The organism is Sulfurimonas sp., from assembly GCF_028714975.1.
Taxonomy (GTDB): Bacteria; Campylobacterota; Campylobacteria; order Campylobacterales; family Sulfurimonadaceae; genus Sulfurimonas.
In genome coordinates, this window is sequence record NZ_JAQTLH010000002.1 from 230687 (window position 1) to 283218 (window position 52532).

Below are 52532 nucleotides of genomic sequence, written 5' to 3' on the forward strand. Positions count from 1 at the left end.
ATTTAAAAACGGTGTGAGACTAGGTGGGATTATTGTTGTAGATCCAAATTTAGTTACTCCGACCGAAGAAGATAGAAAGAAGTGGGTTATTCACGAGATCCCGATTATTACTATTGCAAAAGAAGAGGTCGGTAATGTTATTACTCAATCTGTTGTGGCACTAGCAATTACAAACACTATGACAAATGTTCTTGATAAACAATCTTTGATTGACACAATGCTTTCAAAAGTACCTGAAAAAGTTCATGCTGCAAATAAAAAAGCGTATGAACTAGGTGAAAAATATGCTAGAGAGGCTATGGCTAAATAGTCTTGGTTTTTTAAGAGTAACCTTTTTACAGGTTACTCTTTTTTTAAATATACGTTTAATATTAAATAATATCTATAATATTATGAAATATTAAACTCTAATGCTTTCCCAAAAAAATTCCACATGCTTCTCAAATTGTGTTGATAAATTTGTAGTAGAGCCACTATCGAATCTCAAAAGCGTAATCTGAAGCCTAATGTAAAATAGGGTGGATAAAAATTCATAAGCAACCATCATGGGATCAGCTGAACGAATCAAAGAGTTTTGCATCATTATAAAAAATGCTTCTGAGAGAACTTTTATATTTTCATTGTGAAATTCATTCATAAACTGCTCTCTAAGCTCTTTATTTTGAAAAAGCTCTATCATTAGCAGTCTAAACATATTTTCGTTGTTTTTATCAAATGTAAGAAGTTTATACTGCATCGCAAACTTCTGCAAAAATGCTTTTCCTTTTAATGCCGACTCTTTAATGTCGCTATCGTTTTGAGAGAAGGGTGTTGTAAAAATCTCTTTTGCAACGCACAAAAATATCTCCTCTTTATTTTTAAAATGATTATATAAAGCACTCTCTCTAATTCCTACTTCCGAAGCTATTTTTCGCACGCTGGTTGCTTTATATCCATATTCTGAGAAGAGGGTTGATGAGACTTTTAGTATCTTTTGCTTAGTACCGATTGTTTTTTTGTTTGCCATGTTTTCGGACATTTCTAGCCTTTGCTACCGTATGAACGGATGTTAATGTTTGTAGAATTATAAATGAACAACTGTTAATTTAACCTTATAGAAAAAGAACAATCGTTCATATGTTATTTTATCAAATTTTAAATAATATGAACGATTGTTCTCATCTTAAGAAAAGAGATATAAAGGAATGATTTTGTACAATTTTATAGGTACAACAGATAGCGACTTGATTTGCCTCAAGAGGAAAGTCCGAGCTGCTCTAAGACAGTGTTCCATTTAACTAATGGCCGCGGTAACGCGAGGGAAAGTGCAACAGAGAGTAGACTGCCACTTTTAAGTGGTAAAGGTGAAAGGGCGGTGTAAGAGACCACCAGTCTTTATAGCAATATAGAGAGCTTGTAAACCCAACATGGCAGCAAGAAACAGATGGTCAGCGTCTTAAGGGCGGAACTGCAGTAGAAGTACCGTAGTTTTGCCTATGCTACTGTTTCGCTAGAGTTACTATGTAAATAGTAAAGTAGATTAATGCTATCAAAACAAAACTCGGCTTATAGTTGTACCTATCTCCAACAAACCCCTATTTATAGGGATTAAACAAACATTTTATTTTTAACCGTGTCCGTAGCGTGACCAAATAAACAAAAATTAGCACCCAAATCAATGTTTTTAGACTGTATTACACTCGCATAATGCTCTAATGTAACTTTAGGGCTAGAATGTCCTAAAAGTCCTGCAAGTTCATTGATACTCACTATATTTTCTTTTAACATCAAAGTAGCAAATGTATGTCTAGTAGAATATAATTTATATCTCTCTACACCTGCTGCAATACAAACATCTCGCCATTGACTTCTTAAAAGTGAAGCATCGTCAATTTCCCCAAAAAGAAAAATATTATCTTTTGGTTGTATCTTTCTTGCCTCTTCTAACATATATGAAGTATAAGGCACTTTACGGATAGCGTTATTTGTTTTTCCACTGCCAAGCATTCCTTTAGTTCTAGTTCGATTAATATGGATAAATCCATCATCTTTGAAATCCACCAATTGAAGCCCAAGAATTTCGCCAACTCTCATACCCGTATTAAATGCTATAAAAAGATATGCTCTAATAACACCAACTGAAACAGTTAAAATTTTATTTACTTGCTCTTTAGTAAAATATTGAATATCTTCTCTAATATCTTGTTTCAATTTAATACTCAAAGCAGGGTTAAAACTTATAACACCATCATCAACGGCAAGCTCAAATATCTCTTTGATACAGCTCTTATAAGTAGTTTTAGATTTACTTTTCATATTTAATGATATTAAATACTCTTTGATATCAAGTCTAGTGATAGTGTCAATATTTCTACCCTTAAAATACTCAATAACTCTAAGAAAATAACCTTGCTTTAAAAAAAAGCTTTTATTAGAGTCTTTTTGTTTTAAAAATATGCCACCGTAATACTCAAAAGTTTTAGGCTTCTTTTTATAGATATCTCCGGAAGCAATTTTCATATCAAGAGCAGGGATAATTTGAGAAGTAACAATTTTGATATTTTGCGGAGTATTCTTTAATTTTGTAGATTTACGAACACGAACACCGTCGACATAATAATTTAACCAAATCATAGAATCTTTTATATAGTGTGTTGTCATTCCTTTTTTACCTTTTTTAATAGCAACACTTTTACTATGCGACATAATCATAACGCTTTATATTAAAAATTTATCTAAATCAATATCATTGTCAATATTGTTTATAGGTTTAAAACAAGAATTAAACTCATCTATATTTATATAAACTCTTTTATAACCATCTTTTTTATAAGCTATCAAATCTTTATTTTTTATCATCTTTCTAATGTAAGAAATATCAATACCGACAATTTGAGCTAATTTTTGGATAGTTATAAATTTAATCATTTATTAATTCTTTGATTAAAGAAGTGAATAGAAAATATTTTTCTAATTTATTTAATAAAAAAGAATGTTCAATTATCAAATTCATAAAATAAATAGTTTGTAATGGTATTTCATTAGGTTTACTAGACCAGCGGTTTACAGTTCCCTCACTAACTCCCATTAATTTTGATAATTCAATTTGAGTTAAATTCATAGTAGAACAAATATTTTTAACTGGATTATTATTTATTTGCATTAAACCACCTCACTTTCAAATTGAAAAAAATCATCTTGATAGAGAGCTAAATCAACTTTTTCCTCAAGCAGTAAACCTCTATCTATCAAAATATTTTTAGTATTTGCATAGTGCTTTAAATCGCAAGTTTCAATATCTAAATTTTGAAAGTAGTCATAAAGTTTTAAATCGCTCATTTGATAAGGATATTCTCTATGTTTATGCAAAATAGAAGATAAAGAAATAGGATTTTGACCCTCAGCAACTAACTTTTTATTTACATGCATTAATTTTTTTTCTGTATGTTGATAAAATATAAACTCTTCTCCGTCTATAATTACATCTACCGGCTTTTGAATTTTCTCTCTAAATAAAGGCTCATATTCAGCTTCAAGATATGTATAATCCTCTAATTTTTCAGCCCAATTCACGGGTTTAGAAACATAAATAGTCCCGAACTCATTATTAATAAAAGATATTTTTTTGGTATCTGAATAAACATAAACATTAACATCATGATTTTTATAAGCAGCTGTTAAATCTAAAAGAGTATACATGCCATTAAGTTTACGATACACTTCAAGAGCTACAAAAGTGCGAGAAGTATAAAACCTACAAATGCCGTGATATAGATACCAGAGTGTAAGATTTGTTATCTTGTCGCTATCTTCTCTTAAATCATCTAAAGTTTTTAAAATATATTTCATCAAGTAAGAGATAGGCGACTTAACATTCGTTTCAACCTGACTAAGCGGAGCAGGGAAAAGCCTATTTACAGCTTTGACAATAGAGTCAACACTATCAGCAGGAACAAATAAAGAGATATGCAAATGTGGAGTACCGTCTTTGTGCGGTTCGGTAACTCTTAAATAACATCTATCGTCTTTTTGAATGTTTTTATAGCTCCTATCATCAAATATTTTTTTCAACATCTTTGAAAGCTCAATAGAAGCGTTGCGAGGAGTATATTTATCAATCGTATTGCTAAAATCTAAAATAGGATCAATAAAAGGCACTCTTTGAATTACATGACAGTTTAAAAACTTAATTTTATTGATTGTAGTTATGTATTTGCGACCTGCAAACGCTTTATTTGTAATTAAACGACCTTTATAAGTCTTTTTAGGGTGCCAATGAGATGGTAAAGTAAGAGTAATAAAAATATTTTTTAAATCTCTCTCTTTTGAGTAATCGAAAATACTCCATGCTCTATGTTGCAGTTCTGCAATGTATCTATCTGCATTCATGTAGCTATTTGCTACAAAATCAGCAAAAGGAACTATTTTATTATCAAGATGTATACCGTTATTAGTCATAAACTCTTTGTTTTTTACAAGTTTATTTTTAGCATTTTTGATTTGTTGTTTGTTTAAGCCGTAATTTGTCACTTTGTCACTTCCTGTATGAATTTTATAATCGTGTCTAAAGAGATATGCAAATATGGAGTACCGTCTTTATGCGGTTCGGTAACTCTTAAATAACATCTATCGTCTTTTTGAATGTTTTTATAGCTACTATAATAAATATTTTTTTCAACACATTTGAAAGCTCAATAGAAGCGTTGCGATGTATACCGTTATTAATCATAAACTCTTTGTTTTTTACAAGTTTATTTTTAGCATTTTTGATTTGTTGTTTGTTTAAGCCGTAATTTGTCACTTTGTAACTTCCTGTATGAATTTTATAATCGTGTCCGATAACTTTTTATAGATAGCCAAGAGGCTCATTCGCATTTGTTCGCTGACGCTCACAAAGTGCGTATGAGTCCAAAGGCTAAACCTTATTTAATAACCTCTATTGCGATTGAAATGTTAGAGTTAGTACTAGTATCCTTTTTATACTTGAAAGCCTCTCCTAGATAAGGAATGGAAGAAAAAAACGGTATTTCAAAGTTATCTTTTGATTTTTTATTTTGCTTGATACCGCTTAAGAGTAAAACCTCTCCGTATTTAAGATTTGTATTTGATTTAAGTTGTCTTTTAAAGGTAGTAGGAACATTATCAACAACACTCAATATGTCTTCAATAATCAAATCTAAATCAAGATTTATATAATCCTCAAATACAAAAGATTTACCATTAATTTTGAGTCCTACATCTTTATAATCAATTGATGTCTGCTCACTCACATTTGCAGCTTGAGTAATTGTGTTTGATTTGCGGTAAGGAATATTATTTACAGCAGAGAAATTAAACTCTTTAGAATCTTGTACGAGAATAAAAGGATTTTGAGAAACATTGAAAAATTTAGACTCACTAAAGAGTTTTAAAGCACCGTAAAAATTAGGACTTGTAAAAATAGGGTTTTTAGACTGAAAAGGCAACACAAAAGTATTTAAAACATTTTGAACCTCTCCGGTAGCCGATGTATAAAGCGTAGAATGTGTAAAACCTTGCTCTTTTAACTCATCTTCATTTATCTCTATAATAGTAAATTTAAGAGTAACTTGCTTTTTTTCAAAATCTATTTTTTTTATATCATGTACTAAAGAGAAATATTGAGATTGCAAACAATGAATGATAATTGTATTTGTAGTATCGACATATTGGAATTTAACATCTTTAAATGTCAAAAACTTAGATACAGCCTCAAAGCTATTATATTTTAAATCTATAAAGTAAGAATACAAAGAGCTATTTTGAATTTTTAGAAGATAATAAGTATTATTAAAATTAATAAGCTCATAACCTAACTTTTTAACACTCTCACGATACAAAAACAAAAGATCATCATTTTTTATATTTTCAGGAACAAAAAGAGAAACCTCTTTAGACTTTAAATCCTCATCAATATAAACATTTATATTGTTTTGAGCAGAGAGCAGCTCAGTAAAATCTAAAAGAGTAATCTCTCTGTCATTTGCTTGCAGCTGGAGAAATAAAACTACTATTACTAATAACTTTTTCATCGTTTTTAACCTTTTTATTTGAGATATATTTATAAAACTCTTCCGTAGTATCAAGATAGAATTTATAAAGATTTGAAGTTTTTTTATCGGTATAAAGAAGTTTAATATTATGTGATTTTAAAAAATGCTCAAAAAGAGGAATAGGAAGCAAAATATCATCATTAAAACAGTTTTTAGAGTTACAAAACAAAGAAAAAAGTTTTCTATCAGTAGTTTCAAAAGTAGGTTTTATCTCTTGTATAACAACAGAAGATTGATTTTGATTTTTAACATTTAAGTTATTTTGAATAGGTGAGACAGAGGTTAAATTAGAATCTTTAATTTGAGTAGAAACAGCCAGAGAATTATCTTTTTGATTTTGAGATTTTAAAGTATAAACATAATAAGAAAAACCTAAAGATAAAACAATAAAAAGAATAAAAGTGCTTAAAAGAATTTTAAAAATAACATTATTAGTATTTATACTATCACCAGACTTATATAAATCAAAAACCTCTACATTGCGTTTTATTTTTATAACTCCACTTTTAGAAGCTTTAGTTAAACGAGAAGAACAATAAACAGAATAAAAAAAATATCTCTTATCAAGAGTAAGAGAAGCGGGACGAGCTTCATAAAAAAACTCTGAAAAAGTTTTATATTTAGATTCAACCAAAGCAAGATTTTGAGTAATAAGAATAATCTCATGAAACAAATGACGATGATAAGAAAGCCACCAAACCAAAACAGTATCACGAGAGCTAAAAAAATTATGAGCTTCATCAATGACAAAAAAAGCATTTAATATATTAAACTCTATACATTTTTCAATCAATTCTTCATCAGTAGATTTTTTTTTGTAAAGAGTATGCAAGACAGTAAGCTTTATTTTTAAATCATCAAAATCAAGAGGAAAAACATTATCAACAATATCAAAATTAAACTCATTTATATTTGTATAACAAACTTCATATTTAAACTTTTTATCTTTTTTTGCATTAGGAGAGCTAGAAAAATTATTAAATATTTTATCTACTGCATAATAAGTCTTGCCAGAAGCAGGGCGACCTAAAAAAAAAGTAATCATAATATTTACTTAACAAAAGATAAAGCTTGTTTAGCTAAAAAACCGGCTATCAAAATAGTAAAAAAAATAGATAACCCCTCAAAAATTCCAAATTGACATAAAGCACCGGAAAAAGGTACCGATGAAAAAGAATTAACAAGTATAGATTTAAAATAATCTACTACAAAATACACAACTCCCATAAAAGGAATAAATAAAACAGCCTTAATAATATAATCCATTAATTACCCCTAAAAACTAAAGATATAGCGAGAATAGTAAAAAGAAAAACAATAAATGTTTTTATAGAAGACATAGGGAGCATGTCTAACATAGACTGCGAAAATACAGTAACTGTACGACCATGAAAAACAAAAGATACAGAAGATATAGGAGCACAATTAGAAGAACCTAAATTAATAGTATATTTATTTAAAATATTTGAAATTTCATTGCTTAAAAAATCTAAATTACCACGAGAAGAATTATTATCGGTACCGTTATCATCAAGAAGCTTTTTAATATCTTCAAGAAGACCATCAGCTTTATCTACACCATCTTTAATACCAAGAAGAAGACCGTTACCGATATTTTGACCATCTTTTATACCATTCAAAGTAGTATTTATAACACCCTGATTCATAGTTGCAGCATTTGAAAAATTCTCTAAATTTGAATTTATATTTCCTAAATTAGTATTTGCATTAACAAGCTGTAAAGACTGTATTTCAGCTTCTCGCAATTGTTTTAAAGAAGTTGATTCTTTAGAACCACCATAAGAATCAAGAGCAGCTTTAACAGATGTAGCAAAATCATAATTTAATGTGCCATTACTATCAGCAAGAGGATTAGGAGAAGAGATATTATTGTCATTTTCTGAACGAGAATTACCCAATTTATCTTTATCAGAAAGATTGTCAGTACAAGAAACTTCCTGAAAAAAATACTTATTAGAAGCACTTGGAGTAGGATTAGAATTAGTTAAACAATAACAAGTTTTATAACAACCATGACGAGAAGAAGAACCGTCCAACGCAGAAATATCATTGCCACCAGAATGACAAACAGAAGTACCAACACAATCGCCGATATCAGGCTCAACATTTCGACACTGACCGTCTTTGATAGATTGACCACGAGGACAGCCTTGAGACCTAGAGCTACACATTTGACGGCAAGAATCCCATAAAACAGAAGAAGTATAATACAAAGAACCATTAGGAGCTTGAAATTTAGAATTTGACATTACACAATCCGATTCTATAACACCAGGAATATTATCATAAGAATTTACGGGGCAAGTAGTAGCATTATTAGAATCAGTAGGGTTAGCATCATTTTCATTTGGAACACCATCACCGTCAATATCATTATCAGTAGAATTTGGAATACCGTCACCGTCACAATCCAAAGAAGCAAAATTTGAAGCTTTTTTATCGCATTTATCAGGGATACCATCACCATCGGAATCAACGGCAGGAGGAACTTTACAAGAATAAGAAGTTGCATCATAAACTTGTCCGGAAGCGGTACAAGGATTATTAGGAGTAGTAATATAATTATATTGAGTAGCATAACTGCGAGGAGGATAAGCCATCCCACCCCAAGTAAAAATAATTTTAAAAGCAGTATTACCCGAACATGATTCTTTAGAAGGAGTTCCAACTGTTACGCCAAAATTATAAGCAAGAGAATCATCATAGGAATTTGCGTTACGACTAGGATTAGGCGAAACACTAGGATTAAGAATATAATAACCATTAGGATTACAAGTAAATGCAAAAAGAGAGTTAAAATAAATCAATAAAAAAAATAAAATCCTTTTCATTTTAATGTCTTAAAAGAGATAAAGCAGCAAAGAGAGGAGCGACTACAACTGTAAGATTTATAAAAATACTAGCAAAATAATTTATCATAACGATATCGGTAATTTCTATTAAAATCATCTTTTGCCGCCTACATTCATAAATATATGAATTGTAAAAAACATGAAGACAGCACCAAAGATAAGACCTACAAGACCTAAGAGAAAGTTATATTCAGTTACTTGCATACCTAAAATATAAGACATATTAGGGTTACAGCGTTGAGTAGAAGAATCATAAACATAATTAGGGAGAACGGTTTGAGTCCAAGTATCGGTAGTAGTGCTATACCATGTGTTATTATCAGAACGAAGATAGTAAAAGGAACCTGCTTTTATATAGAAATCTTCTATGCAGTAACTATTAGCAGCCAAAAGCATTGAAGCATTTAATAATTTTGTTAAAAATAATAAAGTTATTAAATATTTCATTTTATCACTCCTTTTTTTTATTCCCACAGCTCCTAAGAGCTAATGAGATTTAAGCAAAATAATTGCTTTGTCTACTCCCCACATTACACCAAGAGCAGTCAATAAAACGCCATAAAGCAAAGTAATATTGTCTATGTGTAATATAGGTAAAGACATTAGCGTAAAAGACCAATAGCTTTTTTAACACCAAAAAAGACACCTAAAGCAACAACAACAACGCCTGCAACCGTCATAAAATTTCCCGTCTCTATTGGAGGAACAGTTAAATCAGCAGCTTGAGCTTGAACTGTACCTAAAGCAGCTGCGCCAGCTACAACAATTTTATTTTTATGTTCACTAGCTTTAGAAGCTAATCTATCAGCTTTTTCTGATAGTCTTTTTAGAATTCTTTTCATAGGAAACCCCTAATATAAGCTGATATCAACCCCGTGATAGATTAATACCGCAGTAAGAAAATCACGCTTCTTAATGCGGTATTAATTTATTTAGTATTTGTATTTCTAACTTTTAAGAGTAAATTATCTCTTTTTGTTCTCAACTCACATAACTTTTTATCATCTTGCTTGGTTCTAACTAAGATATTTATATCTTGCTGTAAATAGCGAAGATAAGTTATGTGTTTTGACATTTTATTTTTCCCACTTTTTCTTATTCTTTTTATCTTAGAACAAACTTTTTACTAATCCCTAACGCGGTAATCCCTTGTTACCCCTAACGCTACGCTACGACGGGGCTTTGTGTTGACATTTTTTAGCTTTTCTCTAAAGAAACATTTAATACATCATTTAAAATAGATAATATTAAGTTATTCATAGAAACATTGTTTTCGTCAGCAATCAATTGCAACTTTTGTTTTATAAAAGAAGGAACTTTTAAACTTATCGCCTCTTTGTCTTGTTCTTGAACTTTTGCTTGTTCAATAGCTTCATTTATTCCCATAATTAAGCCTTTTTAAGTTCTTTTGATTCAACTTTAATCATGCTCAAGAATGAATCTTTCAACTCGAACATAGGCGTATTTTTATCGGGATACCATTTCTGACCTTTAGCACTTGAATCCATAACATACGGGACAGCAACATATTTGTGCTCTAAATCTTTGTACTTCTTATAATCTGAACTATCTAAAATCTGTTTATCCATAGAGAAGTTAATATCTCCGTTATCATCAGGAATTTCACTCTCAACGGTAACTTCTATTTTTGGAATATTCTCAGTCCACTTGCTATCTACAAAGCCATCTAGTTCGATTCTGCGAACTGCTTTAATCTTGCCTATCATTAGTACATTTATCATGTTGTCACTCCTGAATTATTTTATTAACTTAGCCCTAACATGTAGAATTAAGTTTTAAGAACATTAAAAGATATTTTTTTTGAATAGGAAAAAATTAACCTATCTGCGTTTCTTGTTGCTTTTAATGCTCATAAAACCTAACTTTTGTCACTTTACTTTTTTAAACAAGCCCCCAGAAGTGACGCTAAAGGGCTAGTAAGCGAGCTTTTTTTAGGGGTTCACACTCATTGCCCCTGATATATCAACGACTTACATCAAACTCTGTATACAGTTCCGTGATTGCGTATCTATTTTTTAACGACTTATTGAACATCAGATGTTGAAAGCGTTTATCATACAAGAACTCCGAGATTGAATTTATATTCATGTAAATTATGGTTTAAATCAGGTTTATAAATTTTTAATAATTTATATATAACTACATCATCTCTTTGATAAGAAAACCAAATACGACCAAGAGACGAAGTGAATTTTTTATTATTAAGTGATTTTTTGATATCATAGAGAGCAGAAGTGACGCATTTTTTAATAAAAGTATGAATATATATTAAATATTCATTATTCCAAATTAACTCTAAACCGAAGAAGTCAGAGAAGAGAGCAGGTCTTTGAATGTTTTGTGTTTGTACTTGCATTTTGTCACTTCCTAAATATGTAATATTTGCATATAATTAAAACTATATCTGCAAATTAATAAAATAAAGCTTAAATATATGCAATATTTGCATATTAAATGGAGAAAATACGAAATGACTAGAAAAGAACTAGCGGATTTACTTGGAATATCATTAAGAACATTAGACAATTGGGAAAAAGAGAAACCAGACTTAGTAAGATTAATTAATCAAGGATTTGCACTAGATGAAAGTATCGAAGCAACAAAAAAGCATTTAGAAGAACTAGAAAATATAAAAGCAAAAGCTAGCAATGGCAAATTTAAATTAAAGTAGGACAAGAATGGAAATATTTTTTATAATAACTCTAGTATTGGCATTAATTATAACAAGTGCAATCATATCCGGTAAAAATAAAGCTAAAATAATTAAATATGAAAAAGCTGAAACAAAAGAAGATTACTATAATTTCAAAAACAATTTAAATAAAAAACATGCAAACTTTACAACAAGACTAATGGCAAATATTATAGATTTTATTGTTATAGGAATACCAATATATTTAATACTGAATAAACATGAATACATGGCAGATATATTGATGGCAATAATAATCATATTATTATGGACGGTATGGAAAGGGCAGAGCATAGGAAAAAAAATTGTAAATATTAAAATTGTAAATAATAAATATGAAGATATAAATTTAATAACAGCAATCATTAGATACCTAGGATATTTTGTAAGTTTAATTTCCTTTTTTATTGGTTTTGCAATAATACCTTTTAGAAAAGACAAAAAAGCTTTACATGATTTAATTGCAAATACTTATGTAATTCATACAGACAAAAATGAATCAGAAATAGAAAATGATTCAACAGACAAAATCTTAGCAGTTATGTCAATATTTGTAGGAACAATTATATTAATATCAGCAGTAGCAATAGATGAACAAAATAAAGAATTAGAAAAATTATTTTATGGAACTACAAACAATAATAAAATAGAAGAAACAAATAACGCAATCATGAAACAAACTCAAAAAATTATGGAAGAAACAAATAAAATGAATCAACAATTTAAAAAACAAATGGAAAAAATAAATCAAACAAGTAGGGAAAAATGACTATATTTTGGATTATATTTTTTATTTTATTTATAGTAGGAATATTTGCAACAATAAAAACAGAACTACCAAAAAGACTAAAAAAAGAGCGTGAAATATGGGAAGAAGAGAAAAATAAAAAACTTATAAATAATGATGAAAAAAAGAGAATTTTTGAAGACAATCGAAAAAAAAGAACTAGAGAGATGCATCAAAACAATGCAAGAAAAGGCAAAGAATACGAATCTTTTGTTGCAGAACACTTTAAAAATTTAGGCTACAAAGTAAAAGAACACGGTTTAATACATGGAAGAAAAGACAGCAGTATAGATGTAATAACTATGAAAGATAAAGAGATCACATTTATACAGTGCAAAAATTGGAGAGAAGACAGCAAACATAAAATTACACATGAGAAGATAAAAGCATTTATAGGAGACACAGAAGAGTTTTTAAGAAAAGAAGAAAACATAGATAAAGCAGTTGGATACACAATCAAAAGGCTATATGTAACTTCAAACGATGTACTAGACAATTCTGCAAGATATTTTTTAAAAGATAGTAGTTTGGTAGAACATATGATTATACCGATGGGAGCATAGCAGCCAGAGGAGTGATTAAGTCCTCTGTTTTGATTAATATAGAGCAGGTGCGAACACCATCAATATTAAAAAGGCTACTAAGATTTTGGTAAACAAAAAAACTCCTTTTTATAAGAGTTCCACTCCCACCCCTACCTTGCTAAAAAATTAGCAAAAAAAAAGGCTAAAGCCGAAGCCCTAGCCTAAATCTCTTATATGTCTGTTAATCATGCAGACGAGGAGTTAATTGTTTACACAAAAAGAAGTATATCATAGAAAAATAAATATTTATAAAAATATATAAATAATACTTAGATATAATTACATGTATAAGTAGAAGAGGGTGACTATAAATCGTGACCGTAGCGTGACCGTGAAAAGTGCATATACATAGTAAAAGTGTCACGAAATTACGCTAAAGTCCTTGTTTAAGCTATTTAATAAACTCGGCTTATAGTTGTACCTAAAAAGCATAGCATACTAAATAATATTAACGATTTTATATTAAGATTTTATTCAAGAGAATTTACATTATGTTAACCAATATAAAAATACTTTATAATGAAGAAAGAAAATGAGCCGAAAAGAACAATTAATTACAGATATACAAAATTTGTTAAATACATACGAAGATATTCATAAAACATCTATAAATCCAAGTTTATTAGAGTTTATGGATGAAAATACTTTGATTAGTATTATAGATTCGCTTTTAACTCAAAAAGAGAATGATAAAGAGTCTGATTTGGAGTGGTTAGAAAAGTTTAAAAAATATAGATAAAAATTACCCTGCTCTAAAAACTCAAATTTTGTTAAACACACAAATTGTGTCATTGTGTTTGAATGTGATTTAATTTAATTAAATTCGTTTGGTTTGTTACCCAATTATCTGATATAATAGTACCATATAAAAAAAAAGGATTTTGTCATGTCTAATGTAGATTTGGTTCAATTAACACAAGAAACAAAAAAATTATCAGCAATGGTTGTTGAGGATGAAAAAGTTGCTAATGAGCTTTTAAGTTCTACTTTTAAAAATTTCTTTTCAGATGTGAGATCATGTTTTAACGGAAAAGAAGCTTTGGAAGCTTATAAAAAATCGGCTCCTGATGTTGTTTTTGTTGATATTATAATGTCTGAAATGGACGGTATAGAACTTTCTCGTAAAATTCGCGAGATTGACCCTAGTCAGATTATTATCGTAATTTCAGCTAGCAATGATATAAAGAAAATATCTGAGTCGATTGAAGTCGGTGTAAATAGTTTTATTCAAAAGCCGATTGATACAAAAAAAATAATCGAACTTTTGATTAGTGTTGTCGCTATGATTGCTAAAAAGAAAAAGATTGAGACAAGAACTTTCTCTATCTCTCTTCCGTTAGATTTATATGAAGTAGTAAATGATAATGCCAAAGCTGAGAGTATCTCTAAAAATGCTGTAATTATTAGAGCACTTCGTAGTTTTTACGAATAATTTAATTTTTTTTACTGAGTTTTGTATAATTTTATAATTTATTAAGAAATAAATCTATATAATTTCGGCTCAGTAATTAATACTGTTAAGTGGCCCCGTCGTCTAGCGGTAAGGATCCATGGTTTTCATCCATGTTACAGGAGTTCGATTCTCCTCGGGGTCACCACTTCTTCTAAAAAAATCATAAATTTAAAACATACCCTCAGCAAAAATACGATAAAATTCCAAAAATTATTTTTAGGATTTTTAATGTTAAGATTTGCACCTAGTCCAACCGGTGATATGCATATTGGTAACCTACGAGTTGCCATATTTAACTACATTGTATCAAAACAAAGAAATGAAGACCTTATAATCAGAATTGAAGATACCGATAAAGAGAGAAATATCGAAGGTAAAGATAAAGAGATACTTGATATTTTAAATCTTTTTGGTATTGAATACTCTCAGGTTATGTATCAAAGCGAAAATGTACGCTTTCACACTGCTATGGCGCTGCAACTTTTGCTTGAAATGAAAGCATTTAACTGTTTTTGTTCTACTGAGTGGTTGGATAAAAAAAGAGAAGAGGCAAAAGAGAGTAAAACTGCTTATAGATACGATGATGCATGTGCTTCTCTGCCCAATGAACTTGTTATAGATAATGAAAATCCTTTTACGGTAAGAATAAGAAAACCGCTAGAAGCGATAGTTGTAAAAGACCATATTAAGGGTGAAATCAAATTTGACCCGAACGATATCGACAGTTTTATTATTATGAGACAAGATAAAACACCTATGTATAATTTTGCATGTGCGGTAGATGATATGCTAAGTGATATTTCTATTGTAATTCGCGGTGAAGACCATGTAAGCAATACTCCAAAACAGATTCTTATAAGAGAAGCACTTGGATATAAGAAAAATATCGAGTATGCGCACTTGCCAATTATCTTGAACGATGACGGTAAGAAAATGAGCAAAAGAGACGATGCCTCTAGCGTAAAATGGCTTCTTGAAGAGGGATATCTACCCTCGGCAATAGCAAATTATTTAATATTAATCGGTAATAAGCCTCCAAAAGAGATATTTACTATGCAAGAAGCTATAGAGTGGTTTAGTTTAGAAAATATATCCAAGTCCCCTGCCCGTTTTGATCTCAATATGTTAAAGCACATCAACAGAGAACATCTTAAAATGCTTGACTCAAAAGAACTCTCAAGATATGTAGGTTTTGCAGATCAAGAGATAGGAGAACTTGCAAAAATATATCTTGAAGAGGCAAGTACGACTAAAGAGTTAAGAGCTAAAATAGCACTTATTTTTGAGGCAAAAAATATTCCCGAGGAGTTTAAGGAATCGGCAGAGATAATAGTTGAAATTATTAAAAATGCGCCCTACTTCGATGAATATGAAGATTTTAAAAACTATATAATGAAAGAGTCCGGAATTAAAGGTAAAAACCTTTTTAAATCATTACGACTTCTCTTGATGGGTGCCGAACATGGTCCAGACCTTGCTGCCGTCTATAAATGTATCAAAAATTATATAGGCGAGATTGTTAAATGAGTATTTTAGTAGAGATAATTCAAGGTGTCGGAGCAATTGCTCTTGGACTTATCGATGTCTATATATGGGTGGTTATTATAACTGCCCTTCTTAGTTTTGTAAATCCGGATCCTTTTAATCCTATCGTTCAGTTCTTATATAGAATAACAAATCCTGCATATGCATTTGTAAGAAAGTTTATAAAAACAAACTTTAACGGTTTGGATTTGGCACCTCTAATAATTGTTGTAGGGTTGCAAATTATTACGGTACTACTTCGTGCAATCTTACGCGCTCTTTAGCGTTTAGTGCGTTTTTTAGAACTCTTTAATAAAATTTCATTTTTATATTTTAGTACGCCCGAAGATGCATTAGCGTCTTCAAAAACAAGGTTTATTGTATCTGCTTTTTCAAATGTAACGATATAGTATCTATTCCAGTCATTTTTAATGTCAACAAGATGAGAAAACTTATTCTCTTGTGAAAGTTCTTCTATTTTGATTGGCAGCTTTGAATTTAGCATAACTTTTAAGTCGGTATCTGTAGATTTGCTTTGGTCATAGAGCTCTTTTTTTTCTTTACTAAAGAAAAATATGAAAAAAGATTCCTCTTGATTAAAGGTTTCAGGATAGACTTCATTTAGATATATTGTAGAAAAAACACCTTTTACTTCACCATCTTTTGATACTATCTTAGTGCTTTGCAGGCTTGATGCACTCAGCTCTTGATCTTTATCCATTTTGAATTTATAAAAGGCATTTTTTTTTGAACAACCCGTAAAAAGTGTTAAAAAAGTTAAAAATATAAAAAAAGTTTTCATTTAAATTCCTCTAAATAGCAAGAGAATTATATCTTATTAAACAACCTTTTAACGACTATTTTGTATAATCACCTAAATTTTAATAAAGTATATAAATTGAAAAAAAGATTAGCAGTTGCATTTACTGGTCCGTCAAACAGCGGTAAAACCACTCTTATATTAAAAGTTGCAAGAAAACTTATTCATGATTACAAAAAAGATGTTGCTATAATTAAGCATGATCCCAAAGATAAAGCAAGGTTTGATGTTGAGGGAAAAGATAGTTATAAATTTTCAGATACCGGTGCGGAAGTTATCGTTACATCTCCAAATCGAACAACCTACTTTTCTCAAAAACAAAAAGATTTAGATGAGATGATTAGACTTTTTGATAAATTTGACATATTATTGGTAGAAGGGCTGAAAAATTTACCGTTGCCTAGAATCAGTGTATTTAGAAACTCGTTAGATAGCGCTTATTTTCCGTATATGAATGCTCTTGCAACCGATAGCAGTATCAATTTGAATGATTATGATTTGCCTATAAATGTTGATGTTTTAGATATAAATAACTGTGATGCCGTAATATCATGGATATTAAAAAATGCAAAGGAAGTGTAAATAAATGACTGATATATTTAGAGCAATACAAAAAAGTGCTATAAGAATAAAAGATGCGATAGACACAAAAGATATAGGTTACTCGCAACAAGAAAATAGTTCCGGTGAGACACAGCTTCAACTTGATATCAAGTGTGACATGATTATAGAAGAGGAGTTTTCCAATGTTTCTTCTATTCATACGATTGCCAGTGAAGAGAAAGAGCGTGAAGTGGTGCTAAATGAAGACGGTAAATATTTTATCGCTTATGATCCGCTTGACGGTTCATCTCTAATCGATGTAAATTTGAGCGTCGGTTCTATTTTTGGAATTTATGAAAACGCATTCGGTGCTAAAAATATGGTTGCTTCTTGCTATGTAGTTTTCGGTCCTCGTGTAGAGATGGTTTTTGCTCATAACAAAACAAAACTTCACTTGCTGCAAAATGGAGACTTTGAATTTGTAAAAGAGATTCGTTTAAACGAAAAAGGCAAACTTAATGCACCGGGGGGAACGCAGCAAAACTGGGAACCTTACCATAAAGAGCTTGTTGATAGCTTCTTTGCAGACGGGTATCGCTTAAGATATTCGGGCGGAATGGTTCCTGATTTACACCAAATACTTTTAAAAGGCGGCGGGCTTTTTAGTTATCCCGGTACTTCTGATAAACCTAACGGAAAACTCCGCAAACTTTTTGAAGTATTTCCGTTTGCTTTTATCTATAAAGTTGCGGGCGGAGAGGCAATTGACGGAGTGAATGATTTGATGCAGCTTGAATATGCACATATACATGATACTTCACCCTGTTTTTTTGGGTCAAAATATGAGATACAAAGAGTAAAAGAAGTTTATGCAGCAAAAAGATAGATTTGAACTTCATCTCGATGAGATGATTGTTAAAATACAAAGTTGTCAAGAAGATAAAGAGTTAAAGAGTTGCAGTGATTGTGAATTTTATCTAAAATGCGAGCTAAGAGCCGATTATGTTAAATCGGTTTACAATAGTATGTCTAAAGGCGATACCGGTGGATTTGAGTTTTAAGCTATCTGACGCTTTAGCGTCAAGCTTTAGTGCCAAAGCGGCTAGCGTAGCAAAGCGGGACTTGTTCCGATTTGCGTTTTTAATCAGTAATATGTCTAAAGGCGATACCGGTGGATTTGAGTTTTAAAAAGTATTTGAAATAAGTAAAAGGGATAAAAAAATGAGTAAATATATAACAACACCGATATATTATGTTAACGGCGAGGCTCATATAGGGCATGCATATACTACATTTATAGCTGACAGTGTAGCTAGATATGAAAAATTAAAAGGCGAAGATACCTACTTTTTAACAGGCACGGATGAGCACGGTCAAAAAATAGAGGAGTCGGCTCAAAAAAACGGTAAAGCTACTCAAGAGTTTGCTGATGAGATAAGTGCAAGTTTTAAAAACTTGTGGGATGAGTTTGACATAAGTTACGATAAATTTATCCGTACAACAGATGAAGAGCATAAAAAAGGCGTACAAAAAGCGTTTGAGGCAATGTATGCAAAGGGCGATATATATAAAGATTTTTACGAGGGTCACTACTGTGTAAGCTGTGAGACTTTCTTTACCGAAACTCAGCTAGTTGATGGCGAGTTTTGTCCTGATTGCGGCAGAAGTACAAATGTAATAAAAGAAGAGAGCTACTTTTTTAGACTCTCAAAGTATGAGGACGCGCTTTTAAAACATTATGCGGACAACCCTGATTTCATTATGCCTAAATCTCGTGCAAATGAGGTTATCAATTTTGTAAAAGGCGGTTTGCGTGACCTTTCAGTTACGAGAACATCTTTTACATGGGGTGTTAAAATGCCTGAGTCAATTAAAGATGATAAGCATGTAATGTATGTTTGGCTTGATGCTCTTATGAACTATATAACCGCTCTTGGATATGGAACAACTGAAGAAAATATGCGTTATTGGCCGGCTTCTGTTCAATTTGTAGGTAAAGATATACTTCGTTTTCATGCTATTTACTGGCCTGCATTTTTAATGAGTCTTGATCTTCCTCTTCCAAAACAGATCGGTGCTCACGGTTGGTGGACGAGAGACGGAGAAAAGATGAGTAAATCAAAAGGCAATGTTATCTCTCCAAAACAGGTTTCAGATGCTTACGGTGTTGAAAACTTAAGATATTTTATGCTTAGAGAGGTTCCTTTTGGACAAGACGGCGATTTTTCTCAAAGAGCTTTTATAGATAGAATAAATTCAGAGCTTAGCAATGATTTAGGAAATCTTTTAAATCGTATTATCGGTATGAGCGGTAAATATTCCGACTTTGAGATAGATAGCGTGGATGTTTTAAAGTATCATAAAAAAGAGCTTGATGCAATGAATGTTGTTTTAGATTCACTTGATACTTATATGGAAAATTTACAGACACATAGATATCTTGAAGAATTATGGAAACTGTTTTCAATCGGGAACAAAGCCATAGAAGAGCATGCTCCGTGGGTTAAGATGAAAGAGGAGAGAAAAGATGAAGCGCTTGCGACTGTAGCATTGGTTGCAAATATATTGGCAAAAGCTTCGATTATGCTTCACCCTATTATGCCTAAAACGACAAATATTATTGCCGATACTTTAAACTTTAAGATAGATAATGTAAGCTATAAAGAGCTTGTTATTGATAAAAAACTACTAAAATTATTTAATATTAAAGCAACTCCGCCACTCTTCCCTCGTATTGAAGAGCCGCTAATGCCTGAAGCTCCCCTCGCTCATCCAAATGCTGCCAAAGAGAGCACTCAAGCAGTTAAAGAGTGTGCAAAAGAGCAAGATAATCTTATAGAAATCGGTCAATTTTTTCAAACGGCTTTAAAAGTCGGTATCGTTGTCGAGGCTGAAATTGTTCCAAAGAGCAGCAAGCTTTTAAAACTAAAAGTTGATTTGGGTGAAGATAACCCAAGACAAGTCGTAGCGGGAATAAGAGAGTTTTATACTCCTGAGTCGCTTATAAATACTCAAGTTTGTGTCGTTGCAAACTTAAAACCTGCAAAACTTATGGGTATGCTCTCAGAAGGAATGCTTCTTGCGGCAAAGGATGAAGATGGTCTCTCGCTTGTAAGACCTGAAAAACCTAAAAAAGCAGGCACGCCTATTGGATGAGACTTGAAAATTTTTTAGCACTCACGCAAGCCGCTCTTATCAATGAACCGTGTGTACACAGCTTTGAAAATATCGTTTTTGAAGCGCACAAGGTAAAGAGAGGCGATCTTTTTTTTGCTTATAACAATGAAGAGATTGAATTGGCGGTTGCAAACGGTGCCTATGGCGTAATATTTGATAAACCGACTCAAATAAGCGATAATGAAATAGCTTGGATAAAAGCTAAAAACTTGGATGATGCCTTAAAAAAAATGCTTCGCTACAAAGCGATAGAAAAAGAGATTGTAGCGTATGAGTGCAATGAGATTGTTTTAAAACTCTCTTTGCAAGTTATCACAGGGTCAAATTTTCTTACGGTAACGGGAGATTTAAAATCAGTTTTTAAAGCTCTTTGGAATGTGGAGGACAAAACAACTGTACTATTCTGCCCTGCTCTAAACGATAAAGATATTTTTGCAACTGTAAAAAAAATCCCAAATACATCTTTTTTATCTATTGAAATAGTAGAGCAGACTCTGTTTGAGACATCATTTGTCTATGATGATATTTTTTATGAAAGACAGCTGATATCTCCGTTTTTTATCCCATATTTAGAAGAGTTGTTGCATCTTTATAAAACATTAAAAATTGATTATAAATTGAGAAAATTTACTCCCATAGAGCATTTTGAAGCAGTCTTTACAAATAAAAAATTTGAGATTAAAAGTTTTGGCAGTAGCGACAGAGTACTTATATTTGAACCAAATGTTGATTTGATAAAAAATCAAATTGCTTTTTTAGAACATCATGCTTTATGGGCAGAGACAATATTTATAGTTCCTATAAATATCTTTGATGAACATAAATCAAATATCTACATATACAAAAATGAAAAAGATATCATAGAGATTTTAAAAAATACAAAGTTTCATTTTGCTCTTATTGCGGGTGTAAATAAATCTATATTAAATATACAAATAACAAATCAAAAGCAGCTAACATTTGAATTTTCATAGGGGGGGCAAGGGGCATAAACCCCTTGGAATTACCTAAGTATGTTTGGAAGTTCTGACAACTGTAATTTTGGAAAATAGAGCATATCTTGAAGAGCTTATCTCAAAAACCAAACAAAAAAAGCACCATGAAAAGTTTTTTAAAAAGTTGCGTGATTCACGCAACTTTTTAGAGAAGTTATTTGGTTGTTCATATCGCTTAATATATTGTTTGTCGTACTATATACTTCGGCATTTGAGAAACTGCTTTGCGAGATAGCGTATTTACATCCCGTGTCAAATAGTTATATGCAGCAAAAGGTGGAAGAAGTGCACATTTTAAGAAAATCTGCACTTGCCGCAGCACCGAAAACGATGTAAATAGGCGTGTTTGCAGTATGTTTTAAGAATTTTTCTTGTGTTGTATCACTCTCTTTTATGGAGCAGCCTGACATGCTAAAAATGATTAAAATTGTTATGAAGATGAATTTTTTCATACAAGATTATATGTAAAAAAATCAATGTAAGTCAAGTTCAGGTGGCTTTTTGGCTTTTTTCTTTACAATAACATAAAAAACAGTTTTTATGTAAGGTAAAATATGAGAAATAAAAATTTATTCAATTCGGCGGTACTTATTTGAAATCTGTTTTTTTTATACTTTTTGTTTTTAAAACTCTTTTATCGGCTTCTTTTAGCGGAGTTATTTCGGATAAAACTACTTCTCTTCCTATTGCAAATGCGATTGTTAGCAACTCAAGCGTTAGTACGAGCAGCGATGTAAACGGAAGTTACACCATAAACAGCGATGAAAAAGCATTATTTATCAAAGCCTACGGTTACAAACCTTATAAACTCAATCTTGATGATAATGTTACGGCTATAAAACTTGAGCCGATAACGGTAAAAGCGCTCTATCTTACATTTTGGGGTGCAAATACAAACTCTAAGACTATAAAAAATATACTTGATATCATAGATAAAACAGAAATCAATTCAATTGTCGTTGATATAAAAAATGAGTATGGTTCAACCTCATATAAAACATCTTCCGATAAAGCAAACGGCTATGGAGCGGCAAACAATAGAACAATTAAAGATATACAATCCTTTATCTCTTTAATGAAATCAAAAAATATCTATACGATTGCCAGAATAGTTACATTTAAAGATGAGCTGCAAGCTTCAAATAATTTTGAATATGCAATAAAAAATAAAAAAAATGAACTCTCAAGAGACGCCGATAAAATGGCATGGATCGATCCGTTTGATAAAAGAAGCCATGAGTACACTGTTGCAATCGCAGAGGATGCGGCTAATGCCGGATTTGATGAGATAAATTTTGATTATATTCGTTTTCCGGCAAAAACGGAGCTAAAACTATCAAAAGAGAGTACGGAAGAAAACAGGGTAAAAGCCATAGAAGATTTTTTGCTCTTAGCTAAAAACAGACTCAGAAAATACGGTACTTTTATCTCAGTTTCCATTTATGGAGACACTTGTTGGCGAGAAGATGATACGGGAATCGGACAAAAAATAGAGTCACTATCAAAACATGCAGACTATATCGCTCCTATGCTCTACCCTTCAGGATTTGCCCAAGGCTCGTTTGGCGTAAAATATCCGGCAGATTATCCATATATCACTATTTATAAAAGTATAAAAAATATAGAGGGTAAAATAGACTCAAAAAGAGTTAGACCTTGGCTGCAATCATTTAAAGATTATGCACACTCAAGAAGAGAGTATAAAAAATTTGAGATAAGAGAACAGATAAAAGCGGCAGATGATATAAAAACAAGCGGCTGGATGATGTGGTCGCCCTCTAGTAAATATGATATTAACTGTTTTGTTAAAAAAGAGAAAAACGCTTTAATTCTCGGTTCAACACTTTAGCATCCGGCATATACTGCTCAACTAGCGAATGAAACCTTTTTGAGTGGTTCATATGTGCCAGATGTGCTAGTTCATGCACGACTATAAAATCAATCAATCTTTTGTCAATTTTTATGAGTCCGGTATTTAAAGTTATAACTCCTCTTGAGCTACAACTTCCCCATCTGCTTCTCATTTTTCTAAATTTTATTTCGCTATAACTTAAGTTCATTATATTTGAATAGTACTCTACTCTTGGGGTAATGTAGCTTTGTGCATAATTTTTATAAAACTTGTCGTAGCATTTTGAAATATTGTCAATGTTTGATACGGCTACACTTTTGAGGTACTCTCTTAACTCTTTTGCTTCGCCAATATCAATACTGAAAATCTCTCCAAAGAGTACAACTTCATCTTGAATATTTACTTTTTTTAGTGGGTTTTTCTCTACTGCTTGGAGCTGTTTTCTTATCCAAGGCTCCTTCTCTGTGAGAAGTTTTTGGATATATTCATTTGAAACTCTTGGAGTTTTAAGAGTTATTTCACCGCTTTTTTTAACGCTTATGTAACTATTTTTCAAATTTGCTTTGCATAGATGTAAAATTTTTAAATTGTTAAAATATATCTCACTGATACTCAATTGGATCTTTTACTCCGGCTAATTTAAAACCATTTAATCTTAAGCGGCAGCTATCGCAAACACCGCATGCCTTATCTTCATCTTTATAGCAGCTCCATGTAAGATGCAGAGGAGTGTTTAACTCAACTGCCTTTTGGACAATTTGAGATTTTTTAAGATGTACAAGAGGCATAAAAATCTCTATTTTAGTTTCATCTTTTGTGCCGAGATTTATACTCTGCTCCATACTTTTAATGTATGACTCTCTACAATCGGGATAACCGCTGCTATCCTCCTCTACGACGCCTATGCTAATAGCTTCTGCGCCCTCTTTTTCCGCTATGGCTGCTGCAATACTTAGAAATATACCGTTTCTAAAGGGCACATATGTAACGGGAACCCCCTCTTCTAAGCCGCCTGTGGGTACGGCTATATTTTCATCGGTTAATGCCGAAGCTCCTATTTGGGCAAAAAAATCCAAATCTATTACATATCTGTTTAAAACACCGAGTTCATCACAAATGGCATGAAAACATGAAAGTTCCTTGTCCTGCGTTCTTTGTGCATAATTAAAATGCACGGCTATAATATCATATCCGATTTTTTTCATCATGTATGCACTCAGTGTCGAGTCCATACCGCCGCTCATAATACAGAGTGCTTTTTTGTTTTTCGTAATCATAAAAATATTTTAACATAATATTTTAATCTTCATTGAAAGATATAACCAATATAATGCTCAAATACACAAAATGAAGGAGATATTATGGATATTTCATCAGCAACTGCTCCATCTTCACCTGAAGTAGAAGTAATGAAAAAAGCTACGGAAGTGCAGGAGCGACAAATTTTAAAAGTTTTAGAGAGTGCGACTGAACAATCAAAGCAGGCTGCAGCGCAAAAAACCGGTCTTGGAAACCACCTAAATATAACAGGTTGAATAACCTTTCTTATATTTGATATAACCATGATTGAACTTGATAACAGAACCTCATTACAAATTGATATCGGCATAGTTGAAAAGATAGCGGATTTTCTAACAAAAAAAGAGATAGAACTCATTATTACGGATAGCCAAGAGATGAGAGAGATAAACAAAACTCATCGCAATATCGATAAAGATACCGATGTTTTAAGTTTTCCCTATGAAGATATGCCTATGTGCCCGCTTGGAAGTATAGTTATCTCCTCCTTTTATGTAGAAGAGAAAGCAAAAGAGCTAGGTCATAGCCAAAATGATGAATTTGCGTTGCTTTTCATACACGGTTTGCTCCATCTTTTAGGATATGATCATGAGGTTGACAGCGGTGAGATGCGAGAAAAAGAGGCAGAACTTATAAGAAAATTTAATCTACCGCAAAGTTTGATAGTCAGAACAGAGGGTAATATTTAATTTATTTTACAATTACTGTTTTATATATCCTAGTTCTAGCAGCTTATCATATATATCAGAGACAATTTTTCCCGCAGCGGAACCGCCGTGCCCTCCGTGTTCAACCAATGCTAAAACTACATATTGAGGGTTGTCGAATGGACCGTAAGTAGTTAGCCATGCGTGAGAGCGTGAATAGTACTCCATGTCATGTTCAGATTCTCTATTTTTTATATTTTGCATAATACCTACGACTTGAGCCGTTCCTGTTTTGCCTGCAATTTTAACTTTTGGATTTACATAATTGACTGCCGTTCCTCCGGGAGCATTACAAACTTCATACATTGCTTTTTGAATAATCGGCAGTTTTTTTAGTTCATTTTCATCAAGCACATCTTCAAATCTCGGTTTGACGACTTGAAAACCCAGCATGTTTGCAAAATGTGGATGAGGAAGTTTACCTGTTGCCATAAGAGCGGTAAATCGAGCTATTTGCATCGGTGTTGTTAAGAAATCTCCCTGCCCTATAGATGTATTTACTGTTTCTCCGATATACCACGGCTGATTATGTTTTTTTCTCTTCCATTCACGAGATGGAACCGTACCGACAAACTCATTTGGCAGATCTACTTCAGTTTTTCTACCAAGACCGTATCTGGTAAGTCCTTCACTCATTTTATCGATGCCTAGTTTAAGACTTCCTTTGTAAAAAAAGTCATCGCAACTCTCTCTTATAGCCTTTTTAATTTCTACTTGTCCATGCCCGTCTTTCTTCCAGCATCTAAATACTCTTTGTCCAAGCGGCATTGATGCGGTACAATAAGTATTCCAATTGGGACCTATTTCAGGGGAAGATATATATATTAGTCCAAGTCCTGTTTTTATAGTTGATCCAGGGGGATAAAGCCCATGAATAAGTTTGTTTGTAAATGGTTTATCAAGGCTTACCGATAATTTTTCCCATGTTTCATTACTGATGCCGGAGACAAAAGTATTTAAATCATATTCAGGAAAACTGCTTGCCGATAAAATAGCACCGTCAACCCCCATAACTATAACCGCGCCGGATTTATTTTGAAAAAGTGATGATATATATTTTTGAAGTTCAATATCTATATTTAGAGTTAATTTTCTATCTTCTACGGCTCGCTCAATAGAGAGTTCTTCTACCTTTTGATTGTTTGCATTTACTTTTATCTCTCGTCTGCCGGCTAAACCCTGCATATATGTATTGTAATATCTTTCAATACCTGTTTTGCCGGTGTAACCTATAAGCTCTATAAGTTTTTCTTCTTCAACATCACTCTTGTTTGCACGAGAAACATAGCCGATAGAATGCGATGCAACTTCTTTGTACGGATAATATCTTTTAGGTGAAGATATTATATTAATATTTTCCCTTAAATTCAATATTGAGTATACAGGCATAATCTCTTCGTATGATACAAACTCAACTATATCAATAAAATTATGATTGTAGTATGAATCAGCTTTTTTATAATCTTTAATTATTTTTTCTTTATCTAGTTTTGGCAATAATTTAACAAGCGTGCTTACCTCTTCTTCAAATATATGCAGATTCTTTTTTAATCCTAAATGCGGAGCTAATTGTATTTTAAAACCAAGTTGATTGATGGCAATGGGTCTATTGTTTATATCAACTATTTCGCCTCTTACGGGTGCTATTTGCTCAGTTTTAATAGTGTTGTTGTAGGAGAGTCTTTCATAGTAACTATTTGATTCAACCGATAGTGAAAAAACTCTTACAAGAAGTGCCAGCCATATAGCAATAAATATAAAAAGTATAAATTTTATTTTCACAATATACTCATAATAAAAAATTCAATCACCATGTAATAGATAACATGATAATCTATGCTTGGAGCCGGAAGTAGAAATATTTTTGATAAAAGTAAATGAAAAACGAAAAAGCCGATATATACAAAAATAACGGTTGCAATTTTTATACATGCATTACAGCTGATAATTTGAATTAATTTTGGTATAAGATATTTATAAATAAATGTAAAATATATAATAGTGCTAAAGAGTACATATCCGTTTTGTGCTTCAAAAAGTAATAAACAAAAAAATATTAAAAATAGAGAGATAGCATTTTCTTCTTTAAGTGCTTTTGAAAATAGTATAAATAGTATAGCAAGCAAAGGCGGTAAAAACAGGTAAATACCGCTTAATGCAGTGTATATTACAAATACAACGGCATATATATACGGTGTTAAAGAGTTTTTATTAGAGATACTTCGTTGCATACCGGAAAGTGTTTACATTTAATACAGTCAGCCCAAATTTTGTGCTCTGGAATTGATTCTTTTGGAATTTCAACAAACCCTAGTTTTTCAAAAAACGACTGTTTGTATGTTAAACTAAGGACTTTTTTTAGACCCAAAGAGTTGGCTTCTTCTATTGCTTTAGCAATTAAACTTTGCCCTATACCCATACCTCTTTTATTCTCTTTTACAACAAGTGATCTTATTTCTGCCAGCAAAGGCGTGTGAATATGTAAAGCACAAAAACCGACTATTTCATCATCTTCTTTTGCTAATATATATGATCTTATATTTGTTGCTATTTCATCAGAGCTTCTTGCAAGTATAACCCCTGCTTCAACTTCAGGTATAACAAGTTTTTGCATATTTTCAATATCGGATAATTTAGCTTTTGTTAATTCAATGCTCATCAGAATCTCCTTTTAAAATATCATGTATAACACTTAGAGCTTTTTGCAGACCTCTCTTTTTTGAACTTGAAACCATTAGAGCATTAGGAAACTCTTTTTTAAGCGCACTTTGCTCTTTTTGATTTAGTTTGTCTATTTTTGTAAAAATTTGTAATATATGTTGAGTCTCATCCGAGTGTTCAAGTAAAAAATCACTTACCGATTTGTCAATCTCCAAAAATGGATGTCTACAGTCAACAAGATGAACAAAAATCTTTATCTGTTTTCTTTTAGATATATAATCCGTTAAATTTTTCTCCCAATCGCTTTTTATTGATTGTGAAACTTTTGCATATCCAAAACCCGGTAAATCAACAAACTTTGCAAAACTCTTCTTTGAATTTTCTCTATCTATAAATGTAACATCAAAGTAGTTAATAAGTCTTGTTTTTCCGGGTGTTGAAGATACTTTTGCTAAACCTTTATGATTCGCCAAAGCATTTAAAAGAGAGCTTTTCCCGACATTCGAGCGAGCCATAAAAACAATCTCATTTTGTTCCTCTGTATCTGGCGCATTATCTATATTCGGAGCGGATATTATAAATTTTGCGTCAACGATTTCAATCATTTTTTACCTTCTTTTTATCTTCAGGTATATCAAAAATCATTATTACAGGCTCTTTTTCGGCACCTTTTGCATATGCTTTGCCTTCTATAGTTTTTAAAATAACCTCTTCGCCTATAATCTCTTTTTTCTCATTAATCTGTTTTAGATGAACATCTTTAAAAAAATGATACTCTTTTTCTTTTGGAAGATATACTACTTTTTGTGCTTTGCCTTTATATATTGCACCCTCAAGCGTTTGTATATAAAAAGAAGCGCTGCCTTCTGCAATAAATTTAGTCGGTTCCTGATTACTGTTTGTATAAATTGTAACTTTTGTTGCATTGAGCTCATCAGAGCCTCTTATTATATTTACATCGCCTTCAAAAACAGAGATGCCTGATTTTTGATCTGCATTAAAAAGCTTCGCCTTTACTTTTAGCTCTTGTGAAAATAGCGCCGTTGCTAAAAAAATTGTTAAAAAAATCGTTTTTTTCATTTATTTCTCTCTTCTAGTTGATACTTTACTACAACATCTCTTGATTCTACTCTCTCTAAAGAGTTATTATACTTTAATTCTTTTCCATTCACTATATTTGAACCCTTATAAAGTAGATAATCCCCATCTGCCGTAGCAATGGTTGTTTTTTTATCATAAGTGGCTTTTTGTGTTTCAAAAGTCAACCCGTCTTCTCTTACATATACAATATCCCCATCTAAGTAAACTATATCATCTTTGTATATACCGTTATTTGATTTCATGTTTGCTATGTACTCTTTAGAGTTATCTGTGTAATTTATTTTTTCAACCGTGTATCTATCGGTATATCTTGTTGCTTTATTACCGTTTATCAAACTAATAAGTCCTTTGGCGTTAAGTTCATGCATTGTAAAAGATGAGATGCTAAAGAGAGGCACTTCACCAAATTTTTGCTGTTCCATTTCTAAAGGCTTGAATACAAGAAATATCATTAATAAACAAGAAAAGATAAATAAAAAGAAATAATTTATGTTCATATTATAACCATGGAGCTATAAATTGCTCTCTTAAATCATTCTCATCAATCAAAATATCTATCATCTCTCTTACGGCACCTTCTCCGCCCTTAGATGCAAGAGTAGTGTCGGCAAGCTCTCTGATCTCTTTTACTCCATCCTTTGGCGTAAAGCTTCTACCTGCTCTCTTTAACATTCTTAAATCATTTAAATCGTCACCTATCGCAGCAACTTCGTAATCTTTGAGTTCAAGTAAATCAACAAGTTCGCTCAGCACTTTTTCTTTATCTTTAACGCCCTGATATAGATACTTAATGCCTAGTTCTTTGGCTCTTCTCTCGACTATGCTAGATTCTCTTCCTGTAATTATGGCAGCATGCCAGCCCATTTTTATCCATGAACTTATAGCAAGACCGTCTTTTACATTGAAATTTTTTGTTTCACTGCCGTCAGATGAGTATATTATCTCTCCGTTTGTAAGACAACCGTCAACATCTAATATAATAAGTTTAATCACAATACATCTTTTGTGCTTGGAATGCCGACTCTATCGTTTTTTTGCACTGCACGACGAATCGCAACGGCAACTGCTTTAAAAGCGGCTTCTATGATATGATGTCTATTTTTTCCTCTAAGAGTTACTATGTGAGCACTAATTTTTGCATTTGATATAAAAGCCTTAAAAAACTCTTCAACAAGTTCAGTGTCAAATTGTCCGACTTTTCCCGTTACATCAATCTCATAAACTAAATAGGGACGATTGCTTAAATCTAAGTCACAACTCACACACGCCTCATCCATAACGATATTTGCACTGCCGAAACGCTCCATATTTTTGAGAGGATATATAGCTTCGGCTAAAAGCGAACCAAGAACGATGCCGACATCTTCTACACTGTGGTGATCATCTATATGCGTATCGCCCTTGCATGTTATCTCCAAATCTATCAAAGAGTGTTTTGAAAAACTCTCCAACATGTGATCCAAAAACCCGACGCCTGTGTCTATTTTACTTTTACCGGCTCCATTAAGAGAGAGTGAGATAGTTATATCCGTCTCTTTTGTTTTTCTGCTTTTGCTAATCATTGCTTAATCCTCTCTCACGATAAATGAATTTTTAAAATTTCCAAGTGACTTATAATCTCTTGCTTCTTGTTCGCTTCTAAAACCTTTTAGCCACACTTTAAACATTCTGCCGTTTTCTGTTTGCATATCTTTGATAATAGTCTTATATCCGTTAGTGTCGTTATATTTCTTTTGGGTTGCAAGAGCTCCTTCAATTTTAGAAAAAGATGCAATCTGAATAGCAAATCCATCTATAATCTGCTCTTGTGGGGAACCTTTTAACTCTTCTCTAGGTGGGATTTGTTGCCCTCCTTTTACATTAAAACCAAGCACTTCAACGGTTACCGGCGCCGTTCCGTCGTTAAGCATACCTATCTTGCGAGCCGCCGTGTTGGATAAGTCAATAATTCTTGTATCTACAAACGGTCCTCTGTCGTTTATTCTAACAACAGTATTTAAACCGTTTCTTTGATTTGTTACTTTTACTATCGTATTCATCGGCAGAGTTTTGTGCGCGGCAGTCATATCATACATGTTGTAAGTTTCACCGTTAGAAGTTGATTTGCCGTGAAAATCGGGACCGTACCAACTTGCATTGCCGCTAAACTCATCACCCACGCTTACAACAGTCGGATAATATTTTATTCCTCTGATTTCATACGGTTTCATCGTCGGGTGTGTGTAATCTTTTTTGCTGATATACGGAGTGCGCACATCATCTCTATCTTCAGGGTAAGTTTGCGGATATGTACTTTTGCTCTTTGAGCTACATCCGGCACCTAAAATTAGCATAGAGACGGCAATAAAAATAGATAATTTTTTATCCATTAAAGCTTCAGCCTTTCGCCCTCTTTAACCAGTTTCCCTTTTAGTTTATTTTGAATTTTTATATTTTCTACACTAATCTTGTATGCTTTTGAGATAGATTCTAAAGTATCTCCTTTTTTAACCGAATAGTAAAAATTATTATTTGTTTTTTCAGCATTAATCTTACTGTTCATAGGGATCACGACTCTTTGCTCAAAATTTACTTTATCACTTTTAAGATTGTTAAAATCCATAACCGTTTTGTATGGCACGCCGTACGCTTTTGCTATCTTAAAAACGGTATCACTCTTTTTTGCCACATGGATTTTATATACGTTTTTTGTTTTTTCTTCAAAATATTTCTGCTTAAATTCAGAGAGTTTAATGTATGGAATATATATATCATAACTGCTTACATATGACGGTGTAAAATCAAATTTTAAATGTCTGTTTAATTTTTTTAACTCTTCAAGAGGTATCCCTATCAGCTTAGAGACTCTTGACAATGACTCACCGCCCGGAACTTTAACCGTAGATATGGAGTACGCGTTTGCTCTGTTTAGCAGGTACTCATACTCACTTTTTAGTAAAAAATGTTCATCATTACCCATCATCGCCAATGCAACGATTCTCCTGATATAAAGCCTGCTCTCTTTTGGAATATATGTCATTTTAGGATCTAACAAAACAGATAGTTCATCGCTGCCGGCATTTTCAATAGCTTTGCTTAATTTTCCGTCTCCGCAATTATAAGCGATTGCCGCCAAATACCATTTGCCAAATTTTTTATAAAGATTTGAAAGATATTTTGCGGCAGCTTCGGTTGCTTTAATTAAATCTCTTCTCTCATCGACAAACTCATCAATTCGCAGACCGTACTGTTTTGCGGCTGGGGGCATAAATTGCCATAGACCGGACGCTTTTTTAACAGAATATGCTCTTGTTAAAAATTCTGATTCTGCCATTGAAAGAAAAAGAAATTCCGGCGGTATGTTGTACTTAGTTAAAATATTTTTTATAACAGGGATAAAAATATATGCATCGTCCATAGCTCCAAAAAAACGCTCATCTTTGAATATTTCTACATTACTATCTTTGATTTGATTCATAACAGGATCATTTAAAAAAGACGCATCAATGTCAAAAGAGTCTAAAATAGCCACTTCTCTAGCATAGTTTGAACTATATATAAGGTTTGCGCTCAATAAAAACGGCAATAAAAGCAGTAAAATATATTTCAAAATAGCAACCTTTATCGTAAGTTTAATGACTATATTTTAACTAAATGAATATTAAAAAGAGTTAAGTTCTTTTAATACTAAGAAATATTAAAAAGTGCAAGAGCATTTTGAGTGGTTGTTTTTTCTAAATTTTCCACCGATATCTCTAAAAGTTCAGACATTTTTTTTGTTATAAAAGTTGTATAAAACGGCTCATTTCTCTCGCCTCTATGGGGAGTCGGTGTTAGATACGGACCGTCTGTTTCAATTACTATTTTCTCAAGTGGGATTTTTGGTAACACATGAATAAGCTTCTTAGCATTGCTAAAAGTTAAAACACCGCCTATTCCAAAATAAAAGCCCTCTTCTGATAAAGAAAGTAGTTCTTCGTCTGCATTATAGCAGTGTAGTACCCCTCCGACCTCTGCAGCATTATATTTTAAAAGTATCTCTTTAGAATCTCTTGAAGCATCTCTTATATGCACGATAAGCGGTTTTTTATACTTTTTTGCTAACTCAATATGTGCTATAAAAACTTCTTTTTGTTTTCTTTTTTCTTCCTCTTTGGTTTCATCACTACCCTCAAGCCTGAAATAATCAAGCCCGCATTCACCGATAGCAACGCATTTTTTATGATTTATATATTTTTCAAATTTAAGCGTATCAAATGCGTCCATATCGTAAGGATGAACTCCTACGGCAAAATATACATCGCTGTTATTTTCTGCAATATAGACGGCTCTATCTAGGTTTTTCGGGTCTGCACCTGGGATGATAAATCGTTCTACTCCGCCCTTTCTGGCTCTATCTAAAACTTCCTCCAAATCACCTTCATATCTTTTGTCATCAAGATGTACATGTGTATCAATTATCATATTTTCTCATTTTGCGTTTAAATTTAGTAACTCTTTGGCAAATTTTTTAGCCTCTTGCGTAATGCTCTCACCGCTTATAATTCTAGCTATTTCATCTACTCTGTCGTCAAAACTAAGCTCTCTTGCATATGAATCATTGCCATTTTTATAAACCAAAAAGTGCTGATCACCCATTGAAGTAAGTTGCGGTTGATGTGAAATTACAAATATTTGAAAATGTTTTGAGAGCTGTTTTAGCACTTTTGCAACACTCATAGACTCTTCGCCGCTTAAGTTTGCATCTATTTCATCAAGCATCAATACCCCGCCTCCTCTACTCATAAACTCGGATTTTAGAGCTAAAATAGCCAATCTTAGCCTATTAAATTCACCGGTACTTACTTTTTGCAAATCGGTTGCATGCAGTCTTATAGATATCTCATCTTTTCCGAAAAGTCCAAAATCGGTATCGTTTATTTCAACTTTTGCATCACGCAGATATAACTCTTTTAGATATCTGTTTAAATCGCTGTTAAAAGAGTCTATCTCACTGCGGCGAAGCTCGCTAAGTCTGCTTGCTAAATCTTTTACTTTTTTACTTAAAGTTGTCTCTTTTGCTTCTAAATCGCCTTTTGTAATCTCTATATTTTCATACTTAGCTAACTCCAAAATCTTCTGCTCTTTATATTTTATGGCATCTTCTATGCTTCCGTATCTTCTTTTTAGTTCACTAAGCTCTTCAATACGGTTTAAAACATCTTCAACATTGATTTCATCAAGCATGCTAAATCTCTCCTCGGCACTCTCCATAATTGCTCTAAGTTCATTCATGCTGTCGCTAAAAAAAGAGTTATCGGTATTTAACAAATCTAGCGCATTAAAAACATTGTGCTCGTGTTCAAAAATAGCATTTGCTTGAGATAAACTTTTTAAAACTTTCTCTTTTCTTGATAACTCTTTTTTAATTTCCAAAAGCTCGCTATCTTCCGAAATTTTTGGATTTATATCTTCTATTTTTTTGATCTCGTAAGCTGCAAACTCTTTTAATTCAACAATTTTTCTCTGTTCTTCTTCAATAGAGAGTAGTTCTTTTCTGACTCTCTTATGCTCTAAAAAAATTTTGCCGTATTCATCTCTTAGCCCGGTTGCGTTATGATTTTTTTTATCCAGCCTATTGTCCAAAATAGATAAAAGATTTTCATTTTCAAAGTCGCTGAAATCTCTTAGAGAGAGGTGTCTTAAATAGCCTGAAGTTAAGTTGCTCATAGCTTTTTTAGAGATACTTTGATTGTTTATAAAATATCTTGATTTCTCTTTTTTTATATGTTTAAAAATATAAACATCATCAGGCTCTATACCGGCATCATCCGTGTTCAGCTCCCATGCTACGGTAGACTCGCATAGCATAGCGTCACATGAATTTGTACCCAAAGAGGATAAAATCGAGTTTATCAAAATTGATTTACCGCTTCCGCTTGGACCCGTAAATACGACAAGCCCCGATTTTAAATCCAGTTCAACCTCTTTAAAACTAAGGTACTCTTTTAAGTAAAATCTTTCTATCATTCTCCCCACCTTAATTTCTCTTTTAAAACATCAAAATAGTTATACTCTTCTTTATGTATCAATTTAACTGTTTTGGTTGCCAGTTTTATATGAACGCTCTCTCCGAGTTCTAGTTCATGCACATCTTGTCCGTCTATTATTATCAAAGCTCTCTCTTCTGATGTTTTCATCTCGATTGCAAATCTCCCCGGAAGAACAATAGGTCTTTGCGTCAGGGAGTGTGGACATATGGGAGTCAGGGCAAATACATTGCTCATAGGAAAAAGAACCGGTCCGCCTGCCGAGAGATTATAAGCCGTAGAACCCGTAGGAGTAGAGACGATTACCCCGTCGCCGTAGTAGGTATTGAATGAACGAGAATCAATTAGGGTCTCTATATGTATCATATTTGAAACTCTTGTACGAGTGAGTACGATATCGTTAAAGGCGTACATTTTTATCTCTTTTGAGTTTTTAATTACCGTTGCTTCAAGGACGGCTCTCTCATCGACTTTGTATTTGTTTTGAATTATTTTTTGAACAAAAGCATCAAGTTCATCTAAAGACAAATCTGCTAAAAAACCAAGATTTCCTGCATATACGCCGAGTATGGGGATATCATAATCAAATGATTTTCTAACCGTAGATATAAGTGTTCCGTCACCGCCGAAACTAACTAAAAAATCAGACTCTTGGCAGATTTTTTCAAAGCTCTCACCAACCGTCCCAATCATTTGAGCACTTCTGTTTTCCAATAAAACTTCTATATTGTAATTTTTAAAAATTTTCTCCAATTTAGCATAACCGTCTTTTAACTCGGGAGTTGACGGTCTTAAAATTACACCGATTTTTTTAATTGTTTTACCGTTCAAAATGACTCTTTAAAAAAAATTTCATAAATTATACACTTCTATAATGCTTTTGTATATAAAATGGACTTATAAATTCTTAAATTTTCAAGAATATATATTATCTCAATGTACTACTTAGATTAGTTAAGATTAGTTGATATACAATGACCCTATTAAATTGTTCTAACATAATCAAAGGAGTTTCTTATGAAGATATTGGTTGTTTACTATTCGATGTATGGACATGTATATAAGTTAGCAGAAGCAGCAGCCCAAGGGGTGCAATCTATAGAAAATGTTGAAGTCGTACTCCGACGAGTTCCGGAAACTCTCTCCCAAGAAGTGTTAGAAAAGATGGGTGCGCTTGAGGCTCAAAAACAACAAGCTCATGTGCCTTTTTGCACCGTAGATGAACTAGGCGAAGCCGATGCAGTTATTTTTGGAACACCGACTCGATTTGGCAATATGTGTGCTCAGATGCGTCAGTTCCTTGATGCTACGGGACAACTGTGGATGAGGGGAGCGTTGGTAGGAAAAGTAGGAAGCGTTATCGTTAGCTCAAATACCCAGCACGGCGGGCAAGAATCTACTATACTTAGTTTCCACACTACCCTTTTGCATCACGGTATGGTAATTGTCGGGTTGCCGTATACATTCCAAGGTCAGACGACTATGGATGAAATCAGCGGTTGTTCCCCCTATGGGGCATCTACTATTGCAGGTGGCAATGGGAGTCGTGCTCCAAGCAAAAACGAGCTTGCCGGAGCATATTTTCAGGGAGAACATGTCGCACGAATTGCAAAAAAACTTATGGCGTAAGAAAAAAATCACACTCTTGGGAGCAAAATAATTGCCCGATAAGCCAAGTTTGGATATAATCGCGAAAATTATTTTTTAGGACTCTATATTTATGAGAAGTCATTATTGTACAGATTTAAGTGAAGCAAATATAGGACAAGATGTTGTTCTAGCTGGTTGGGCAAATAGCTACCGTGATCATGGCGGGATTGTTTTTATAGATTTAAGAGATAAAAGCGGTCTGATTCAGCTTACATGTGACCCTGAAGATAGCGCATCAGCGCATAAAATAGCAAATAGCGTTCGCGATGAGTTTGTTCTTGTTGCAAAGGGGAAAGTTCGTCTTCGCGGAGAGGGTTTGACAAATCCTCGTCTAAAAACCGGTGCGATTGAAATCGTTGTGGATGAGCTAATCATAGAAAACAAATCGGCTGCGGTTCCGTTTGTAATCGGTGATAAAAATGTAGGTGAAGAGACAAGACTTAGATACCGCTATTTAGAGTTAAGAGATCCATCTATGTATGAGACTTTCCGTCTTCGCTCAAAAGCCGCAATCGCTGCTAGAAATATCTTAGACGAGAACGGCTTTTTAGAGGTTGAAACTCCGATACTTACAAAATCAACTCCGGAGGGTGCAAGAGATTATTTAGTACCGTCTCGTGTTCACAGCGGCGAATTTTATGCACTTCCGCAATCTCCGCAACTCTTCAAACAGCTTTTAATGGTCGGCGGATTTGATAGATATTTTCAGATAGCTAAATGTTTTCGCGATGAAGATTTAAGAGCTGACCGTCAACCGGAATTTACTCAAATAGATGTCGAGATGAGTTTTTGCGATCAAGAGGATGTTATGCTTATAGCAGAAAAGCTCTTAGTTGCTATGTTTGGTGCTTGCGGGGTAGAGATTAAGCCTCCTTTTAATCGCATAGCTTATAGAGATGCGATGGAGTGGTACGGTTCAGATAAGCCGGATTTAAGATATGACCTTAAAATGGTTGATGTTATCGATATTTTCTCAAGATGCGATAATGAGATATTTACAAGTATTGCAAAGCAACCGCATAAAAACCGTATAAAAGCACTAAAAGTTCCGGGTGCTGATTTGGTTTTCTCAAAAAGAGAGATGAAAACTTTTGAAGATTTTGTACGCCAGTTCGGTGCGCAGGGACTTGGATATTTTCAAATGAAAGAGGATGGTCTAAAAGGTCCTTTAGTTAAGTTTTTTAGTGAAGAGGATATCGCACTTATTATCGAGAGAACAGAGCTTGAAGTCGGCGATGTCGTATTCTTCGGTGCAGGAGATAAAAAGACGGTTTGGGACTATATGGGTCGTCTTAGAATTTTCATAGCAGAGCATGAGAAGATGAATCTTGTCGATAAAGATGCTTATGAATTTGTTTGGGTTGTTGACTTTCCGATGTTTGAAGTTGAAGAGGGAAGAGTAAAAGCGCTTCACCATCCGTTTACTCAGCCAAAAGATACCGATAAAGATGATGTAGAAGAGATAGACTCTATTGCTTATGATATCGTTTTAAACGGTACTGAGCTTGGCGGTGGAAGTATTCGTATCCATAAAGAGGAGATGCAAGAAGAAATTTTCAAACTTCTTGGAATCACGGAAGAGGAAGCTAAAGAGAAGTTTGGTTTCTTGCTTGACGCTCTTAAGTTTGGCGCACCTCCACATGGCGGTTTTGCTATCGGATTTGATAGACTTATGATGTTAATCTCTAAAAAATCAAGTATTCGTGATGTTATAGCATTCCCTAAAACGCAAAAAGCTTCTTGTATCTTAACAAAAGCACCGAGTGAAGTGGATGCTAATCAGCTTAAAGATTTACACATAAAACTTAGATAATGAAAAAACTCTTTTTAATCATCGGAGCACCCGGCTCCGGTAAAACTACTGATGCAGAATTAATCGCCAAACAAAACAGCCAAATAACACACTACTCTACCGGCGATATGCTTAGAGCAGAAGTTGCAAGCGGCAGCTCCCTTGGCTCTGAAATAAACAGCTATATATCAAAGGGGCTTATTGTTCCTATCAAGATAGCCATAGAGACAATTGTAAACGCCATCAAAAACGCTCCCACAGACATAATCATCATTGACGGATATCCAAGAAGTATGGAGCAGTTGAATGCTTTAGATGAATATCTAAACAGTGACTCATCTTTAGAGCTTTGCAGTGTTATAGAGGTGCTTGTGAGCGAAGAGACTGCCAGAGAGAGAGTTCTTGGTCGTGCTCGCGGAGCCGATGATAAAACTGAAGTTTTCAATAATCGTATGAAAGTTTACACAGAGCCGCTGTCCGATATCAAATCGTTTTATAGCGGTAAAAACCTTTTACATGTAATAAGTGGCGAGAGAACGATAGAAGAAATAGTTTTAGAGATGCAAGATTTTATAAAGTCAAAAATATAATTGAACCCCCAAAGGGCTCAATTAACCTAGTTTAGAAACAATATTTGCCTCAACATCAGCTATATCTGCCGTGCCGTCAACAGTTATATAAGTCAGACCATCCATTTTAGAAGCTTGTTCTTTATAGTAACCTATAAGCGGGCTTGTAAGCTCATGATAGACTTTTAAACGGTCAAACACAACCGACTCTTTATCGTCGTCACGCAGAACCAAATCTTCACCTGTAACATCATCTTTGCCTTCTACTTTTGGCGGATTATAAACTAAATGGTAAGTTCGCCCACTCGCCAAATGTGCACGACGACCCGACATTCGTTTTACTATCTCTTCATCGGGAACATCTATCTCTATAACGGCATCGATAGCTATACCCGCATTTGTAACGGCATCAGCTTGAGGAAGCGTACGAGGAAAACCGTCTAAAAGGTAGCCGTTTGCGCAATCACTCTCAGCGATTCTATCCTTTACAAGACCAATAATAATTTCATCAGTCACTAGCTGACCGGCATCCATAGCTGCTTTTGCCATTTTGCCCATATCTGTACCTGCTTTTATAGCAGCTCGAAGCATATCTCCTGTAGAGATTTGAGGAATGTTATATTTTTTCGTTAAAAACCCTGCTTGAGTACCCTTCCCCGCACCCGGAGCTCCTAGTAATATTATTCTCATATTTATCCTATCTGTTTTATTGATGTGATTATATATAAATGTAGTTAAAATTAGCTATAAATAAACCTCCTCTGAAGCCTAAATTTCATAAAATACATTCAATTAACCAGAGGAAGACAAATGCCATTTTCTAAACTTAGTCTATCACCGCAAATCCAAAGCAGACTTAAAAAAAGCGGCTTTACAACTCCGACACCCATCCAAGAGAAGGTAATTCCTCTTGTACTTAATCATAACGATGTTATGGCAATGGCACAGACGGGGAGCGGTAAGAGTGCTAGTTTTGTGCTGCCTATTTTGGAGCTTTGGTCTAAGAGTGTTAGCGAAGGAAAGTCAAAGATTAAAGCTCTTGTTTTAACTCCGACTCGTGAGCTTACTCTTCAAGTTGCAGATGCTTTTTCTACTTTTGGTGCAGATTTACAGAGAAAGCCGAAAGTGGTTAGTATAATCGGCGGAGAGAGCATAGGTGAGCAAATCTATGCTATTCAGCAAGGATGCGATATCTTAGTGGCAACATCAGGAAGATTGCTGGATGTTCTTACAAAAAAACAGACAAATCTCTCATATTTAGAGTTTTTTGTTCTTGATGAAGCGGATAAGATGCTAAATCTTGGTTTTGCAGAGGAGCTAGAAGCTATACTTGAAGCGATTCCGCAAAAGCGTCAAAATCTTCTCTTTTCGGCGACCTACCCTCAAAAGATTTTGGATATCGCTTCAAAAATCACGCAAAATCCGATTAGAGTAACAATAGAGCAAGAAGTTCTGACTGTAAAGAGTGTTACTCAACGCGTTATAGAGGTAAATCGTGAAAATCGTGGTCCGCTTCTAAGGTATCTGCTTGAGAGTGAAAAACTAGAACAAGTGCTTGTATTTATGGCAAATAAAAGAGCTACCGACAATATAGCTGCCAAGTTCAAAAAGTACGGTTACGCTGCAGAGTCATTTCATGGCGACCTCTATCAAGACGAACGAACTCATACGCTAAATGAATTTAAGGCTAAAAAAATACGCATACTTTTTGCAACAGATATAGCTGCAAGAGGACTCGATATTGATGATATCTCGTGTGTTGTAAACTTCGACCTTCCCCGTTCTCCCACCGACTATATACACCGTATAGGTCGTACCGCAAGAGCAGGTAAATCCGGAATTGCCATCTCTTTTATCTCACATGAGGACAAAGCTCATTTTGGCATCATTGAAAAACGCTGCAAGGTAAATCTAGCTAGAGAAAAAGTAGAAGGATTTGAACTTGTCGGAGAAGCTCCTATAAAAGTAAAAGGTTCAGAGCCGGTTAAGGGCAAAGGAAAAAGTAAAAAAGACAAAGCAAGAGAAAAAGCTCTAAAAGAGGCTAGTAAAGAGTAGACTTTTACACATGTTAAGTCTCTCTTAACATGTGAAGGTTTGCAAGATTAGTTATTCGTCTTCAAATCCGAAATCATCGTCATCGCTGCCGTTTTGTGCTTCTAAAATATCATCGATTAGCTCTTTACACTCATCTTCTTCGATATCACCGCTTTTTATATCATCTAACACATCTTGCAGGTCTGCTTTGAATTCGCGAAGCTCCTCTATCTCCTCTTTTGCGTCTTCGCTTGCTTCTTTGCTATCGGCAATCTCTTCAAAAATCTCATCTAATCTCTCGTTGATATCCGGAATAACATTTTTTGTTATCAGCTCTTCTAATTGTTGTGCATATGACATAAAAAACACCTTTTAAAATTTAATTCTGCAATTATACTCTATATAAGAGTATTCTAACAATGTCTAAACTATAATTGATAAAAAAATAAAAGAGCAATATGAATTTTTATGCTTGTATTATAGGTAGTGAGATACTAAACGGTCGCAGAGTAGATAAACACTTTGAATTTTTAAAAAACGAGCTTCAAAAGTACGGACATGATCTTTTTGCCTCTTTCGTTATAAAAGATGACGAAAATCTGATTAAAAAAACCTACAAGCTTATAAAAGATGATGAACAAAGCGTTATGTTCTCTTTTGGCGGTATCGGTGCAACGCCTGATGATTTAACAAGAGCTATAGCCGCGGAAATTTTTACTTCACAGCCGCTTGAGCGACACAAAAAATTTGAACAAGACATTATAGAGAGATTTGGCGAGGAAGCATATCCTCATAGAATTCATATGTCGGATTTACCGCATAATTCCGAGCTATTGTTCAATCCTATTAATAATATGTCAGGTTTTTCTCTGGAAAACAGATATTTTTTTACTCCGGGATTTCCTCAGATGTCGCATCCGATGGTTAGCTCCGTGATAGAAAAATTATTTAGCAAATCCGTACAAAAATACAGGCTTACTCTTCTAGCACAAACAAGTGAAAATACGCTTATAACTCTAATGAAACAACTTCCTGCCGATATAGAGCTCTCTTCTTTGCCGATACTAAATGATGGAAAAGCTTCCGTGGAGATATCGCTGTGCGGAGTTGATAAACTATATGTAGAAAAACAGTTTGAACTTTTTACAAAATTTTTAAAAGAGTCAAGTATAACTTATAACCTTATTTAGTAAGGTTATCTAGCGTAGTTTCTGTTTTTAGGCGCATTTTCATCATAATCAAGCAGCAGTAGAATGCTCTTTTTATTTGTTTTTCTTGCAAAGTCTATTACGCTGATTCCCTTTGAATCAACTGCATTTTTATCTGCGCCCTGTTCTATTAAAAACTTTACCATCTCGACCCTGCCGTAACAAACAGCTGCCATTAAAGGAGTAAATCTACTTCTTCTTTTTGTGCTATTAACATCAACGCCTTGGGCTATTAAATATTTTACGACATCTATATTGTCATAAGTAACCGCCATGTCAAAAATACTAACGCCCTCTTCATCAAAATCATAAATATCCGCACCGCTCTTTATTAAAAGCATTATCAAATCAAAATCACATCTATATCTTAGTGATGAAGCTAAAACCGACTCGCCGCTCTCATTTGCTTCATTGACATCAGCACCTTCTCTGACCTGTTTTTTGACACCTAAAAAGTCATTGTTTTTTAATAATTCAATCCATTTATTCATAACGAAAGTATATACTAAAATTGCTATTAGTAATGTTTAAGTATAATATTTTTTATAAATTATTTAAGAGAGAATTCATGGAAATTATTCAAACTACAGATGCTTTTAAAGCACTGATTCAAGATATAAAATCATCAACGGTCGGATATAAAGATCCTTTGGCATTTGGTATATGTAGAGTAGATTTAGGACAGTTAAATATCGGGAAAACTCTTCAAGCTACTTACCCGATTATTAATTGGAATGAAAATTTTGGAAGTGCTGCTATCTTTATCAAAGCACTCGCAGAACAAGGCATAAATGTTGATTTTACACAAAGTGAAGCTGTTTGTGACATAAACTCTGCATTTTTAAAGAGCTGTTTAAATGCATTTACTCCTTATTCGGAAGAAGCTTTCGGCGATGCTCATAAAAATATTCAAGTTGTCTCTGCACTCTACAACCAAATTATGAGCAAAGGCTCTTTAGAAGGTGAGTTTAAAGTAACATTTATTTTTGCTGATGAGCCTCTAAAGAGCGTTGAAGCGTCTTACTTGAAGCTTTATGCACTCTCTCAAGCAAAAGTTGAGCTAAGAAGCATCAACTTAAACGGTGCTTTTGGAGCACTGCCTAATGTTGCATGGTCAAACGGCAAACCTATTGAGCTTGATTATCTTCGTGAATTTGAAATTGAGTTGAAACTTGCAAATGAGTACCCGCATATTGACTTTGTAGATAAATTTCCAAGATTTCTGCAACATATTATTCCGGCTGACAACACTCGTGTACTTGATACCTCAAAAGTTAGATTCGGTGCTCAACTTGCTGCAGGAACTACGGTTATGCCGGGTGCATCATACATTAACTTTAATGCAGGAACAACAGGACCTGTAATGGTTGAGGGTCGCATCTCAAGCTCTGCAATCGTCGGAGCAGGCAGTGATGTCGGCGGTGGAGCTTCAATCCTCGGTGTGCTTAGCGGAACGGATGGAAATCCTATTACTATCGGTAAAAACACGCTCTTAGGTGCGAACTCTACTTGTGGAATTCCGCTTGGTGACGGATGTATCATTGATGGTGGGTTGGCAGTTTTTGCGGGAACAAAATTTCATATTAACGATGAAGAGATAAATGAAATACAAGAGGTAAATCCAAACGCAAACTTGGATAATATAATGAAAGGAAAAGAGCTTGCAGGGCTAAATGGGCTTCACTTTAGACAAAACTCTCAAACAGGGCAGTATGTAGTTCAAAGAAGCACGAGAGAAGTTAAACTAAACGCAGACCTTCACTAATCTTTTTTAATTTGTAGAAGCTTTATTGATAAAAGCTTCTACAAACTTTTAGTTTGCCGATATTATAATACATAGATATAGATTAGGAGTTTACAATGAATATCTCAAACAATATCTCATCCATACAAGCTCATCAAATAATGATGAATACGAGTGCAAATAATGTTGCAAATGTCAATACGGGTGGTTTTATACCATTAGATACAAAAATCGTCGGCAGTGAAAATTCATTAAGAGCGGAGAGTAGAAAGCAGGATGATACCGGTTCAAAAATGAGTCAGACAGATCTTTCTAAAGAGGTGACAACTCAAATAGTTACTCAAGATGCTACTGCTTTAAATGTTACGGCTATAAAAACGCAAGATGAGATGTTAGGTTCACTTTTAGATATAAAAGCTTAGCAGATCAGAGTAGCAGAAGCTACTGTGTTAAGATATTCATACTTATTAAATTTTTAAGCATTGAACTCTCTTCGTCATAGTTCTCTAAATATTTTCCAATATTTAGAGAACTAAAAACGCTCTTTCCTATAACTACTCTGCCCTCTACACCATCTTTTTTAGTTTTTATACCCCAAGTATTATGAAATACGATAATTTCATCATTATAGGTTCCTACATAAAGAACAACATGCCCCTTTTTGTAAAAAATTGTTTGAAAAGGAACAGCTTTTTCTTTTATAACTCTTATCTTCTCTTCATCGCTTAAACCGCTTAAAGATATGACATTGCCGATTTTGCTTTGCTGAAATGAATTTCTAGGAAGCCAGATGCCAAAGGGCGTAAACATATCTCTAAGCATTGAGGAACAATCTCTTTGTTCATACATACCGCCCCATCCGTAATTTGTTTTTGACACCTCTTTGATAACGGCAATTAGATTGTTTTCATCTAGTTTCATTATCTCTTTGGTAGCTATGCTTTTAGAAATTTTTGACTTAAAAAAGAGCGGTTTTGAATTTTTATATGACGATACCGTCAAAACGGTATATGCCTCTTCATCTTCAGAGATAAGAGCGAACATCATACCGATTTTTGATTTATACAAAAAGTTGCCCTCAGAATCGTAAATCGGCTCATCTTCTTTGGTAATGGCAATCTGTTGTGCATTTTGCCAAGCTTCAGTATGTTTTTTTTCTAAAATGGCGAATTCGTTTGTTTTTATCCAGCCCGATGCAAAGTTGCTAAATACATATGCCCACTCTCTGTCTTTGGAATAGTGTGAAACTAAGATAGGCTCATTTGCGTGCACGGTGCTATTTTGAAGATAGTCAAACGGAAATCCCTCTCCGGCAATAGAGGGGTCTTTTAGCAGCGGTTTTATGGTTGGAAAAGATCTTAAACTGACCTCTTTTATCGTTACTGCTTTTGCATTAAGGGTTGCGTATGTGTCAAAATTTGCATTGCTTAGCATTGTGTCAAAAAAGCTCTGTTCTAAGGGTTGTAGATTTTCTCCGTAACTTTTACCGGCACGAAATGAAAAAAATGGCCATTTTACGGAGGTTAGCCCCTCTTTTGGTTTCTCAATATTCCACATACTAAAATAGCGCTGCTCATATTTTTTTTGAATTTCATAAAAAGAGATATTTTTATCGATATTTTTTGCAAAATAACTTACATCTTGAGGTATATTTTGCAAGTCGTATATATCTTTGGAAGTTCTCTTTTTTTCATCAATTTTTATATCGCGCAGGGAACAGCCGGTCAATAAAACAATTGATAAAATTATAAAAATATATCTCACTCTTTCAACCTTCAATCAACGCTTCCAAATCTACTGACTACTCTTCCTATTACCTCTATTTCATTAGGGTCTAGCGTTTGAGTAGAGTAAACTTGATTGTCGGAAATTATATCTATTTTCCCGTCTATTCTTTTTTGAACTCTCTTTATAAAAAGCCCTGCCTCTGTTCGTATCGTAAATATGCCGCCTCTTTGAAGATCCGTCTTGTTTCTGTTAATAAAGACAATATCGTTATAGCTAAATGTCGGCTCCATAGAATCACCCGTTACATTGATAGCTTCTATGTTTTTTAGCTCTCTTTCTCCTCCGAGTATCATAGCAAACTCATGAGGAATCTCTATTTGACCGGCTTCTTCATGCTCTGCATCTGCGCCGCCGCCTGCAGATGCGCTTATGCTGCTAAAATATCTAACTATAAAGAATTTATTTGTCGCTTCAACAAGACTCTCCGGTGATTGACCGTAGAGCATCCAGTTGATTGATATGGATTTTGTGGCACAAAAATCTAAAAGTTCATTAAAAGGTATTTTATTTCTTTTTTTCATGGTTGCAAAATTCATCTGACTTATACCTAAGATGTCGGCAACATCCTTATCATACATTTTTTTGCCGTTAAATTCAGTAGAGACAATGCTTTTTATCTCTTCTACTATTTCAAGAAAATTTTTCATATCACTTCCTCATATTTATTCAAATATTTAAGATTATATACTATTTTTGCAATTTAGTCAAAAAATATATGACAAAATGCAATATTTTTTATCTTTATTTAAAATATTTTGTAATGTATAAAATAAATAAAGGGTATCCAAAAAGGATTTGAAATGAAAACAATGGTAAAAAATGTACAAAATCTCTTAAATAGATTTGAGAATTTTATAGAGAGATTGGCTGATATTTTATTTTAAAAATCAGATTTCTCTTTCTCTTTTGATTTTTTCTCATCGGCTTCTCGCTGGGCTTCTCTTGCGGCTGATTTGTTTTTGTGATAACCGCCGAAGATAAAAACCATAAAAAGTATAAAAAGAGTCAGCATAACTATATCGATAAATAGGCTCATAGCTTCTCTTTAAATGCGGCGTAATTTTGTTTTATTGCTTCATAAAGTACTATTCCGGTACTTATAGCCAAGTTTAAACTTCTGCCCTCTTTTGTCATAGGTATAGTTATATTTTGCTCTTTATATCTATTTAAAATATCTTGCGGTATGCCTGCAGTCTCACTTCCGAAAAAGATATAATCGCCCTCTTTAAATTGTGCGTCAAAATATGGTTTATCTGTTTTTGTAGTTGCAAAATAGGCATTGTCTTTTATTGTATTGTTTGCAAAAAAATCATCTAAACTCTCCCATACATGCAAATCAAGTTTATGCCAATAATCGAGTCCGGCGCGCCTAACAGCCTTTTCGTCAATATCAAACGCTATAGGTTTTATGATATGTAATGCTGCACCGGCATTGACGCAGAGTCGCCCTATCGCACCCGTATTGTTTGGGATTTGCGGATTTACAAGTACAAGATTAAACAACTGCTATCCTAAAAAATTACGGTTTTATTTGCATAAACGAATATTCTGTCTTCAAGGGCAAGTTTTAGGGCACGAGAGAGAACGACTTTTTCGACATCTTTACCCGAACGCTGCATATCTCTCCAGCCATAAGCATGATTTACATGTATAACCTCTTGAGCAATAATCGGACCCTCGTCAAGATTATTGTTTACAAAATGCGATGTAGCGCCGATAATCTTTACCCCTCTGTCGTAAGCTTGTTTATAAGGATTTGCTCCTATAAATGCAGGTAAAAAAGAGTGATGGATATTTATAATTCTATTTTCGTATGCTTCTATAAATTTAGGAGTTAAAATTCTCATATATTTTGCTAAAACTATATAGTCTATATCTTCAAATCCTGCTAAACACTCAAGTATTTTATCTTCATGCTCTTCTCTGTCCAGTCCTACATGCGAAATGGCGATAAAAGGAATGTTAAATTTGCCGACCAAAGACTCTAAGTCGCTATAGTTTGATACAACGGCCAAAATATTTGCTTCAAGTTCCCCAGCTTCATGACGAATCAGAATATCGCCAAGTGCGTGCATCTCTTTTGTAGCCATTATTATGATATTTTTCTTTTGAGGTGCTATAACTTCTATGTTTGCACTAACGGGCATTACATCGCTTATGAGTTGATGTAATTTGATAAGTTCTATATCACCGTCTACGACGCTTCTCATAAAAAATTTATTATTTTCTTTATCAACAAACTCACTGTTTGAGAGAATATTCAAATCATTTTTGTAAAAAACGGTAGATACTTTATGCACTAAACCTTTTTCATCATTTGCATCTATAAGTACTCGGTATTGGCTCATTTACGATTTCCTCTCTCTAACTCTTCTACCCTAGAATCAATAGTGACTAGCACATACTCTAAAAAATTTAGCGTCATATCGACTTTAGCCTCTATATTTGTGTTGTTTGGCGCTTGAAAGCCTTCAAACAGTACAAGCAGTCTCTCTCTGATCGATGTTAAAAAAAGCATCTCACTGCTAATATTATTCTGTTCTTCTTCAACAATTGATTCAACAATTGATTCAATTTCAGATTTAGTTTCAATTTTGAACTCTTTTTTTATTACAGGTTTAAAATCATCTATTGATTTTTGGTTGTTTATATCAGGTTTTATATCTTCCATCTCTGCCAAAGTTGAGAGAATTACATCTTTTAACTCCATAACTTCAATAACCACCTTTCAAATTCATTAAACTCAATCTCTTCTTCCATTTTTACAAAATACTCTTTCATCTGAGTGTTTACGTTTAAAAACTTTTTTCTCATGCCTGAGAGTCTTCTTATTGCAATTTTAGCATCGCTATTTGAGGGATCTTTTTTCAAAATCTCCTTATAAATTTCAAGCGCTTCTTCTTTTAAGCCTTGTAATTCGTAAATATTTGCTAAAGTTAATGTTTTCATTTAGCTGCGTAATTAGCAATAATCGAGCCCATTTCACTCGTTGAACAAACTTCTTTTGCGTCATATTGAGCTATATCTTTTGTTCTATATCCCTCTTTAAGCGCTCTTTTTACGGCAGTATCGATTTTATCTGCAGCATCATTTTCGCCAAGAGCATATCTAAGCATCATAGAAGCCGATAAAATGGTTGCAATCGGGTTTGCAATTCCCTGCCCTGCAATATCAGGCGCAGAACCGTGAATAGGCTCATAAACACCTATCTTAGCTCCGACTGAAGCTGATGGAAGCAGACCGATAGAACCTGATAGCATACTCGCCTCATCACTTAAAATATCACCGAAAATATTTCCCGTAAGCATAACATCAAACTGTCTAGGGTCTCGGATAAGCTGCATTGCCGCATTGTCTACATACATATGACTAAGTTCAACTTCAGGATATTCGCGTGCTACTTCCGTAACCACTTCTCTCCACAGCTGTGAAACATCTAAAACATTTGCTTTGTCGATTGAACAAACTCTTTTGCTTCTAGTCATCGCGATTTTAAATGCCTGATGAGCAATTCTTACAATCTCTTCGCGGGTGTAGACCATAGTGTTCCACCCTTTGTTCTCGTCACGACCTTTTGGCTCACCGAAATAGATTCCGCCTATGAGTTCGCGAACAACCATTAAATCAACACCTTTAATAACTTCAGGTTTTAACGATGATGCATTTATAAGCTCATCGTAAACAATAGCCGGACGAAGGTTTGCATAAACACCAAGCTCTTTACGGAATCTCAAAAGTCCGCTCTCAGGTCGTTTCTCGCGAGGCAGATTGTCCCATTTTTGTCCGCCGATTGCGCCAAAAAGTACGGCATCGCTGTTTAATGAGATATTAATTGTCTCTTGAGGAAGCGGGTCACCAGTTATATCGTATGCACAACCGCCCATTAAAGCCTCTTCATACTCAAAATCAAAATCAAAACAAGATGCGACGGAGTCTAAAACTTTTACGGCTTCATCTATAATCTCAGGACCGATTCCGTCACCTTTAATAAGTGCAATTTTATAAGTTTTCATTATTTACCTTTAATTTCGTTTTGTGCATAATTCATAAGCCCGCCCGCATCTATAAGCTCTTGCATAAAAGATGGGATTGGAATAAAGCTATATGTTTTGCCTGAAGTTTTGTTTGTAATAGTTCCGTTGTTCATATCGACGCTTATCTCATCACCCTCAGCTATCTCGTCGCTCTCACAAAGCTCAAATATAGGAAGTCCCATGTTAAATGCGTTACGATAAAATATTCTTGCAAAAGTCGGAGCGATAACTGCAGCAACGCCGGCAGCTTTGAGTGCTATGGGAGCGTGTTCACGAGAACTTCCGCAACCAAAATTTTCACCGGCAACTATAACATCGCCTCTGCTCATTTTAGAGACAAACTCCGGATCTGCATCTTCCATAACATGTTTAGCCAACTCTTCGGGTACCGATGTGTTTAAGTAACGAGCCGCTATGATTAAGTCCGTGTCGATATCTTTGCCGAATCTCCAAACTTTACCGTCAATATTTGCTTTTTGCATATAAATTCCTAACTATATTTAAAATAATTTTGTGATTATAGCTAAAATGAGATTTTAGTTTTCTAAAAGGAGTATAAGGCAACTTGATATTAATTCGTATCAAGCTGCCTTTATGTAGTTATTATCTTTTTAATCCGTTTACCGTTTGAAGCATTTCATCACTTGTAGTAATTACTTTTGAGTTTGAATCATAAGCCCTTTGTCCGGTAATAAGGTCGGTCAACTCAACAACAAGCTCGACATTACTAAGTTCGACGAACCCTTGTCTAATCACTCCAAGACCGTCTGATCCGGGAGTTCCCTCTACCGGTTGACCCGAACTGTCGGTTTCAATATATAAATTATCCCCCATAGAGTGCAAGCCGGCAGGATTTACAAAGTTTGTTAATGATAATTTACCTATCTGGGTTGCTTGTGTTTGACCGGTTTGAACAACTGTTACCGTTCCATCGGTGCCGATACTGATATTGGTTGCATCAGGCGGAATAACAATTTCAGGAACCATTTTATAACCGTCACTATTTACCACTATTCCGTTTGCATCAATTTTAAATGCGCCGTTTCTTGAATAAACCTCAGTTCCATCAGGTAGTTCAAGTTTGAAAAAACCTCTGCCTGTAACTGCAATGTCTAGTTGATTGTCCGTCTGTTTTAAACTGCCTTCGGAAAATATTTTATTTATAGCAGTAGGTCTTGAACCTAGACCGGCTTCTATTCCCGTAGGACTTTTGCTGACATCGCTAGTAGACGTACCGGCGTATTCCATAACTTTGTACATAAGGTCGGCAAATTCTGCACGAGATTTCTTAAAACCTATCGTATTGACGTTGGCAATATTATTTGCCGTCGTATCTATTTGCGTCTGCATACTCAACATTCCCGTTGAAGCAGTATAAAGTGATTGCATCATGGTCTAAACTCCTTAAGATTTTTTAGCAATTTTTTCAATTGCATCGCGGTTCATATCATTCATCTGTGTATCCATCGCTTTTTGATACATACCCACCAAACGATTTGTTTCTATCATCTGTGTCATCATTTTTACTGCATTTACATTACTTTTTTCTATAAAACCTTGTCTTACGGCGCCGCTTCCTTCCAAGCTTTCAAACTCAGTCACACCGTCGTATCTATAAAGATTGTTCCCCTCTTTTTTAAGCATGGCAATATTGTCCGGCTGTGCTATAAAAATCTTAGAACCTGTCGTGAATTTTGCACTGTTTGGCACATCCGTAAATATTTGTCCGTTTTTATCCACTTGAACAGTGCTGTCTTGCGGATTTAAGACTATCGACTGATTTGTTGAAAAATAATCACTCGGTAAAACTTCATAACCATCTTTTGTAACCAGTTTGCCTTGATCATCTTTAGTAAATGAACCGTCTCTGGTAAGTCTGACTCCTCCCGGTGTTTTAACTAGAAAAAATAGACCTTCTTTAGATAACGCCATATCTAAAGGATTATCGCTTTTTTCCATATTTCCGACAGAATAATCCGTATATGAGTCTACTATTTGCGGAGCTTTATTCATGGCTCTATTTAAAAATTGAGCAGCCTCTTTGGTTTGATTTGCATTTGGCAGTTCATCCCTTGCTTCTTTATATAAACGCAAAAAATCACCGACGACAAGATTTTGTTCCTTAAAACCGATTGTATTTACATTGGCAAGGTTGTTTGAAATAGTATCAAGGCGGTTAAATTGAGTAACCATCCCTGCTGCCGAACTATAGTATCCGCTCTGCATAAAATACCTTTTAAATCTATTTTTTTCACTTTAAGCAATCTGTGTTCCAACATTTAAAGAAGCGTATATTAAGACTATTTGGGTATAATCCACCTTTAAAAAATCTTATCGAACCAACAAGGTGTATTTTATATGACAGCTAAAGAACTTAACAAAGCTATTGAAACATTCTTTGCAAATCAAAAACCAAAAGAGTGTTTAACATATGAGTCATTAATAGAACTTTTTGATAAACAGCCTACTTCTGCGCAAGCAAGCAGCATTCATAAACTTATACAAAAACACAAAGCATGTATTTACACATCATCCGAACATGCAAAACTTCTTAATGATAAAGAAG

The 52532-nt window shown here is 33.8% G+C and carries 70 protein-coding genes, 1 tRNA gene, 1 other RNA gene and 1 pseudogene (1 of these 73 cut by a window edge); 27 read left to right on the top strand and 46 right to left on the bottom strand.

The features are described from left to right. Positions 1-310 carry the 3' portion of a 2-oxoacid:acceptor oxidoreductase family protein gene (locus tag PHQ93_RS02955; protein ID WP_299940648.1) on the top strand. 245 nt of this gene lie to the left of the window's left edge, so only the last 310 of its 555 coding nucleotides appear in the window; its start codon lies off the left edge, out of view; the stop codon is at positions 308-310. A 90-nt stretch (positions 311-400) separates the two neighbouring features. On the opposite strand, the gene PHQ93_RS02960 is transcribed toward PHQ93_RS02955, so the two are convergent. Next, positions 401-1018 (bottom strand): TetR/AcrR family transcriptional regulator, encoded by a 618-nt coding sequence (locus PHQ93_RS02960; protein ID WP_299940650.1) that lies wholly within the window; start codon positions 1016-1018, stop codon positions 401-403. Between the two features lie 185 nt (positions 1019-1203). Here PHQ93_RS02960 and rnpB point away from each other — a divergent pair. After that, positions 1204-1564, top strand: an RNA gene (rnpB, locus tag PHQ93_RS02965) — RNase P RNA component class A. A 23-nt stretch (positions 1565-1587) separates the two neighbouring features. Here rnpB and PHQ93_RS02970 read toward each other — a convergent pair. From PHQ93_RS02970 to PHQ93_RS03040, 15 genes are all read right to left on the bottom strand, one after another. Continuing rightward, positions 1588-2685 carry a site-specific integrase gene (locus PHQ93_RS02970; protein WP_299940653.1) on the bottom strand — a complete coding sequence of 366 codons (1098 nt, stop codon included), beginning with the start codon at positions 2683-2685 and terminating at the stop codon, positions 1588-1590. 12 nt (positions 2686-2697) lie between these two features. Then, positions 2698-2907, bottom strand: a complete 210-nt coding sequence (locus PHQ93_RS02975) for a helix-turn-helix domain-containing protein (RefSeq protein WP_299940656.1) — start codon at positions 2905-2907, stop codon at positions 2698-2700. After that, on the bottom strand, positions 2900-3142 hold the full coding sequence (locus tag PHQ93_RS02980) for a DNA-binding transcriptional regulator (protein ID WP_299940658.1): 243 nt from the start codon (positions 3140-3142) through the stop codon (positions 2900-2902). Before PHQ93_RS02980 ends, PHQ93_RS02975 begins: the two co-directional genes overlap by 8 nt. Further along, positions 3142-4509 carry a hypothetical protein gene (locus tag PHQ93_RS02985; protein WP_299940660.1) on the bottom strand — a complete coding sequence of 456 codons (1368 nt, stop codon included), beginning with the start codon at positions 4507-4509 and terminating at the stop codon, positions 3142-3144. The genes PHQ93_RS02980 and PHQ93_RS02985 overlap by 1 nt, the downstream gene beginning before the upstream one ends. An 85-nt stretch (positions 4510-4594) precedes the next feature. Continuing rightward, complete coding sequence (locus tag PHQ93_RS02990; RefSeq protein WP_299940663.1) at positions 4595-4780, bottom strand: hypothetical protein; 186 nt, start codon at positions 4778-4780, stop codon at positions 4595-4597. 121 nt (positions 4781-4901) lie between these two features. After that, entirely contained in the window at positions 4902-6029 is a 1128-nt protein-coding gene (locus tag PHQ93_RS02995) for a hypothetical protein (protein ID WP_299940666.1), read from the bottom strand. Beyond that, positions 5977-7095 (bottom strand): zonular occludens toxin domain-containing protein, encoded by a 1119-nt coding sequence (locus tag PHQ93_RS03000; RefSeq protein ID WP_299940669.1) that lies wholly within the window; start codon positions 7093-7095, stop codon positions 5977-5979. Before PHQ93_RS03000 ends, PHQ93_RS02995 begins: the two co-directional genes overlap by 53 nt. A gap of 5 nt (positions 7096-7100) precedes the next feature. Beyond that, positions 7101-7316 carry a hypothetical protein gene (locus tag PHQ93_RS03005; protein ID WP_299940671.1) on the bottom strand — a complete coding sequence of 72 codons (216 nt, stop codon included), beginning with the start codon at positions 7314-7316 and terminating at the stop codon, positions 7101-7103. Further along, complete coding sequence (locus PHQ93_RS03010) at positions 7316-8902, bottom strand: thrombospondin type 3 repeat-containing protein (protein WP_299940673.1); 1587 nt, start codon at positions 8900-8902, stop codon at positions 7316-7318. The genes PHQ93_RS03005 and PHQ93_RS03010 overlap by 1 nt, the downstream gene beginning before the upstream one ends. Positions 8903-9016: 114 nt before the next feature. Next, positions 9017-9370, bottom strand: coding sequence for a hypothetical protein (locus PHQ93_RS03015; protein WP_299940676.1), 354 nt, complete (start codon positions 9368-9370; stop codon positions 9017-9019). Between the two features lie 155 nt (positions 9371-9525). Beyond that, positions 9526-9765 carry a hypothetical protein gene (locus PHQ93_RS03020; RefSeq protein WP_299940678.1) on the bottom strand — a complete coding sequence of 80 codons (240 nt, stop codon included), beginning with the start codon at positions 9763-9765 and terminating at the stop codon, positions 9526-9528. A gap of 86 nt (positions 9766-9851) precedes the next feature. Further along, positions 9852-9998, bottom strand: a complete 147-nt coding sequence (locus tag PHQ93_RS03025; protein WP_299940681.1) for a hypothetical protein — start codon at positions 9996-9998, stop codon at positions 9852-9854. Between the two features lie 122 nt (positions 9999-10120). Next, on the bottom strand, positions 10121-10309 hold the full coding sequence (locus tag PHQ93_RS03030) for a hypothetical protein (protein WP_299940684.1): 189 nt from the start codon (positions 10307-10309) through the stop codon (positions 10121-10123). A gap of 2 nt (positions 10310-10311) precedes the next feature. Next, entirely contained in the window at positions 10312-10665 is a 354-nt protein-coding gene (locus PHQ93_RS03035) for a hypothetical protein (protein WP_299940686.1), read from the bottom strand. A gap of 332 nt (positions 10666-10997) precedes the next feature. Further along, positions 10998-11300, bottom strand: a complete 303-nt coding sequence (locus tag PHQ93_RS03040) for a hypothetical protein (RefSeq protein WP_299940688.1) — start codon at positions 11298-11300, stop codon at positions 10998-11000. Positions 11301-11414: 114 nt separating this feature from the next. Between PHQ93_RS03040 and PHQ93_RS03045 the strand changes: the two genes are divergently transcribed. From PHQ93_RS03045 to PHQ93_RS03080, 8 genes are all read left to right on the top strand, one after another. Further along, positions 11415-11615 (top strand): hypothetical protein, encoded by a 201-nt coding sequence (locus tag PHQ93_RS03045; RefSeq protein WP_299940690.1) that lies wholly within the window; start codon positions 11415-11417, stop codon positions 11613-11615. Between the two features lie 7 nt (positions 11616-11622). After that, positions 11623-12405 carry an RDD family protein gene (locus tag PHQ93_RS03050; protein ID WP_299940692.1) on the top strand — a complete coding sequence of 261 codons (783 nt, stop codon included), beginning with the start codon at positions 11623-11625 and terminating at the stop codon, positions 12403-12405. Then, positions 12402-12986, top strand: a complete 585-nt coding sequence (locus PHQ93_RS03055; RefSeq protein ID WP_299940694.1) for a restriction endonuclease — start codon at positions 12402-12404, stop codon at positions 12984-12986. The genes PHQ93_RS03050 and PHQ93_RS03055 overlap by 4 nt, the downstream gene beginning before the upstream one ends. Before the next feature lie 553 nt (positions 12987-13539). Continuing rightward, positions 13540-13746, top strand: a complete 207-nt coding sequence (locus PHQ93_RS03060) for a hypothetical protein (protein ID WP_299940696.1) — start codon at positions 13540-13542, stop codon at positions 13744-13746. Between the two features lie 147 nt (positions 13747-13893). Beyond that, positions 13894-14439 (top strand): response regulator transcription factor, encoded by a 546-nt coding sequence (locus PHQ93_RS03065; protein WP_299940699.1) that lies wholly within the window; start codon positions 13894-13896, stop codon positions 14437-14439. 91 nt (positions 14440-14530) lie between these two features. Beyond that, positions 14531-14605: transfer RNA gene (locus PHQ93_RS03070), tRNA-Glu, on the top strand. 83 nt (positions 14606-14688) lie between these two features. Continuing rightward, entirely contained in the window at positions 14689-15987 is a 1299-nt protein-coding gene (gltX, locus tag PHQ93_RS03075) for a glutamate--tRNA ligase (RefSeq protein ID WP_299940702.1), read from the top strand. Then, a complete protein-coding gene (locus tag PHQ93_RS03080) occupies positions 15984-16268 on the top strand; it encodes a YggT family protein (protein WP_299940705.1) in 285 nt (94 codons plus the stop codon). Before gltX ends, PHQ93_RS03080 begins: the two co-directional genes overlap by 4 nt. Here PHQ93_RS03080 and PHQ93_RS03085 read toward each other — a convergent pair. Then, on the bottom strand, positions 16265-16786 hold the full coding sequence (locus PHQ93_RS03085) for a hypothetical protein (RefSeq protein ID WP_299940708.1): 522 nt from the start codon (positions 16784-16786) through the stop codon (positions 16265-16267). The genes PHQ93_RS03080 and PHQ93_RS03085 overlap by 4 nt on opposite strands. A 96-nt stretch (positions 16787-16882) precedes the next feature. Between PHQ93_RS03085 and mobB the strand changes: the two genes are divergently transcribed. The 7 genes from mobB to PHQ93_RS03120 all read left to right on the top strand — a co-directional run bounded on the left by mobB (position 16883) and on the right by PHQ93_RS03120 (position 23368). Beyond that, positions 16883-17386 (top strand): molybdopterin-guanine dinucleotide biosynthesis protein B, encoded by a 504-nt coding sequence (gene mobB / locus PHQ93_RS03090; protein WP_299940710.1) that lies wholly within the window; start codon positions 16883-16885, stop codon positions 17384-17386. Positions 17387-17390: 4 nt separating this feature from the next. Then, positions 17391-18233: a class 1 fructose-bisphosphatase gene (locus PHQ93_RS03095; protein ID WP_299940713.1), complete on the top strand. Its 843-nt coding sequence runs from the start codon at positions 17391-17393 to the stop codon at positions 18231-18233. Then, complete coding sequence (locus PHQ93_RS03100) at positions 18217-18408, top strand: hypothetical protein (protein WP_299940716.1); 192 nt, start codon at positions 18217-18219, stop codon at positions 18406-18408. The genes PHQ93_RS03095 and PHQ93_RS03100 overlap by 17 nt, the downstream gene beginning before the upstream one ends. 139 nt (positions 18409-18547) lie before the next feature. Next, positions 18548-20503: a methionine--tRNA ligase gene (gene metG, locus PHQ93_RS03105; protein WP_299940833.1), complete on the top strand. Its 1956-nt coding sequence runs from the start codon at positions 18548-18550 to the stop codon at positions 20501-20503. Next, positions 20500-21498 carry a hypothetical protein gene (locus PHQ93_RS03110; protein WP_299940718.1) on the top strand — a complete coding sequence of 333 codons (999 nt, stop codon included), beginning with the start codon at positions 20500-20502 and terminating at the stop codon, positions 21496-21498. The genes metG and PHQ93_RS03110 overlap by 4 nt, the downstream gene beginning before the upstream one ends. 204 nt (positions 21499-21702) lie before the next feature. Beyond that, positions 21703-21855: a hypothetical protein gene (locus PHQ93_RS03115; protein ID WP_299940720.1), complete on the top strand. Its 153-nt coding sequence runs from the start codon at positions 21703-21705 to the stop codon at positions 21853-21855. Between the two features lie 256 nt (positions 21856-22111). Continuing rightward, positions 22112-23368, top strand: a complete 1257-nt coding sequence (locus PHQ93_RS03120; protein WP_299940722.1) for a putative glycoside hydrolase — start codon at positions 22112-22114, stop codon at positions 23366-23368. Here PHQ93_RS03120 and PHQ93_RS03125 read toward each other — a convergent pair. Together PHQ93_RS03125 and queC are read right to left on the bottom strand one after the other, a co-directional pair. Beyond that, positions 23325-23927 carry a M48 family metallopeptidase gene (locus tag PHQ93_RS03125; RefSeq protein WP_299940724.1) on the bottom strand — a complete coding sequence of 201 codons (603 nt, stop codon included), beginning with the start codon at positions 23925-23927 and terminating at the stop codon, positions 23325-23327. The genes PHQ93_RS03120 and PHQ93_RS03125 overlap by 44 nt on opposite strands. A 46-nt stretch (positions 23928-23973) precedes the next feature. Next, on the bottom strand, positions 23974-24648 hold the full coding sequence (gene queC / locus PHQ93_RS03130) for a 7-cyano-7-deazaguanine synthase QueC (RefSeq protein ID WP_299940727.1): 675 nt from the start codon (positions 24646-24648) through the stop codon (positions 23974-23976). Positions 24649-24732: 84 nt separating this feature from the next. Between queC and PHQ93_RS03135 the strand changes: the two genes are divergently transcribed. After that, positions 24733-24906, top strand: coding sequence for a hypothetical protein (locus PHQ93_RS03135; protein ID WP_299940730.1), 174 nt, complete (start codon positions 24733-24735; stop codon positions 24904-24906). Positions 24907-24933: 27 nt separating this feature from the next. Continuing rightward, positions 24934-25359 (top strand): rRNA maturation RNase YbeY, encoded by a 426-nt coding sequence (gene ybeY / locus PHQ93_RS03140; protein WP_299940733.1) that lies wholly within the window; start codon positions 24934-24936, stop codon positions 25357-25359. 12 nt (positions 25360-25371) lie between these two features. Here ybeY and mrdA read toward each other — a convergent pair whose 3' ends face one another. From mrdA to PHQ93_RS03205, 13 genes are all read right to left on the bottom strand, one after another. Then, positions 25372-27159, bottom strand: a complete 1788-nt coding sequence (gene mrdA / locus PHQ93_RS03145) for a penicillin-binding protein 2 (RefSeq protein WP_299940736.1) — start codon at positions 27157-27159, stop codon at positions 25372-25374. Beyond that, the gene (locus PHQ93_RS03150) at positions 27156-27608 is read right to left on the bottom strand and encodes a hypothetical protein (RefSeq protein ID WP_299940739.1); all 453 of its coding nucleotides are present in this window, start codon (positions 27606-27608) and stop codon (positions 27156-27158) included. The genes mrdA and PHQ93_RS03150 overlap by 4 nt, the downstream gene beginning before the upstream one ends. Then, on the bottom strand, positions 27575-28036 hold the full coding sequence (locus tag PHQ93_RS03155; protein ID WP_299940742.1) for an N-acetyltransferase: 462 nt from the start codon (positions 28034-28036) through the stop codon (positions 27575-27577). The genes PHQ93_RS03150 and PHQ93_RS03155 overlap by 34 nt, the downstream gene beginning before the upstream one ends. After that, positions 28026-28643, bottom strand: coding sequence for a ribosome biogenesis GTP-binding protein YihA/YsxC (yihA, locus tag PHQ93_RS03160; protein WP_299940745.1), 618 nt, complete (start codon positions 28641-28643; stop codon positions 28026-28028). The genes PHQ93_RS03155 and yihA overlap by 11 nt, the downstream gene beginning before the upstream one ends. Next, positions 28636-29118: a lipopolysaccharide transport periplasmic protein LptA gene (gene lptA, locus PHQ93_RS03165; RefSeq protein WP_299940748.1), complete on the bottom strand. Its 483-nt coding sequence runs from the start codon at positions 29116-29118 to the stop codon at positions 28636-28638. Before lptA ends, yihA begins: the two co-directional genes overlap by 8 nt. Continuing rightward, positions 29115-29636 (bottom strand): LPS export ABC transporter periplasmic protein LptC, encoded by a 522-nt coding sequence (gene lptC / locus PHQ93_RS03170; RefSeq protein ID WP_299940750.1) that lies wholly within the window; start codon positions 29634-29636, stop codon positions 29115-29117. Before lptC ends, lptA begins: the two co-directional genes overlap by 4 nt. 1 nt (position 29637) lies before the next feature. After that, positions 29638-30132, bottom strand: coding sequence for an HAD family hydrolase (locus PHQ93_RS03175; protein ID WP_299940752.1), 495 nt, complete (start codon positions 30130-30132; stop codon positions 29638-29640). Further along, positions 30129-30701 (bottom strand): imidazoleglycerol-phosphate dehydratase HisB, encoded by a 573-nt coding sequence (gene hisB, locus PHQ93_RS03180; RefSeq protein ID WP_299940755.1) that lies wholly within the window; start codon positions 30699-30701, stop codon positions 30129-30131. The genes PHQ93_RS03175 and hisB overlap by 4 nt, the downstream gene beginning before the upstream one ends. A 3-nt stretch (positions 30702-30704) precedes the next feature. Next, on the bottom strand, positions 30705-31508 hold the full coding sequence (locus tag PHQ93_RS03185) for a septal ring lytic transglycosylase RlpA family protein (protein ID WP_299940757.1): 804 nt from the start codon (positions 31506-31508) through the stop codon (positions 30705-30707). Further along, positions 31508-32728 carry a lytic transglycosylase domain-containing protein gene (locus PHQ93_RS03190; RefSeq protein WP_299940759.1) on the bottom strand — a complete coding sequence of 407 codons (1221 nt, stop codon included), beginning with the start codon at positions 32726-32728 and terminating at the stop codon, positions 31508-31510. Before PHQ93_RS03190 ends, PHQ93_RS03185 begins: the two co-directional genes overlap by 1 nt. Before the next feature lie 77 nt (positions 32729-32805). Further along, positions 32806-33582: a TatD family hydrolase gene (locus PHQ93_RS03195; protein WP_299940761.1), complete on the bottom strand. Its 777-nt coding sequence runs from the start codon at positions 33580-33582 to the stop codon at positions 32806-32808. Positions 33583-33588: 6 nt separating this feature from the next. Next, complete coding sequence (locus PHQ93_RS03200) at positions 33589-35127, bottom strand: AAA family ATPase (protein ID WP_299940764.1); 1539 nt, start codon at positions 35125-35127, stop codon at positions 33589-33591. Then, positions 35124-35978, bottom strand: a complete 855-nt coding sequence (locus PHQ93_RS03205) for an NAD(+)/NADH kinase (RefSeq protein ID WP_299940766.1) — start codon at positions 35976-35978, stop codon at positions 35124-35126. Before PHQ93_RS03205 ends, PHQ93_RS03200 begins: the two co-directional genes overlap by 4 nt. 186 nt (positions 35979-36164) lie before the next feature. On the opposite strand from PHQ93_RS03205, the gene wrbA reads away from it, so the two are divergent. From wrbA to PHQ93_RS03220, 3 genes are all read left to right on the top strand, one after another. Then, positions 36165-36776: an NAD(P)H:quinone oxidoreductase gene (gene wrbA, locus PHQ93_RS03210; protein WP_299940768.1), complete on the top strand. Its 612-nt coding sequence runs from the start codon at positions 36165-36167 to the stop codon at positions 36774-36776. Positions 36777-36867: 91 nt separating this feature from the next. Beyond that, positions 36868-38610 (top strand): aspartate--tRNA ligase, encoded by a 1743-nt coding sequence (aspS, locus tag PHQ93_RS03215; protein WP_299940771.1) that lies wholly within the window; start codon positions 36868-36870, stop codon positions 38608-38610. Continuing rightward, positions 38610-39179: an adenylate kinase gene (locus PHQ93_RS03220; protein WP_299940774.1), complete on the top strand. Its 570-nt coding sequence runs from the start codon at positions 38610-38612 to the stop codon at positions 39177-39179. The genes aspS and PHQ93_RS03220 overlap by 1 nt, the downstream gene beginning before the upstream one ends. 21 nt (positions 39180-39200) lie before the next feature. Here the strand turns inward: PHQ93_RS03220 and adk are convergent, their stop codons facing one another. Further along, the gene (adk, locus tag PHQ93_RS03225) at positions 39201-39848 is read right to left on the bottom strand and encodes an adenylate kinase (protein WP_299940777.1); all 648 of its coding nucleotides are present in this window, start codon (positions 39846-39848) and stop codon (positions 39201-39203) included. Between the two features lie 120 nt (positions 39849-39968). Between adk and PHQ93_RS03230 the strand changes: the two genes are divergently transcribed. Then, entirely contained in the window at positions 39969-41213 is a 1245-nt protein-coding gene (locus PHQ93_RS03230; RefSeq protein WP_299940779.1) for a DEAD/DEAH box helicase, read from the top strand. 51 nt (positions 41214-41264) lie between these two features. Here PHQ93_RS03230 and PHQ93_RS03235 read toward each other — a convergent pair whose 3' ends face one another. Continuing rightward, on the bottom strand, positions 41265-41552 hold the full coding sequence (locus PHQ93_RS03235) for a hypothetical protein (protein ID WP_299940782.1): 288 nt from the start codon (positions 41550-41552) through the stop codon (positions 41265-41267). A gap of 98 nt (positions 41553-41650) precedes the next feature. Here PHQ93_RS03235 and PHQ93_RS03240 point away from each other — a divergent pair, with 98 nt between their 5' ends. Next, positions 41651-42382, top strand: a complete 732-nt coding sequence (locus PHQ93_RS03240; protein WP_299940785.1) for a molybdopterin-binding protein — start codon at positions 41651-41653, stop codon at positions 42380-42382. Between the two features lie 5 nt (positions 42383-42387). On the opposite strand, the gene PHQ93_RS03245 is transcribed toward PHQ93_RS03240, so the two are convergent. Then, a complete protein-coding gene (locus tag PHQ93_RS03245) occupies positions 42388-42891 on the bottom strand; it encodes an ankyrin repeat domain-containing protein (protein WP_299940787.1) in 504 nt (167 codons plus the stop codon). 77 nt (positions 42892-42968) lie between these two features. Here PHQ93_RS03245 and PHQ93_RS03250 point away from each other — a divergent pair, with 77 nt between their 5' ends. Together PHQ93_RS03250 and PHQ93_RS03255 are read left to right on the top strand one after the other, a co-directional pair. Next, positions 42969-44165 carry a tetrahydrodipicolinate N-succinyltransferase N-terminal domain-containing protein gene (locus tag PHQ93_RS03250; RefSeq protein WP_299940788.1) on the top strand — a complete coding sequence of 399 codons (1197 nt, stop codon included), beginning with the start codon at positions 42969-42971 and terminating at the stop codon, positions 44163-44165. A gap of 95 nt (positions 44166-44260) precedes the next feature. Continuing rightward, positions 44261-44566 (top strand): hypothetical protein, encoded by a 306-nt coding sequence (locus tag PHQ93_RS03255; RefSeq protein WP_299940790.1) that lies wholly within the window; start codon positions 44261-44263, stop codon positions 44564-44566. 19 nt (positions 44567-44585) lie between these two features. Here the strand turns inward: PHQ93_RS03255 and PHQ93_RS03260 are convergent, their stop codons facing one another. The 11 genes from PHQ93_RS03260 to PHQ93_RS03310 all read right to left on the bottom strand — a co-directional run bounded on the left by PHQ93_RS03260 (position 44586) and on the right by PHQ93_RS03310 (position 52192). Beyond that, complete coding sequence (locus PHQ93_RS03260; protein ID WP_299940792.1) at positions 44586-45908, bottom strand: SH3 domain-containing protein; 1323 nt, start codon at positions 45906-45908, stop codon at positions 44586-44588. A gap of 11 nt (positions 45909-45919) precedes the next feature. After that, a complete protein-coding gene (locus PHQ93_RS03265) occupies positions 45920-46579 on the bottom strand; it encodes a LexA family transcriptional regulator (protein ID WP_299940795.1) in 660 nt (219 codons plus the stop codon). A gap of 233 nt (positions 46580-46812) precedes the next feature. Then, positions 46813-46968: a hypothetical protein gene (locus tag PHQ93_RS03270; RefSeq protein ID WP_299940797.1), complete on the bottom strand. Its 156-nt coding sequence runs from the start codon at positions 46966-46968 to the stop codon at positions 46813-46815. Further along, positions 46965-47435, bottom strand: a complete 471-nt coding sequence (locus PHQ93_RS03275; RefSeq protein WP_299940800.1) for a tRNA (cytidine(34)-2'-O)-methyltransferase — start codon at positions 47433-47435, stop codon at positions 46965-46967. Before PHQ93_RS03275 ends, PHQ93_RS03270 begins: the two co-directional genes overlap by 4 nt. An 8-nt stretch (positions 47436-47443) precedes the next feature. Then, positions 47444-48280, bottom strand: a complete 837-nt coding sequence (purU, locus tag PHQ93_RS03280; RefSeq protein ID WP_299940803.1) for a formyltetrahydrofolate deformylase — start codon at positions 48278-48280, stop codon at positions 47444-47446. Beyond that, positions 48277-48642, bottom strand: a complete 366-nt coding sequence (locus tag PHQ93_RS03285) for a hypothetical protein (protein WP_299940804.1) — start codon at positions 48640-48642, stop codon at positions 48277-48279. The genes purU and PHQ93_RS03285 overlap by 4 nt, the downstream gene beginning before the upstream one ends. Beyond that, on the bottom strand, positions 48633-48881 hold the full coding sequence (locus tag PHQ93_RS03290; RefSeq protein WP_299914380.1) for a tetratricopeptide repeat protein: 249 nt from the start codon (positions 48879-48881) through the stop codon (positions 48633-48635). Before PHQ93_RS03290 ends, PHQ93_RS03285 begins: the two co-directional genes overlap by 10 nt. Continuing rightward, on the bottom strand, positions 48878-49945 hold the full coding sequence (gene leuB / locus PHQ93_RS03295; RefSeq protein WP_299940806.1) for a 3-isopropylmalate dehydrogenase: 1068 nt from the start codon (positions 49943-49945) through the stop codon (positions 48878-48880). The genes PHQ93_RS03290 and leuB overlap by 4 nt, the downstream gene beginning before the upstream one ends. Further along, positions 49945-50448 (bottom strand): 3-isopropylmalate dehydratase small subunit, encoded by a 504-nt coding sequence (locus PHQ93_RS03300; protein ID WP_299940809.1) that lies wholly within the window; start codon positions 50446-50448, stop codon positions 49945-49947. Before PHQ93_RS03300 ends, leuB begins: the two co-directional genes overlap by 1 nt. 121 nt (positions 50449-50569) lie before the next feature. Beyond that, positions 50570-51358, bottom strand: coding sequence for a flagellar basal-body rod protein FlgG (gene flgG, locus PHQ93_RS03305; protein ID WP_299940812.1), 789 nt, complete (start codon positions 51356-51358; stop codon positions 50570-50572). Between the two features lie 12 nt (positions 51359-51370). Continuing rightward, complete coding sequence (locus tag PHQ93_RS03310; protein ID WP_299940815.1) at positions 51371-52192, bottom strand: flagellar hook-basal body protein; 822 nt, start codon at positions 52190-52192, stop codon at positions 51371-51373. 132 nt (positions 52193-52324) lie between these two features. Here PHQ93_RS03310 and PHQ93_RS03315 point away from each other — a divergent pair. Further along, positions 52325-52532 (top strand): annotated as a pseudogene (locus PHQ93_RS03315) (RNA polymerase sigma factor RpoD); the annotation flags it as partial.

What these genes read in the sequence shown, in the direction of transcription:
- PHQ93_RS03250 (WP_299940788.1), top strand. Translation starts at nt 42,969, where the DNA reads ATGGAAATTATTCAAACTACAGATGCTTTTAAAGCACTGATTCAAGAT.
- PHQ93_RS03220 (WP_299940774.1), top strand. Translation starts at nt 38,610, where the DNA reads ATGAAAAAACTCTTTTTAATCATCGGAGCACCCGGCTCCGGTAAAACT.
- wrbA (WP_299940768.1), top strand. Translation starts at nt 36,165, where the DNA reads ATGAAGATATTGGTTGTTTACTATTCGATGTATGGACATGTATATAAG.
- PHQ93_RS03240 (WP_299940785.1), top strand. Translation starts at nt 41,651, where the DNA reads ATGAATTTTTATGCTTGTATTATAGGTAGTGAGATACTAAACGGTCGC.
- lptC (WP_299940750.1), bottom strand. Translation starts at nt 29,636, where the DNA reads ATGAACATAAATTATTTCTTTTTATTTATCTTTTCTTGTTTATTAATG.
- PHQ93_RS03110 (WP_299940718.1), top strand. Translation starts at nt 20,500, where the DNA reads ATGAGACTTGAAAATTTTTTAGCACTCACGCAAGCCGCTCTTATCAAT.
- ybeY (WP_299940733.1), top strand. Translation starts at nt 24,934, where the DNA reads ATGATTGAACTTGATAACAGAACCTCATTACAAATTGATATCGGCATA.
- lptA (WP_299940748.1), bottom strand. Translation starts at nt 29,118, where the DNA reads ATGAAAAAAACGATTTTTTTAACAATTTTTTTAGCAACGGCGCTATTT.
- PHQ93_RS02975 (WP_299940656.1), bottom strand. Translation starts at nt 2,907, where the DNA reads ATGATTAAATTTATAACTATCCAAAAATTAGCTCAAATTGTCGGTATT.
- PHQ93_RS03185 (WP_299940757.1), bottom strand. Translation starts at nt 31,508, where the DNA reads ATGGATAAAAAATTATCTATTTTTATTGCCGTCTCTATGCTAATTTTA.
- PHQ93_RS03000 (WP_299940669.1), bottom strand. Translation starts at nt 7,095, where the DNA reads ATGATTACTTTTTTTTTAGGTCGCCCTGCTTCTGGCAAGACTTATTAT.
- purU (WP_299940803.1), bottom strand. Translation starts at nt 48,280, where the DNA reads ATGAGCCAATACCGAGTACTTATAGATGCAAATGATGAAAAAGGTTTA.
- PHQ93_RS03255 (WP_299940790.1), top strand. Translation starts at nt 44,261, where the DNA reads ATGAATATCTCAAACAATATCTCATCCATACAAGCTCATCAAATAATG.
- PHQ93_RS03010 (WP_299940673.1), bottom strand. Translation starts at nt 8,902, where the DNA reads ATGAAAAGGATTTTATTTTTTTTATTGATTTATTTTAACTCTCTTTTT.
- PHQ93_RS03065 (WP_299940699.1), top strand. Translation starts at nt 13,894, where the DNA reads ATGTCTAATGTAGATTTGGTTCAATTAACACAAGAAACAAAAAAATTA.
- PHQ93_RS03230 (WP_299940779.1), top strand. Translation starts at nt 39,969, where the DNA reads ATGCCATTTTCTAAACTTAGTCTATCACCGCAAATCCAAAGCAGACTT.
- PHQ93_RS03100 (WP_299940716.1), top strand. Translation starts at nt 18,217, where the DNA reads ATGCAGCAAAAAGATAGATTTGAACTTCATCTCGATGAGATGATTGTT.
- PHQ93_RS03195 (WP_299940761.1), bottom strand. Translation starts at nt 33,582, where the DNA reads ATGATAATTGATACACATGTACATCTTGATGACAAAAGATATGAAGGT.
- PHQ93_RS03200 (WP_299940764.1), bottom strand. Translation starts at nt 35,127, where the DNA reads ATGATAGAAAGATTTTACTTAAAAGAGTACCTTAGTTTTAAAGAGGTT.
- hisB (WP_299940755.1), bottom strand. Translation starts at nt 30,701, where the DNA reads ATGATTAGCAAAAGCAGAAAAACAAAAGAGACGGATATAACTATCTCA.
- PHQ93_RS03095 (WP_299940713.1), top strand. Translation starts at nt 17,391, where the DNA reads ATGACTGATATATTTAGAGCAATACAAAAAAGTGCTATAAGAATAAAA.
- PHQ93_RS03265 (WP_299940795.1), bottom strand. Translation starts at nt 46,579, where the DNA reads ATGAAAAATTTTCTTGAAATAGTAGAAGAGATAAAAAGCATTGTCTCT.
- PHQ93_RS03015 (WP_299940676.1), bottom strand. Translation starts at nt 9,370, where the DNA reads ATGAAATATTTAATAACTTTATTATTTTTAACAAAATTATTAAATGCT.
- PHQ93_RS03060 (WP_299940696.1), top strand. Translation starts at nt 13,540, where the DNA reads ATGAGCCGAAAAGAACAATTAATTACAGATATACAAAATTTGTTAAAT.
- PHQ93_RS03270 (WP_299940797.1), bottom strand. Translation starts at nt 46,968, where the DNA reads ATGAGCCTATTTATCGATATAGTTATGCTGACTCTTTTTATACTTTTT.
- flgG (WP_299940812.1), bottom strand. Translation starts at nt 51,358, where the DNA reads ATGATGCAATCACTTTATACTGCTTCAACGGGAATGTTGAGTATGCAG.
- PHQ93_RS03235 (WP_299940782.1), bottom strand. Translation starts at nt 41,552, where the DNA reads ATGTCATATGCACAACAATTAGAAGAGCTGATAACAAAAAATGTTATT.
- adk (WP_299940777.1), bottom strand. Translation starts at nt 39,848, where the DNA reads ATGAGAATAATATTACTAGGAGCTCCGGGTGCGGGGAAGGGTACTCAA.
- PHQ93_RS03300 (WP_299940809.1), bottom strand. Translation starts at nt 50,448, where the DNA reads ATGCAAAAAGCAAATATTGACGGTAAAGTTTGGAGATTCGGCAAAGAT.
- PHQ93_RS02970 (WP_299940653.1), bottom strand. Translation starts at nt 2,685, where the DNA reads ATGTCGCATAGTAAAAGTGTTGCTATTAAAAAAGGTAAAAAAGGAATG.
- aspS (WP_299940771.1), top strand. Translation starts at nt 36,868, where the DNA reads ATGAGAAGTCATTATTGTACAGATTTAAGTGAAGCAAATATAGGACAA.
- PHQ93_RS03035 (WP_299940686.1), bottom strand. Translation starts at nt 10,665, where the DNA reads ATGATAAATGTACTAATGATAGGCAAGATTAAAGCAGTTCGCAGAATC.
- PHQ93_RS03285 (WP_299940804.1), bottom strand. Translation starts at nt 48,642, where the DNA reads ATGGAGTTAAAAGATGTAATTCTCTCAACTTTGGCAGAGATGGAAGAT.
- gltX (WP_299940702.1), top strand. Translation starts at nt 14,689, where the DNA reads ATGTTAAGATTTGCACCTAGTCCAACCGGTGATATGCATATTGGTAAC.
- PHQ93_RS03135 (WP_299940730.1), top strand. Translation starts at nt 24,733, where the DNA reads ATGGATATTTCATCAGCAACTGCTCCATCTTCACCTGAAGTAGAAGTA.
- queC (WP_299940727.1), bottom strand. Translation starts at nt 24,648, where the DNA reads ATGATTACGAAAAACAAAAAAGCACTCTGTATTATGAGCGGCGGTATG.
- PHQ93_RS03085 (WP_299940708.1), bottom strand. Translation starts at nt 16,786, where the DNA reads ATGAAAACTTTTTTTATATTTTTAACTTTTTTAACACTTTTTACGGGT.
- PHQ93_RS02980 (WP_299940658.1), bottom strand. Translation starts at nt 3,142, where the DNA reads ATGCAAATAAATAATAATCCAGTTAAAAATATTTGTTCTACTATGAAT.
- PHQ93_RS03025 (WP_299940681.1), bottom strand. Translation starts at nt 9,998, where the DNA reads ATGTCAAAACACATAACTTATCTTCGCTATTTACAGCAAGATATAAAT.
- PHQ93_RS03005 (WP_299940671.1), bottom strand. Translation starts at nt 7,316, where the DNA reads ATGGATTATATTATTAAGGCTGTTTTATTTATTCCTTTTATGGGAGTT.
- PHQ93_RS03080 (WP_299940705.1), top strand. Translation starts at nt 15,984, where the DNA reads ATGAGTATTTTAGTAGAGATAATTCAAGGTGTCGGAGCAATTGCTCTT.
- PHQ93_RS03290 (WP_299914380.1), bottom strand. Translation starts at nt 48,881, where the DNA reads ATGAAAACATTAACTTTAGCAAATATTTACGAATTACAAGGCTTAAAA.
- leuB (WP_299940806.1), bottom strand. Translation starts at nt 49,945, where the DNA reads ATGAAAACTTATAAAATTGCACTTATTAAAGGTGACGGAATCGGTCCT.
- yihA (WP_299940745.1), bottom strand. Translation starts at nt 28,643, where the DNA reads ATGATTGAAATCGTTGACGCAAAATTTATAATATCCGCTCCGAATATA.
- PHQ93_RS03030 (WP_299940684.1), bottom strand. Translation starts at nt 10,309, where the DNA reads ATGGGAATAAATGAAGCTATTGAACAAGCAAAAGTTCAAGAACAAGAC.
- PHQ93_RS03045 (WP_299940690.1), top strand. Translation starts at nt 11,415, where the DNA reads ATGACTAGAAAAGAACTAGCGGATTTACTTGGAATATCATTAAGAACA.
- PHQ93_RS03040 (WP_299940688.1), bottom strand. Translation starts at nt 11,300, where the DNA reads ATGCAAGTACAAACACAAAACATTCAAAGACCTGCTCTCTTCTCTGAC.
- PHQ93_RS03245 (WP_299940787.1), bottom strand. Translation starts at nt 42,891, where the DNA reads ATGAATAAATGGATTGAATTATTAAAAAACAATGACTTTTTAGGTGTC.
- PHQ93_RS03155 (WP_299940742.1), bottom strand. Translation starts at nt 28,036, where the DNA reads ATGAGCATTGAATTAACAAAAGCTAAATTATCCGATATTGAAAATATG.
- PHQ93_RS02960 (WP_299940650.1), bottom strand. Translation starts at nt 1,018, where the DNA reads ATGTCCGAAAACATGGCAAACAAAAAAACAATCGGTACTAAGCAAAAG.
- PHQ93_RS03150 (WP_299940739.1), bottom strand. Translation starts at nt 27,608, where the DNA reads ATGCAACGAAGTATCTCTAATAAAAACTCTTTAACACCGTATATATAT.
- PHQ93_RS02995 (WP_299940666.1), bottom strand. Translation starts at nt 6,029, where the DNA reads ATGAAAAAGTTATTAGTAATAGTAGTTTTATTTCTCCAGCTGCAAGCA.
- PHQ93_RS03055 (WP_299940694.1), top strand. Translation starts at nt 12,402, where the DNA reads ATGACTATATTTTGGATTATATTTTTTATTTTATTTATAGTAGGAATA.
- PHQ93_RS03050 (WP_299940692.1), top strand. Translation starts at nt 11,623, where the DNA reads ATGGAAATATTTTTTATAATAACTCTAGTATTGGCATTAATTATAACA.
- PHQ93_RS03310 (WP_299940815.1), bottom strand. Translation starts at nt 52,192, where the DNA reads ATGCAGAGCGGATACTATAGTTCGGCAGCAGGGATGGTTACTCAATTT.
- PHQ93_RS03020 (WP_299940678.1), bottom strand. Translation starts at nt 9,765, where the DNA reads ATGAAAAGAATTCTAAAAAGACTATCAGAAAAAGCTGATAGATTAGCT.